The 55465-nt window shown below is 60.3% G+C and carries 58 protein-coding genes and 2 pseudogenes (2 of these 60 cut by a window edge); 34 read left to right on the top strand and 26 right to left on the bottom strand.

What is annotated here, in order from left to right; all coding sequences use genetic code 11:
• Positions 1–152, top strand: partial view of an HAD-IB family hydrolase gene (locus G7025_RS16235; RefSeq protein ID WP_181080164.1) — the 3' end only. The gene continues 496 nt to the left of window position 1, outside the view; the window shows 152 of its 648 coding nt (coding positions 497–648); its start codon lies beyond the left edge, outside the window; its stop codon occupies positions 150–152.
• A 27-nt stretch (positions 153–179) separates the two neighbouring features.
• Here the strand turns inward: G7025_RS16235 and vapC are convergent, their stop codons facing one another.
• The 3 genes from vapC to G7025_RS16220 form a co-directional block, all read right to left on the bottom strand.
• A complete protein-coding gene (vapC, locus tag G7025_RS16230) occupies positions 180–584 on the bottom strand; it encodes a type II toxin-antitoxin system tRNA(fMet)-specific endonuclease VapC (RefSeq protein ID WP_181080163.1) in 405 nt (134 codons plus the stop codon).
• Positions 577–816, bottom strand: coding sequence for a type II toxin-antitoxin system VapB family antitoxin (vapB, locus tag G7025_RS16225; protein ID WP_115487096.1), 240 nt, complete (start codon positions 814–816; stop codon positions 577–579). Before vapB ends, vapC begins: the two co-directional genes overlap by 8 nt.
• Before the next feature lie 375 nt (positions 817–1191).
• On the bottom strand, positions 1192–2151 hold the full coding sequence (locus G7025_RS16220) for a LysR family transcriptional regulator (RefSeq protein WP_181080162.1): 960 nt from the start codon (positions 2149–2151) through the stop codon (positions 1192–1194).
• Positions 2152–2344: 193 nt separating this feature from the next.
• Here G7025_RS16220 and argH point away from each other — a divergent pair, with 193 nt between their 5' ends.
• The 7 genes from argH to G7025_RS16185 all read left to right on the top strand — a co-directional run bounded on the left by argH (position 2345) and on the right by G7025_RS16185 (position 9220).
• On the top strand, positions 2345–3772 hold the full coding sequence (argH, locus tag G7025_RS16215; RefSeq protein WP_181080161.1) for an argininosuccinate lyase: 1428 nt from the start codon (positions 2345–2347) through the stop codon (positions 3770–3772).
• Positions 3773–3910: 138 nt separating this feature from the next.
• Positions 3911–4789, top strand: coding sequence for an amino acid ABC transporter permease (locus G7025_RS16210; protein ID WP_181080160.1), 879 nt, complete (start codon positions 3911–3913; stop codon positions 4787–4789).
• A 24-nt stretch (positions 4790–4813) separates the two neighbouring features.
• On the top strand, positions 4814–5578 hold the full coding sequence (locus G7025_RS16205; protein ID WP_181080159.1) for an amino acid ABC transporter ATP-binding protein: 765 nt from the start codon (positions 4814–4816) through the stop codon (positions 5576–5578).
• A gap of 25 nt (positions 5579–5603) precedes the next feature.
• Entirely contained in the window at positions 5604–6425 is an 822-nt protein-coding gene (locus G7025_RS16200) for an ABC transporter substrate-binding protein (RefSeq protein ID WP_181080158.1), read from the top strand.
• Positions 6426–6514: 89 nt separating this feature from the next.
• Positions 6515–7684 carry an MFS transporter gene (locus G7025_RS16195; RefSeq protein ID WP_181080157.1) on the top strand — a complete coding sequence of 390 codons (1170 nt, stop codon included), beginning with the start codon at positions 6515–6517 and terminating at the stop codon, positions 7682–7684.
• Positions 7685–7738: 54 nt separating this feature from the next.
• Positions 7739–8692, top strand: coding sequence for a hypothetical protein (locus G7025_RS16190; protein ID WP_181080156.1), 954 nt, complete (start codon positions 7739–7741; stop codon positions 8690–8692).
• Positions 8693–8839: 147 nt separating this feature from the next.
• Positions 8840–9220, top strand: coding sequence for a helix-turn-helix domain-containing protein (locus G7025_RS16185; protein ID WP_181080155.1), 381 nt, complete (start codon positions 8840–8842; stop codon positions 9218–9220).
• 30 nt (positions 9221–9250) lie between these two features.
• Here the strand turns inward: G7025_RS16185 and G7025_RS16180 are convergent, their stop codons facing one another.
• The 3 genes from G7025_RS16180 to G7025_RS16170 all read right to left on the bottom strand — a co-directional run bounded on the left by G7025_RS16180 (position 9251) and on the right by G7025_RS16170 (position 12772).
• Positions 9251–10756: an amidase family protein gene (locus G7025_RS16180; protein ID WP_181080154.1), complete on the bottom strand. Its 1506-nt coding sequence runs from the start codon at positions 10754–10756 to the stop codon at positions 9251–9253.
• 118 nt (positions 10757–10874) lie between these two features.
• The gene (locus tag G7025_RS16175; protein ID WP_258197697.1) at positions 10875–11591 is read right to left on the bottom strand and encodes an amidase; all 717 of its coding nucleotides are present in this window, start codon (positions 11589–11591) and stop codon (positions 10875–10877) included.
• 131 nt (positions 11592–11722) lie between these two features.
• Complete coding sequence (locus G7025_RS16170; protein WP_181080152.1) at positions 11723–12772, bottom strand: MBL fold metallo-hydrolase; 1050 nt, start codon at positions 12770–12772, stop codon at positions 11723–11725.
• Between the two features lie 124 nt (positions 12773–12896).
• Between G7025_RS16170 and G7025_RS16165 the strand changes: the two genes are divergently transcribed.
• The 4 genes from G7025_RS16165 (at position 12897) to G7025_RS16150 (ending at position 16958) form a co-directional block, all read left to right on the top strand.
• On the top strand, positions 12897–13523 hold the full coding sequence (locus G7025_RS16165; RefSeq protein ID WP_181080151.1) for a TetR/AcrR family transcriptional regulator: 627 nt from the start codon (positions 12897–12899) through the stop codon (positions 13521–13523).
• Positions 13524–13712: 189 nt separating this feature from the next.
• Positions 13713–14771, top strand: a complete 1059-nt coding sequence (locus G7025_RS16160) for a diguanylate cyclase (RefSeq protein WP_181080150.1) — start codon at positions 13713–13715, stop codon at positions 14769–14771.
• Positions 14772–15034: 263 nt separating this feature from the next.
• Positions 15035–16354, top strand: coding sequence for a methyl-accepting chemotaxis protein (locus tag G7025_RS16155; protein WP_181080149.1), 1320 nt, complete (start codon positions 15035–15037; stop codon positions 16352–16354).
• Between the two features lie 85 nt (positions 16355–16439).
• Positions 16440–16958 (top strand): DUF1003 domain-containing protein, encoded by a 519-nt coding sequence (locus G7025_RS16150; RefSeq protein WP_181080148.1) that lies wholly within the window; start codon positions 16440–16442, stop codon positions 16956–16958.
• Here the strand turns inward: G7025_RS16150 and G7025_RS16145 are convergent.
• Complete coding sequence (locus G7025_RS16145) at positions 16955–17839, bottom strand: LysR family transcriptional regulator (protein WP_181080147.1); 885 nt, start codon at positions 17837–17839, stop codon at positions 16955–16957. The two genes, G7025_RS16150 and G7025_RS16145, sit on opposite strands and share 4 nt — an antisense overlap.
• An 80-nt stretch (positions 17840–17919) precedes the next feature.
• Here G7025_RS16145 and G7025_RS16140 point away from each other — a divergent pair.
• Together G7025_RS16140 and G7025_RS16135 are read left to right on the top strand one after the other, a co-directional pair.
• A pseudogene (locus tag G7025_RS16140) lies at positions 17920–18626 on the top strand (CTP synthase C-terminal region-related (seleno)protein).
• Positions 18623–18937, top strand: coding sequence for an antibiotic biosynthesis monooxygenase family protein (locus G7025_RS16135; RefSeq protein ID WP_181080146.1), 315 nt, complete (start codon positions 18623–18625; stop codon positions 18935–18937). Before G7025_RS16140 ends, G7025_RS16135 begins: the two are co-directional and overlap by 4 nt.
• Here the strand turns inward: G7025_RS16135 and G7025_RS16130 are convergent.
• The gene (locus G7025_RS16130; protein WP_181080145.1) at positions 18934–19272 is read right to left on the bottom strand and encodes a DUF2025 family protein; all 339 of its coding nucleotides are present in this window, start codon (positions 19270–19272) and stop codon (positions 18934–18936) included. The genes G7025_RS16135 and G7025_RS16130 overlap by 4 nt on opposite strands.
• Before the next feature lie 231 nt (positions 19273–19503).
• On the opposite strand from G7025_RS16130, the gene G7025_RS16125 reads away from it, so the two are divergent.
• Both G7025_RS16125 and G7025_RS16120 read left to right on the top strand, forming a co-directional pair.
• Entirely contained in the window at positions 19504–20631 is a 1128-nt protein-coding gene (locus tag G7025_RS16125; RefSeq protein ID WP_181080144.1) for a glycerophosphodiester phosphodiesterase, read from the top strand.
• 79 nt (positions 20632–20710) lie between these two features.
• A complete protein-coding gene (locus G7025_RS16120; RefSeq protein ID WP_181080143.1) occupies positions 20711–21016 on the top strand; it encodes a PepSY domain-containing protein in 306 nt (101 codons plus the stop codon).
• Positions 21017–21061: 45 nt separating this feature from the next.
• On the opposite strand, the gene G7025_RS27125 is transcribed toward G7025_RS16120, so the two are convergent.
• The gene (locus G7025_RS27125) at positions 21062–21766 is read right to left on the bottom strand and encodes a methyl-accepting chemotaxis protein (RefSeq protein ID WP_375139337.1); all 705 of its coding nucleotides are present in this window, start codon (positions 21764–21766) and stop codon (positions 21062–21064) included.
• 228 nt (positions 21767–21994) lie between these two features.
• Positions 21995–22105, bottom strand: a pseudogene (locus G7025_RS27120) (hypothetical protein); the annotation flags it as partial.
• Positions 22106–22948: 843 nt separating this feature from the next.
• On the opposite strand from G7025_RS27120, the gene G7025_RS16110 reads away from it, so the two are divergent.
• Positions 22949–23971: a transporter gene (locus G7025_RS16110; protein WP_181080141.1), complete on the top strand. Its 1023-nt coding sequence runs from the start codon at positions 22949–22951 to the stop codon at positions 23969–23971.
• 131 nt (positions 23972–24102) lie between these two features.
• Positions 24103–25719, top strand: a complete 1617-nt coding sequence (locus tag G7025_RS16105; protein ID WP_181080140.1) for an inorganic phosphate transporter — start codon at positions 24103–24105, stop codon at positions 25717–25719.
• 10 nt (positions 25720–25729) lie between these two features.
• On the opposite strand, the gene G7025_RS16100 is transcribed toward G7025_RS16105, so the two are convergent.
• The gene (locus G7025_RS16100) at positions 25730–26632 is read right to left on the bottom strand and encodes a LysR family transcriptional regulator (protein ID WP_181080139.1); all 903 of its coding nucleotides are present in this window, start codon (positions 26630–26632) and stop codon (positions 25730–25732) included.
• A 108-nt stretch (positions 26633–26740) separates the two neighbouring features.
• On the opposite strand from G7025_RS16100, the gene G7025_RS16095 reads away from it, so the two are divergent.
• On the top strand, positions 26741–27499 hold the full coding sequence (locus tag G7025_RS16095; protein WP_181080138.1) for an SDR family NAD(P)-dependent oxidoreductase: 759 nt from the start codon (positions 26741–26743) through the stop codon (positions 27497–27499).
• Here the strand turns inward: G7025_RS16095 and G7025_RS16090 are convergent.
• Entirely contained in the window at positions 27398–27910 is a 513-nt protein-coding gene (locus G7025_RS16090) for a multidrug/biocide efflux PACE transporter (protein ID WP_181080137.1), read from the bottom strand. The genes G7025_RS16095 and G7025_RS16090 overlap by 102 nt on opposite strands.
• Positions 27911–27997: 87 nt before the next feature.
• Between G7025_RS16090 and G7025_RS16085 the strand changes: the two genes are divergently transcribed.
• A complete protein-coding gene (locus G7025_RS16085; RefSeq protein ID WP_181080136.1) occupies positions 27998–28852 on the top strand; it encodes a LysR family transcriptional regulator in 855 nt (284 codons plus the stop codon).
• A gap of 98 nt (positions 28853–28950) precedes the next feature.
• On the top strand, positions 28951–29445 hold the full coding sequence (locus tag G7025_RS16080; protein WP_181080135.1) for a GNAT family N-acetyltransferase: 495 nt from the start codon (positions 28951–28953) through the stop codon (positions 29443–29445).
• A gap of 64 nt (positions 29446–29509) precedes the next feature.
• Here the strand turns inward: G7025_RS16080 and G7025_RS16075 are convergent, their stop codons facing one another.
• The gene (locus G7025_RS16075) at positions 29510–29992 is read right to left on the bottom strand and encodes a GyrI-like domain-containing protein (RefSeq protein ID WP_181080134.1); all 483 of its coding nucleotides are present in this window, start codon (positions 29990–29992) and stop codon (positions 29510–29512) included.
• Between the two features lie 196 nt (positions 29993–30188).
• Between G7025_RS16075 and alaC the strand changes: the two genes are divergently transcribed.
• Positions 30189–31400, top strand: a complete 1212-nt coding sequence (gene alaC / locus G7025_RS16070; RefSeq protein WP_181080133.1) for an alanine transaminase — start codon at positions 30189–30191, stop codon at positions 31398–31400.
• A 96-nt stretch (positions 31401–31496) separates the two neighbouring features.
• Here alaC and G7025_RS16065 read toward each other — a convergent pair whose 3' ends face one another.
• Both G7025_RS16065 and G7025_RS16060 read right to left on the bottom strand, forming a co-directional pair.
• Positions 31497–32849, bottom strand: a complete 1353-nt coding sequence (locus tag G7025_RS16065; RefSeq protein ID WP_181080132.1) for a GntP family permease — start codon at positions 32847–32849, stop codon at positions 31497–31499.
• Positions 32850–32932: 83 nt separating this feature from the next.
• Positions 32933–33466: a gluconokinase gene (locus G7025_RS16060; protein WP_181080131.1), complete on the bottom strand. Its 534-nt coding sequence runs from the start codon at positions 33464–33466 to the stop codon at positions 32933–32935.
• A 213-nt stretch (positions 33467–33679) separates the two neighbouring features.
• Between G7025_RS16060 and G7025_RS16055 the strand changes: the two genes are divergently transcribed.
• The 6 genes from G7025_RS16055 to G7025_RS16030 all read left to right on the top strand — a co-directional run bounded on the left by G7025_RS16055 (position 33680) and on the right by G7025_RS16030 (position 38951).
• Positions 33680–34711, top strand: a complete 1032-nt coding sequence (locus G7025_RS16055; protein WP_181080171.1) for a LacI family DNA-binding transcriptional regulator — start codon at positions 33680–33682, stop codon at positions 34709–34711.
• Between the two features lie 314 nt (positions 34712–35025).
• A complete protein-coding gene (locus G7025_RS16050) occupies positions 35026–35259 on the top strand; it encodes a DUF6124 family protein (protein WP_181080130.1) in 234 nt (77 codons plus the stop codon).
• A 103-nt stretch (positions 35260–35362) separates the two neighbouring features.
• On the top strand, positions 35363–35995 hold the full coding sequence (locus G7025_RS16045; RefSeq protein WP_181080129.1) for a glutathione S-transferase family protein: 633 nt from the start codon (positions 35363–35365) through the stop codon (positions 35993–35995).
• Between the two features lie 140 nt (positions 35996–36135).
• The gene (locus G7025_RS16040; protein WP_181080128.1) at positions 36136–37551 is read left to right on the top strand and encodes an MFS transporter; all 1416 of its coding nucleotides are present in this window, start codon (positions 36136–36138) and stop codon (positions 37549–37551) included.
• Between the two features lie 130 nt (positions 37552–37681).
• Complete coding sequence (locus G7025_RS16035) at positions 37682–38176, top strand: hypothetical protein (protein ID WP_181080127.1); 495 nt, start codon at positions 37682–37684, stop codon at positions 38174–38176.
• Between the two features lie 337 nt (positions 38177–38513).
• A complete protein-coding gene (locus tag G7025_RS16030) occupies positions 38514–38951 on the top strand; it encodes a GNAT family N-acetyltransferase (RefSeq protein ID WP_181080170.1) in 438 nt (145 codons plus the stop codon).
• Positions 38952–39154: 203 nt separating this feature from the next.
• Here G7025_RS16030 and def read toward each other — a convergent pair whose 3' ends face one another.
• The 3 genes from def to G7025_RS16015 form a co-directional block, all read right to left on the bottom strand.
• A complete protein-coding gene (def, locus tag G7025_RS16025) occupies positions 39155–39694 on the bottom strand; it encodes a peptide deformylase (RefSeq protein ID WP_181080126.1) in 540 nt (179 codons plus the stop codon).
• A gap of 3 nt (positions 39695–39697) precedes the next feature.
• On the bottom strand, positions 39698–40648 hold the full coding sequence (locus tag G7025_RS16020; RefSeq protein ID WP_181080125.1) for a YihY/virulence factor BrkB family protein: 951 nt from the start codon (positions 40646–40648) through the stop codon (positions 39698–39700).
• 182 nt (positions 40649–40830) lie between these two features.
• Positions 40831–41016 (bottom strand): CsbD family protein, encoded by a 186-nt coding sequence (locus G7025_RS16015; RefSeq protein ID WP_181080124.1) that lies wholly within the window; start codon positions 41014–41016, stop codon positions 40831–40833.
• A gap of 199 nt (positions 41017–41215) precedes the next feature.
• Here G7025_RS16015 and G7025_RS16010 point away from each other — a divergent pair, with 199 nt between their 5' ends.
• On the top strand, positions 41216–41593 hold the full coding sequence (locus G7025_RS16010; protein ID WP_181080123.1) for a hypothetical protein: 378 nt from the start codon (positions 41216–41218) through the stop codon (positions 41591–41593).
• Positions 41594–41651: 58 nt separating this feature from the next.
• Here G7025_RS16010 and fadD1 read toward each other — a convergent pair whose 3' ends face one another.
• Positions 41652–43343, bottom strand: a complete 1692-nt coding sequence (gene fadD1, locus G7025_RS16005) for a long-chain-fatty-acid--CoA ligase FadD1 (protein ID WP_181080122.1) — start codon at positions 43341–43343, stop codon at positions 41652–41654.
• A 390-nt stretch (positions 43344–43733) separates the two neighbouring features.
• Complete coding sequence (fadD2, locus tag G7025_RS16000; protein ID WP_181080121.1) at positions 43734–45422, bottom strand: long-chain-fatty-acid--CoA ligase FadD2; 1689 nt, start codon at positions 45420–45422, stop codon at positions 43734–43736.
• Between the two features lie 203 nt (positions 45423–45625).
• Here fadD2 and G7025_RS15995 point away from each other — a divergent pair, with 203 nt between their 5' ends.
• Both G7025_RS15995 and G7025_RS15990 read left to right on the top strand, forming a co-directional pair.
• Positions 45626–46570 carry an alpha/beta hydrolase gene (locus G7025_RS15995; protein ID WP_181080120.1) on the top strand — a complete coding sequence of 315 codons (945 nt, stop codon included), beginning with the start codon at positions 45626–45628 and terminating at the stop codon, positions 46568–46570.
• A gap of 52 nt (positions 46571–46622) precedes the next feature.
• Positions 46623–47093 (top strand): MaoC family dehydratase, encoded by a 471-nt coding sequence (locus G7025_RS15990; RefSeq protein WP_003175719.1) that lies wholly within the window; start codon positions 46623–46625, stop codon positions 47091–47093.
• A 111-nt stretch (positions 47094–47204) separates the two neighbouring features.
• Here the strand turns inward: G7025_RS15990 and G7025_RS15985 are convergent, their stop codons facing one another.
• The gene (locus G7025_RS15985; RefSeq protein WP_003175720.1) at positions 47205–47672 is read right to left on the bottom strand and encodes a ferritin-like domain-containing protein; all 468 of its coding nucleotides are present in this window, start codon (positions 47670–47672) and stop codon (positions 47205–47207) included.
• 207 nt (positions 47673–47879) lie between these two features.
• On the opposite strand from G7025_RS15985, the gene G7025_RS15980 reads away from it, so the two are divergent.
• Positions 47880–48116: a DUF3820 family protein gene (locus G7025_RS15980; RefSeq protein ID WP_181080169.1), complete on the top strand. Its 237-nt coding sequence runs from the start codon at positions 47880–47882 to the stop codon at positions 48114–48116.
• Positions 48117–48128: 12 nt separating this feature from the next.
• Entirely contained in the window at positions 48129–49310 is a 1182-nt protein-coding gene (locus tag G7025_RS15975) for an aminotransferase class V-fold PLP-dependent enzyme (protein WP_181080119.1), read from the top strand.
• A 101-nt stretch (positions 49311–49411) separates the two neighbouring features.
• On the opposite strand, the gene G7025_RS15970 is transcribed toward G7025_RS15975, so the two are convergent.
• From G7025_RS15970 to zwf, 3 genes are read right to left on the bottom strand one after another with little or no spacing between them, the layout of a single operon-like run.
• Positions 49412–50077: a bifunctional 4-hydroxy-2-oxoglutarate aldolase/2-dehydro-3-deoxy-phosphogluconate aldolase gene (locus tag G7025_RS15970; RefSeq protein WP_026067364.1), complete on the bottom strand. Its 666-nt coding sequence runs from the start codon at positions 50075–50077 to the stop codon at positions 49412–49414.
• A gap of 17 nt (positions 50078–50094) precedes the next feature.
• The gene (gene pgl / locus G7025_RS15965; protein ID WP_181080118.1) at positions 50095–50808 is read right to left on the bottom strand and encodes a 6-phosphogluconolactonase; all 714 of its coding nucleotides are present in this window, start codon (positions 50806–50808) and stop codon (positions 50095–50097) included.
• Positions 50795–52261 (bottom strand): glucose-6-phosphate dehydrogenase, encoded by a 1467-nt coding sequence (gene zwf, locus G7025_RS15960; protein ID WP_181080117.1) that lies wholly within the window; start codon positions 52259–52261, stop codon positions 50795–50797. The genes pgl and zwf overlap by 14 nt, the downstream gene beginning before the upstream one ends.
• Positions 52262–52480: 219 nt before the next feature.
• Here zwf and G7025_RS15955 point away from each other — a divergent pair, with 219 nt between their 5' ends.
• On the top strand, positions 52481–53341 hold the full coding sequence (locus tag G7025_RS15955; protein WP_181080168.1) for a MurR/RpiR family transcriptional regulator: 861 nt from the start codon (positions 52481–52483) through the stop codon (positions 53339–53341).
• 117 nt (positions 53342–53458) lie between these two features.
• On the opposite strand, the gene G7025_RS15950 is transcribed toward G7025_RS15955, so the two are convergent.
• Both G7025_RS15950 and G7025_RS15945 read right to left on the bottom strand, forming a co-directional pair.
• Complete coding sequence (locus tag G7025_RS15950; RefSeq protein ID WP_181080116.1) at positions 53459–54304, bottom strand: D-hexose-6-phosphate mutarotase; 846 nt, start codon at positions 54302–54304, stop codon at positions 53459–53461.
• 98 nt (positions 54305–54402) lie between these two features.
• On the bottom strand, positions 54403–55465 hold the 3' portion of the coding sequence (locus tag G7025_RS15945; RefSeq protein WP_181080115.1) for a carbohydrate porin. It continues 284 nt past the right edge of the window; only the last 1063 of its 1347 coding nucleotides appear in the window; its start codon lies beyond the right edge, outside the window — the gene reads right to left on this strand; its stop codon occupies positions 54403–54405.

Genomic DNA, 55465 nt, shown 5'->3' with positions numbered 1-55465 from the left:
GGCTCGAAGCGGTGTATGGCGATTTGGGTGAGTATCGGCTGCGGGCCTGGGGCGATACACGTGGGGATCGGGAGTTGCTGGCGGCGGCGCAGGATGCGCATTTTCGGCATTTTCATGCGAAGAAGAAAAAGCGGGCTCGGTTGCAGCGGTGATTCGGGTGGTGGTTTTCAGGGAACGCTTTAAGCCGCTACCCAGTTCTCCACAATCAAGCCATTTACGCGCTTGAACTCACATTCATTGTTAGTCACCAACACCAAGCCTGCGCTTCTAGCGTGCCCGGCGATATGGAGATCATTTACACCGATAGGCGTGCGCTTTTTCTCCAGATCCGAACGAATCGAGCCGTAGTGAAAGGCGGCCTTGTCATCGTAGTTAAGGACGTCGAGCCGGGAAGAAAAGTCTTCCACGGCTCGCGTATTTTTCTCAACGAGCTGACTCTTTTCTGCTCCATGCATCAGCTCTGCGAGGGTAATTGAAGAAATCACCATACGCCCTACGTTCGCGTTGAATTTTTCCAGTATTTCGATGGGCCGACGCTTGATGATGTAGATCACGATGTTGGTGTCAAGCATGTACTTAATCATCAAAAGACTCTCGCTCTTGCTGGGTTTGATCGGCGCGCTCTTCCATAAAATCATCAGATACCGATTCGCCTGCAAGGAAAAAGCTGTCCCAAGTGTTTTCAACCGGCGAAATGATCAGCTCGCGTCCCACAGCGCGGACCTCGACAGTTTTCACCCCCGCAGGAAAGCGCATGTCAGCAGGGATACGAATATTTTGCGTTCGATTGTTAGTGAAGATCGTTCCAGAAGACATAGAGAACACCTCTCTGGGTAGGGAAAGACTGGGAAGAATGATAGTTCGTGGATGCTCTATTGCAAAGCTCTATAGCAGTCATCCGACGGACGCCCATCCTTAGCCCACAGGCATGGGGAGCTAGGATCAAGCGTTCGAACCGCTCTTGCTCATAGCCGCCAGCTACTTCCTGCAGCCATAAAACGCCAACGCGCCCCTGAACTTGATAACAAATCCACCGTTCGCGTCGAAAACGATAACGGCCTGCAGGAAAAGGCGATGCGGGTGGAGAAGTTCGACAGGGAAACCGAATCGATCCCATCGCAGCCTCGCCAAAGCTCGACACCTCCCACATTTAACCTTTTTCAGCCCGTTGATCTGTGTTCGGCGAGTGGTTTATGTGGTGGCTTTGAGGTTTACGCCCAGGGCGGTGGCAAAAGCTTTTACCAGCGGGCTTCTCGGCGCGTTGTGGCGCAGGATCAGGTTGAAGGCGGTGCTCAGGTGAACGTGCTCCGGGCACAGTGCGCGCAGGCGTCCTTCCCTTACCAGCGGTGCGGCGTAGTGTTCGGGCAGGAAACCGATGAAGCGGCCGGTCAGGATGAGGATGGCGACGGCTTCAACCTGAGAGGCTGAGGCGGATTGGCTGTCGTAGTTGACGAAATTAGTCTTGTCGCGATGGATGGCATACCGATGGTTGACCACTTCATATTGGCGGAGCACCTCGGGCGTTATGTCGTTCGCGGTGAAGAGCGGGTGTCCTACGGCGCAGTAGGCGTGGGCCTTTTCTTCGTAGAGCGGGAAGTAGTCAAATTCTTCGCGGCGCTGGTAGACGGGGACGATGCCGACAATCAAGCGCCCTTCCACCACGCCGCGTTCAACTTCATCCAGTTGCGAGGCGTGCAGGCGTAATCTAACTTTTGGCGATTGGCTATGTAAGTTGCCCAGCGCGGTAATCAACGGGGAATTAACGTCGGACACAGTGTTATCAATAACGCCCACACTAAGGTCACCAATAAGCTCGTTTTGTGCCGAACTAAGCTTATCTCTGAAACTGTCCACCGAGGTAAATAACTCGATGGACGCTTGATACACCAACTTGCCTTCTTCGGTCAGCCCGAAGCCTTCCCGGCCGCGCGTACACAGGCGCATGCCGATACGAATTTCCAGATCGGAGATCTGTTTGCTGATGGCCGCCAGGCCCACATTCAGCTCGTTTTGCGCAGCACTGAAGCCGCCGGCTTCGACCACGGCCATAAATACTCGCAGCAGTTTGAAGTCCAAACCACTGAGTTGCAGGGGCGGTCGTGCGCCGGGTTTGGGCGGCAGGTTTCCAGAAGTGGAAAGTGGAGTTTCCATAATACGCGTTGACCTCTAGTGCCATATTCAACAGGCTTCAACCCAATCCTTGAACATAGCCAGGCGGCGATAATGAACATAAACATCCGGCCTTGGCAACCTTGAATACGGCGCGTCAGACGTCGATTCAACCCGATGGAAATTTGATTGTTACTGCCTCCGACTCTTCTAAAAACAAGCGTGAGGAACACCTATGTCTCAGCCCACCGATCGTCTTTGGGGCGCGCGTTTCAAGACCGGCCCGTCTGCTGCGTTGGCTGCGTTGTCGCGCTGCCCTGAGCGCTATTTCCGCCTGACGCCCTACGACCTGGCCGGCTCCCGTGCCCATGCCCGTGAGTTGCAGCGCGCCGGTTTACTGGACGAGTCGGAGACCTTGCGTACCCTCGAGGCCCTGGACCGTATCGGCGATGACTTCGCCGCCGGCCGCCTGCATCCGACCCAGGATGACGAGGACGTGCACACCTTTATCGAACGCGTATTGACCGAACGCCTGGGCGCACTGGGCGGCAAGTTGCGCGCCGGGCGTTCGCGCAATGACCAGACCGCCAACGATTTGCGCCTGTTCCTGCGCGACCATGCGCGCACCATCACCACCGAGGTGCTGGGTTTGCAGCAGGCGTTGGTGGCGCAGGCCGAGCAACATGTCGAGAGCATCTGCCCCGGTTTTACCCATTTGCAGCAGGCGCAACCCATCGTATTCGCCCATCACTTGCTGGCTCATGCGCAGTCGATGTTGCGCGATGTACAGCGCCTGGTGGATTGGGATGCGCGTACGGCGTTGTCGCCATTGGGCGCCGCCGCGATGGCGGGCTCGGCGATTGCGCGGCAGCCGGAGCATTCGGCTAAGGAAATGGGCTACACCGGGCCGTGCGAAAACTCCATCGACGCTGTCGCCAGCCGTGACCATGTGGCGGAGTTCCTGTTTGTGGCAGGCATGCTCGGGGTGAATATTTCGCGGCTGTCGGAGGAGTTTTGCCTGTGGTCGTCGCGCCAGTTTCGTTGGGTCGTGTTGGACGATGCCTACGCCACCGGCAGCTCGATCATGCCGCAGAAAAAGAACCCGGACATTGCCGAATTGGCACGGGGCAAGGCCGGACGTTTGATCGGCAACCTGACCGGGTTGATGTCGACGCTCAAGTCGTTGCCACTCTCCTACAACCGCGATTTGAGTGAAGACAAGCACAGCGTATTGGACAGCGTGGACACCTTGCTGCTGGTGCTGCCGGCCATGGCCGGGATGGTCGCGACCATGAAGGTGCAGGTAGAGGAGCTGCGGCGCCAGGCACCGATGGGCTTTACCTTGGCGACTGAGGTGGCGGATTGGCTGGCCACCCGTGGCGTGCCGTTCAAGGAGGCCCATGAGATTACCGGCGCTTTGGTGCAGGCCTGTGAGAAGCATGAGATCGAGTTGTGGGAAGCCTCGCCGGCGATGTTGGCGGAGGTGGATGCAAGGTTGACGCCCGAGGTGCGGGACTGCCTGACATTGGAAGCGGCGATCGCGGCGCGCAGTGGCTGGGGTGGGACCGCGCCGGAGCGGGTTAGGGAGCAGATTGGGCGGTTGAAGATTGCACTGGCGGCTCAGCAGCAATGGGCCGAGACCTATACCGGTTTCAGAATTTGAAGATCGTTCCTGCGCTCCGCGTGGAAATGCTCCGCGTCCCTCCGAGCCGTGCGCAAGAGTGACGCAGAGCGTCACGGGATGCATTCCCACGCAGAGCGTGGGAACGATCAGGCAACACGTATTTTTTGGAGAATCACCATGAACCAAACCCCGGCCGAGCGCTTGGAAATAGAGCGCAAGCTGTCCGAAAACCAGTTCGATATCACGCAGTACGAGCACGTGCCGCGGCGTTATTACGGGCGCATGTTTTTTGCCACGTTGATCGTGATCGTAATGGCCGCGTTGTTGCGCGCGTTCGCCAACGGCCAGATCGAATGGTCCTACATCGGCCAGTTTCTGACGTCTGAAGCGATCCTGTGGGGCTTGGCCAATACCATCATCATGTCGATCCTGGCGATGGCGCTGGGCGTGGTGATCGGGGTGATCACGGCGATCATGCGCATGTCGGCCAACCCGATCCTGCGTTACGTGGCCATCACCTACACCTGGCTGTTTCGCGGCACGCCGCTGATTCTGCAGTTGCTGCTGTGGTTCAACCTGGCGTTGATCTTCCCGGTGATCGCGATTCCCGGCCTGTTCAGCATCGACACCGTCGACCTGATGACACCCTTCGTGGCCGCCCTGCTCGGCCTGAGCATCAACCAGGGCGCCTACACCGCCGAGGTGGTGCGCGCCGGCTTGCTGTCGGTGGACACCGGCCAGTACGAAGCCGCCAAGTCCATCGGCATGCCGAGCCTGCAGGCGCTGCGTAGGATCATTCTGCCGCAGGCCATGCGCGTGATCATTCCGCCAGTAGGCAACGAGTTCATCAGCATGGTGAAAATGACCAGCTTGGCCAGCGTGATTCAGTACTCGGAGCTGCTGCACAACGCGCAGAACATCTACTACGCCAACGCCCGGGTGATGGAGCTGCTGATGGTGGCCGGTATCTGGTACCTGGCGGTGGTGACCGTTCTTTCATTTGGCCAAAGCCGCCTGGAGCGTCGTTTTGCCCGCGGCGCCGGCAAGCGCTCGTAAGCCTGGGTTGAGGAGATTTGCCCCATGAGAAGCATCGTCAAGGCCGTCAACCTGAACAAGTACTACGACCAATTTCACGCGCTGCGCGACATCAATATCGAGGTCGAGCAAGGCGAAGTCATGTGCATCATCGGCCCGTCCGGCTCGGGTAAAAGCACGCTGCTGCGCTGCGTCAACCAGCTGGAAAAAATCGACAAGGGCGGCCTGTGGGTCGACGGCGAACTGGTGGGTTATCGGGTCGTCGGCAACAAGCTGCATGAGATGAACGAAGTGCAGATCGCCCGCCAGCGCCTGGCCACTGGCATGGTGTTCCAGCGCTTCAACCTGTTCCCGCACATGACGGTGTTGCAGAACATCATCGAAGGCCCGTGCCAGGTGCTCAAGCGCTCGCCCAAGGAAGCCACCGAGGATGCCTTGGAATTGCTGGCCCGCGTCGGCCTGGCGGACAAGCGCAATGCCTATCCGGTGGAATTGTCCGGCGGCCAGCAACAGCGTGTGGCGATTGCCCGCGCGTTGGCAATGCGCCCCAAGCTGATGCTGTTTGACGAACCTACGTCAGCCCTCGACCCGGAGCTGGTCGGCGAAGTGCTGTCGGTGATGCGCGATTTGGCCACCACCGGCATGACCATGATCGTGGTCACCCATGAGTTGGGCTTTGCCCGTGAAGTGTCCAACCGCATGGTGTTTATGGACGCCGGCCAGATTGTGGAAGCCGGCAGCCCCGAAGACATTCTAATAAGCCCACAAAACCCGCGTACCCAAAGCTTTATTTCTGCCGTTCGCACTTAACTAAAAAACTAACGAGAACGCCCCCATGAAAAACATGTTCCTCCCCACCCTGCTCGCCGGCCTGATGGCCTCCTCCGCAGTGTTCGCGGCGTTGCCGGCGGCCATCAAGGATAAAGGCGAAATCAGCGCGGCCATCGTGCCGAACTACCCGCCGATGGACTTCAAGGACCCGGCCACCAACCAGCTCACCGGTTTTGACTTCGACCTGGGCAACGCCCTGGCCGAGCGCCTGGGCGTGAAGATCAAGTGGCAGGAAACCGGCTTCGAGCAAATGCTCAGCGGCCTGACCACCAAACGCGTGGATATCGTGCTGTCGGGTATGAGCGACACCGCCGAGCGTCAGAAATCGGTGACGTTCATCGATTACTTCACCAGCGGCCCACAGCTGTACACCCTGGCCAAGCGTGAAGAGATCAAGGAATTGACTGACCTGTGCGGTAAAAAGGTCGGCACCAGCCGCCGTACCACCTGGCCGTCGGAAATTACCGCGTGGAGCAAGGAACACTGCGAAGCGGCGGGTAAGCCGGCCATTGTGGTGATCGGCACCGAAGGCTCGGCGGACGCGCGGGCGCAGTTGCAGCAGAACCGCCTGGATGCGGCGATGCAGGGCAGCGAGACCCTTCCTTATCTGATGTCGTTGGACAAGGGTAAGTACAAGCCGGTGGGTCAGGCGATTTCCAAGCAGTTCACCGGGCTGGGCATCGAGAAGAGCAACACTGAGCTGGTGACGGCGATCAGTGAGACGTTGCAGGGCATGATCGATGATGGCACCTACGGCAAGATCCTGAAAAAGTGGGACCTGGAGCAAGGGGCGGTCGAGAAGATCACCATTAATGCCGGCCAATAACTCGGTCTAAAAAATGTAGGAGGGGCTTGCCTCCTCCTACATTTGCCCTGTGTTGTCATCAAGTACTCACTAGGACGCTCGCCCCCACCGTGGCCACCTACTCCCTGGTAATCCGCCGCCTGATGATCTGCTCGGTGACCATTGTGGTCAGCCGCGCCATGACCAGCCCGTTGCTGGCGCTGCTGTTGAGCACGCGCCTGGGCTTGAATCAGCAGGACATCGGCCTGCTGATGGGGGTTGCGGTGTTTATCGCCACCCTGCTGGGCCTCTACGGCGGCTACATCATCGACCGTCTGGAAAAGCGCAAGCTGTTGATCCTGGCGATGCTCTCCAGCTCCATCGGGTTTCTATTGCTGACCTTTGCCAGCAACCTCTACCTCACCACCTTGACCCTGGTGATCACCGAAGCTGCGTCGGCGCTGTTTTTGATCGGTTCCAAGGCGATCATCAGCGAGAACCTGCCGGTGGGCGAGCGCGCCAAGGTGTTTTCCCTGCGCTACACCCTGACCAACGTCGGCTACGCCACCGGCCCGATGGTGGGCGTGGTGATTGCCGGGCATATGCAACTGGCGCCGTTCCTGATTGCCAGTGCAATTGCTTTGGGCAGTGTGTTCCTGATGATCGGCATTGCACCCACCCAGCGCGACGACAGCGTCAGGCCGCTGAGTTTTTTCAGCACCCTGCGTACCTTGCGCAATGACCGCACGCTGATCCTGTTCACCAGCGGCAGCCTGTTGAGCACCATTGTCCACGGGCGCTACACGCTTTATCTGTCGCAGTTTCTGCTGGTGGCCTACAAGCCCGAGCAGGCGCTGAAGATTCTGTCCGCCGTGCTGGCGTGCAACGCCATCACGGTAATCCTGATGCAGTACCAGATCGGCCGCTTTCTCAAGCGCGAACAATTGCGTTACTGGATCATGCTGGGCACCGCGCTGTTCATCGCCGGGCTGATCGGCTTCAGCCTGGCCGACGGCCTGCTGGGCTGGTGCGTGGCGATGTTCGTGTTCACCCTGGGCGAGATGATCATCTACCCGTCCGAGTTCCTGTTTATCGACACCATCGCCCCCGACGCCTTGCGCGGCAGTTACTACGGAGCGCAGAACCTGGCGGCCTTCGGCGGAGCGATGAGCCCGGTGATCTGTGGCTATCTGTTGATCAATGCGGCACCGACCAGCATGTTCTATGCGCTGGGTGCGCTGACCGCACTGGGGGGTACCTTGTGCTTCCTGAGTGGGCGGCGCGTTGCAGGTTCTTGCTGATATTTACTCGGGATCCGGCTATTAATAGCGAACTTTCTCACGGACCCGAGCCCCATGAAATTCGACACGGCCTACTGCCTGAGTCTCGACGAGAAGCTGTCGATCTATGATGTACGAGAGCTGAATTTCGACGAAACCGCCGATTTCGACTCCGACACCGACAGCTTCCTCTGCCCCAACGACGCGTGCCGTGCCGCCTTCAAGGCGAGCAACACACTGAGCACCTTCAATGCGAAAAACGTCAACTACCAGCGCACGCCGCATTTCAAGAACAAGACCGGCACCCAGCACATCGACGGCTGCCGCTACGCGAGTACGCACAAAGGTACGGACGGCGAAAACGAGGACGACCGCGAGGATAATTTCCCATCGGAATTCGTACTGACGCGGCGCACTTACCCGCGTAAAGCCTCGACCGTGAATACTCAGGGACAGCCCCCACAAGATCCGACGAAAACACCCCCGACACGCATCGGTACGTCCGTCAGCGGCAGCGACGCTACGCCGGATAAAACCAGCGTATTCGCCCACCCGGTGGAGTGCTACGTGTCGAATATCGACGACAAGGACAAGCTGAAGAGCATGCCGTTGAAGATCGGCGAGCACACCGCGACCTACTGGACCTTTTTCAAAAAGATCGAATACCTGCAGGACAACAAGGGCCTGATCTACTGGGGCAAAATCAAAGAGATCAAGGACTACACCAACAGCTTTCGCATCGATTTCGAAAAGAAGGTGTGGCTCGACAAGAAGCCCTATTCGGTGAATGTCTACCTGAGCAAAAAGCTCATCGACAACTACCGCAAGCGCAAGGCATTTCTGGAGCAGATCAAGGCGGCGGTCGCCAGCGAGCGGGCGTTGTATTGTTTTTTCTATGGAGTGACGCCGGAACTCAAGCAGGTGCCCAGCAAGAAAAACCCCGAACAGACGTTCGGGGTGTTCAGCGCGAATATCGAGAACCTGGACCACTTGATCGTTCGCGAGGTGCCGGGGGCCGAAGAGCTGTAAACCACTGCTGGCGAGCGATCTGTGTCGTGCACCCGGTTATCGGCATCGACGCGGCACGGGGAAAACTTCGAGGGGATGAGCGGTCAAAACAACTGTACAAAAACACAGTATAGTAACCCCTCACTCGTCGAACCCTGGAGAAATCCCATGTCCTCTCTGGCAATGAGCTCTTCTGTAGACCAGCAGATCGTGCTTCACCAATTCACCGCTAAACACAGCGTGCAGGCGCGCGCCATGCTCGGCTGGAGCCGCGAAGAGCTGGCCCGCCAGGCCGGGGTGCCGGTGAGTGCGCTTCAACAATTCGAAAGCCTGGGAGAGGTGGACGATGACACCCGCCTGGCCCTGGCGTTTCGGCTGGAGGCTGAAGGGCTGGTGTTTTTTCCGGGGTTTGCGCCGGGGTGGGGAATGCGTACGCGCCGGTTTGGCACCTCACCCACCGAGCCCGCGGCGCAAAGCGTCATTTCGCGCCTGATGGGCTCGACAACGGCGGCCCTCGACGGGTCGGCGCCGCAACCCAATGGGGCCTGACAGCAGGCCAGGGGTTGGAACAGTGCGTAGTCACAACCCAGGCCTGGCAGGCACTTTTGCCGCCTGCTCATACCCATGCGCCACGGCCAGCAGCGTCGGCTCCGACCAGCGTGCACCGAAGAAGTAGGCACTGGTGGGTGCACCATTTGCATCCTTGCCCGACGGTACGCTGATGCCAGGGTAGCCGGACGCGGCGACTGCGAAGTAACTGTTGGTTTCGAAATCCGAGACCAGGGCGTCCAGGGATTGCTGATCGATCAGCTCGTCCACCGTATCGCGAAAGGCCTGGATGAGCGCATCCCATAACGGCGCGCGTTCTTCGGCGCTCAGGGTGGAGGCTTCGATGTCCTTGAGTACTGGCTGGTGGTCCGTGTCGGTGCCGTCGCGCTGCTCGTTGAAACGGATCAACTCAGACACAGACTTCACCGGCAACCCGTCGCGCTTGGCCAGATAGCCATTGAGTTCGTCCTTTACATCGGCAAGCAGTAACTCGTCATAACGCGAGGCATCCGCCAGGCGAATGTTAACCGGCACAAGCTGTGCCCCCTGGGTGCGGAGCACTTCAAGCGTTTGCGCAAACTGCGGGCTGTTGTCCACCGGCAGGCTTTCGCCGTCGGCGGAAAACGTTGCGGGATACCCGATACGTTTACCCTGCAACGCGCCGGGCGTGAGCAATGCGGTGTAGTCGATCCCTGTGGGTGCCTGAGTAGTCGCTGCGTCGTGGGGGTCACTGCCCGACAAGGCGTTGAGCAATAGTGCGCTGTCAAATACCGTGCGGGCCATGGGCCCTGGCGTGTCCTGTCGGAGGCTGGCCGGGATGATGCCGCTGCGGCTCAATACGCCCACGCTGGGCTTGAGCCCCACCACACCGTTGAACGCGGCCGGTACGACGATCGAACCATTGGTTTCGGTGCCGACCGCCAATGGTGCCAGGCCGGCCGCGACCGCCACCGCCGAGCCTGAACTCGAGCCGCCTACGGGCGCGTCGGCATCGTGAGGGTTGCGCGTTTGGCCGCCCCGGCGGCTCATGCCGTCGGGGCCACCGCGAAAGCCTGCCAGCTCAGTCAGGTTGGTTTTCCCCAGGATCACCGCGCCCTGCTGGCGCAGGCGTTCGACGATAAATGCATCTTGGGCGGCCGGGGCGCCCACCAGGGCAAAGGCGCCGGCGCTGGTTTGCTGGGTGTCCGCGGTCTCGATGTTGTCTTTGAGCAACACGGGGATGCCATGCAGTGGCCCGCGCACTCTGCCGTTGGCGCGCTCGCAATCAAGCTCGCGGGCGATGTCCAATGCTTGCGGGTTGAGTTCGATGACGGCGCTCAAGGCGGGGTCGAGTGTTCGAATTCGCTGCTGCAGGTAACTGACCAGCTCGACCGACGTCAGCCCGCCCGGCCGGGCCATCTGCTCTCCAAGTTCACGAACACTCGCGTATTCGGTTCCCGGCGGAACGGGCCTTGATACCGGCGCAGGCGCGTTCAATCCCATCAGTTGCACAGCGTGTTTAACCACCGCACTCACACCGTAACCCATGCCAAACATAAACCACCTCCCAGGAAGGGTAAGAAACGACGAAGGATCACCGTTGATCCGTGCGCCAGTCTAAAAACTCCCCTCTTCCCAGGCTGCGTGATGCGAGCACTTCACTGCGTGCGATTGTTCAACGCGGCGAGTAGGCGTGCGGCTGGCCCTGACCAGCACTGCGATAAGCCTGTACCAGCGCGGGCAGCGAATCCCTGGACCACCGCGCCACGTAGAACCACAGCGTCGCGCCATCCTCAAGCGGCTCGCCCAGCCTGGCGTAACCGCCCCAGCACGCGTCATGGAACGCACTGCCGCGGCTGTCCGACACCAGGGCATCGAGTCGGTATTCACTCACCAACGCATCGATTTCATTGTGGGTATGCAGATCGAATCGCAGACTGGCATCGGCCTGCCGGGCAGGCACAGGCACAAGTTGCGCACCGGCGCGGCTCAGCCTGTCCAGCGCATGGGTGAACGTCGCTCGATGTTCGATCGGTTCGTGCGCATCGCCATGGGTATAGCGGTCGGCAACGCCTATGCGCCTGCGCGCCAATGCCTGGCAGGGTGCAAACGTACTGTCGTTTTGCACCAGCGGTACTTCCACCATCACCGGCCCCGAAGGCTCGATGCCACTCAACGCAATAAGCGATAACGCCGGGTCTCGCACGGTCTTCATCATCGGTCCCGGCACATCTTGCCTGGGGGCAGGAATGCCTGGCTGGGGCGCGGTCGCGAAGGCGATGCTGCCTTGAGTGGCCTGCTGCTCAGGGCGATTGCCCACGGGCGCCGACGACAGGCTGGCCGGGCAGGCCGTCGGGTAAGGTTCCAGGGCGCCAGGCGCGCAAGGTCGCAAAATTTTCCTACAATCTTCTTCCATCAAAACCTGCCCCGGACTGTGAATTTGCCGGGATCATCGCACCTCTCACGCTTACGTGTCGCAGGGGTGAAACACTTTGAAAACTCCTTTTCCAGGCACCTGGCGCATCAGCTCACCAGCCGTTCCTCAAGGCCCTGGGGCTCCACGTCCAGCCACCATGCATGCCCGCGTTCCGGCTGGTTCAAGCTGAACGCCCGGCCCATTGGCGGCGTGGTAATCGCCACGTTGCGTTCCCACGCCAGCGCCATGATGCGGTCAAACGGTTCGTGCCAGGCATGAAACGCCAGGTCGAAAGTACCGTTGTGGATCGGCAACAGCCAACGCCCTTTGAGATCGATATGCGCCTGCAGGGTCTGCTCCGGCTGCATGTGCACATGCGGCCAGTCAACGTTGTAGGCGCCGGTTTCCATGAGGGTCAGGTCAAACGGACCGTAGTGATCGCCAATGCGTTTGAAGCCGTCGAAGTACCCGGTATCGCCGCTGAAAAAAATCCGTCGCGCGCCGTCGATCATCACCCAGGAACACCACAGCGTCTGGTTGGCGTCGAACAGGCCTCGCCCGGAAAAATGCTGGGCGGGCGTCGCGACAAAACGAATGCCGCCCACCTCGGTCCCCTCCCACCACTCCAATTGACGCACCTTGTCGGCATCCACGCCCCATTTGATCAGCAGGTCGCCCACGCCCAGCGGCGCCAGAAAACAGCGGGTCTTGGCGGCCAACCGGACCACCGCATTGCGGTCCAGGTGGTCGTAGTGGTTGTGGGAAAGAATCACCGCCTCCAGGTCGGGCAGGTCTTCAAGGCTGATCGGCGGCTGGTGGAAACGCTTGGGACCGGCCCAACCGAATGGCGAGGCGCGCTCTGCGAAGACCGGGTCGGTCACCCAGAACTTGCCTCGCAGCTTGAGCAGGACGGTGGAATGGCCGAGGCGAAACACACTGTGGTCGGGTGCGTCCAGTAACTGCTGGCGCGTTAAAGGCTCGACCGGAATGGCTCCTACGGGGCGCGTGGTGCGGGGTTTGTTGAACAGCATGTTCCAGAAAATGCGCAACGTTTTGCCAAACCCGGCGTGCTGCACCGGCGCCTCATTATTGAAATGTCGTTTGCCCTGCTTGGCGCGCGGGGTGGAAGGGTCGACACGGGATGAAATCGTGGGCATGACAGAGTGACTCCTGCGGTCCGCTCATAAATTACACTGCACAGTGTAGTTTCAAGATTGCAACAAAAGCGAGAACAAGTAAACTACCGAGTGTAATTTCCCCTCGAAGAGCCGAACGTTATCCATGACTGCCCCTAAACGCCTTACCGACCGCAAACGCGAAGCCATCGTGAGCGCGGCCATCAGCGAATTTCGGGCTAACGGCTTCGAAGTTACCAGCATGGATAAGATCGCCGCCACGGCCGGGGTGTCCAAACGCACGGTGTACAACCACTTTCCCAGCAAGGAAGAGTTGTTCGCCGAGATACTCCATCAACTCTGGGCCAGCACCGTGGCGCAGCTCGACGTGGTCTACGCCAGCGACCGCCCGCTGCGCGAACAACTGCGCGGTTTGCTGGAAGCCAAGATGAAGATGATGTCGGACGCCAACTTCCTCGACCTGGCCCGCGTCGCCATCGCCGCCACCATTCATTCACCGGAACGGGCTCAAGATATGGTCACGCGCCTGAGCCAACGCGAAGAAGGCTTCACGCAATGGGTGCGCGCGGCGCAGCAGGACGGGCGTCTGTCCTGCACCGACCCGGCTTTCGCGGCCCACCAGATCCAGAGCCTGCTCAAGGCGTTTGCGTTCTGGCCGCAGATTACGCTGGGCCAACCCACCCTCGACACGGCCACCCAGGCCAGCGTTATCGAGTCGGCCATTGACCTGTTCCTCGCCGGCTATGAAATCAACCCGCCCCGCCTGCAGTAATGCCTGTTGCCGGAGCGACATTCCTGGTCGCTTTTGACGCATTCGCCGTCTTTTTTGCGCAAATGGCCTGGAAGGACACTGATTATTCCTACGGGAATCCCTGACAATATTCACAGGGTTTCCCCGATCAACGGTCATGCCCGATCAAGTGCCGTCACCTCCGCAAAAAAAGAACTCACCCAGGTATTTATGGAAAACCGACAAGGCAAAGGGCTGTCATTTGCCAGGCGTCTCTACAAGCCAAGGATCATCGGCGCGGCCATGTGCTGCATCAGCGTGACCGCCGCGCTCTACCCGCTGGGCATGCCCGGATGGGTGTGGGCGCTATTGCTGGCCAGTGGATTTGCCTGGCCACATTTAGCGTTTCAACTGGCGACCCGCGCCAAATTCCCCTACAACGCCGAACGACGCAACCTGATGTACGACGCGGTGCTGGGCGGGTTCTGGGCCACGACGCTACAGTTCACGCCGTTGATCAGCGTAACGTTGCTATCGATGATCGCCATGAACAGCGTGGCCGCAGGTGGCACGCACTTGCTGCTGCGCGGGTTGCTTGCCCAACTGCTCGGTGCAGGGGTGGCCGGATTGATTTTCGGGCTGCGGTTTAACCCCGATGTCAGGCTGGTGGAGGTCTACGCCAGCCTGCCGATGTTGACGCTCTACCCCATGGCCATCGGCATGGTCTGCTATCAACTGGCGATCAAACTCTCGGAACACAAGCGTACCCTCAGTGCGCTGAGCCGTATCGACAGCCTCACCGGGCTGCTCAACCACGGTTCGTGGAAAGACCTGCTGAACCTCAAGTTCCATAAATGCCAGCAGCAGCAAAGCCACGCCACCATCGCGCTGATCGATATCGATCATTTCAAACAGATCAATGACACCCATGGCCACATCGTGGGCGACGCTGTGCTGCGTCAACTGAGCCTGGAACTGCGGCGCAACCTGCGCGACAACGACCTGGCCGGCCGTTACGGCGGCGATGAGTTTTGTGTGATTTTACCGCAGATGTCGCTGAATAAAGCCGTGCACCTGATGGAACACTTGCGCGAAACGTTCAGCGATTATCGTAACGCGCATATTCCCGAGCTACGGGTGAGCCTGAGCATCGGCGTGGCGGACTTCCAGCCCGAGTTCGCCGATGCGGCTGCCTGGCTGAATGCGGCGGACCGCGCGTTGTACGCCGCCAAACACACCGGGCGCAACCGGGTCGGCGTCAGTGACCACCGGCTCGCGTGTACCGCCTGAAAGTGGCGCAATGACATCTCGTCTGAAATCTCCGTGCACCGCCCCGTCGATAGCATAATGCCTCTACTGGTCGTCAACCCAAAAATGGTCCCGCCCACGGGCGAACTTCCGGGCAGGCTGATCACTCTGAACCCTTTGTTACACCCACCCTGCCAGCACACGGAGGCTGGCAATGAGCACGTCAACCGTACGGCACAGGCCCTACGGCGGCAGGCGCATATCCATGGAACCCCCCAGACGCTTGCTTGCCTGAGCACACGACCATGCTATTCAACGCCCATAAGAAAACCATCGACGCCCTGCAGCACACCCTTGCCCAGCAAACCCACCTGCTGAACGCCATCGAGCGTTCGATGGCAGTGATTGAGTTCGACCCCCAAGGTCAGGTGCTGCGGGCCAATGACAACTTTCTCAAGACATTGCGCTACCGCGCCGACCAAGTGATCGGCCAGTCCCACCGGATGTTTTGCACGCCCGCGTTCGCGCGCAGCGCCGATTACGCGCAGTTCTGGACGGACCTGCGCAGCGGACGCTTCCAGTCGGGCACGTTCGAACGGGTGGCCGGCGACGGCCATTCGGTGTGGCTGCAAGCCAGTTACAACCCGATATGCGATGACAGCGGGCGTGTAATCAAAGTGGTGAAGTACGCCATGGATGTCACCGCGCGCCTGCAAAGCGAAAGCGAAACCCACGGCAAACTGGAAGCCATCGGCCGGGCCATGGCGGTGATCGAGTTCAACCTGGACGGCACCGTGATCACCGCCAACGCCAACTTCCTGCAACGCATGGGTTACAGCCTGGCGCAGGTCCAGGGCCAGCATCACCGCCTGTTCTGCACCCCAGCCACGGCCGGCAGCCAGGCCTACAGCGAGTTCTGGAAACGCCTTAACCAAGGCGAATTGTTCAACGGTCAATTTGAACGGGTGGACAAACACGGCAACCCGGTGTGGCTGGAAGCCAGCTACAACCCGGTGTACGACGCCGGCGGGCGCCTGTGCAAAATCGTCAAGTTCGCCTCCGACGTGACCGCCAGGGTACAGCAGCACGCGGCCGACGCCGCCAGCGCCGCGCAGGCCTATCACATCTCCATGACCACCCGGGACATCGCCGAGAAAGGCGCCGAGGTGATTCAGCAAAGTGCCAGCGGCATGCGCGACATTGCCGCCGACATCGACAGTTCATCGCACTTGATTGCCAAACTGGGCGAGCGTTCGGAGCAGATCACCACCATCGTCAACACCATCCGCGCGATCGCCGATCAGACCAACCTGCTGGCGCTTAACGCTGCCATCGAGGCCGCGCGCGCCGGTGAGCAAGGACGCGGATTCGCCGTGGTGGCCGATGAAGTTCGGCAATTGGCCGCGCGCACCAGCGGCTCGACGTCGGAAATTTCCAGCATGATCGCACTCATCCAGGCCGAAACTCGCCAGGCCATCACCAGCATGGACGGCACGCGCGACCGCGCCGCCCTGGGCGTGGAACTGGCCAACCGCGCCGGCGCGGTGATTGTGCAGATCCGCGAAGGCACCGGCGAGGCGGTGCAGGCGGTGAGCGCGTTCGCCAACGAGCGGGGCGCACGCTGAGCGCAGGCTCGGGTTATTCATGCATCAGACAGCCGGCCAGGCCTATAGTGAGTCACTGTCTTAACGTTGATGACCCGAGCCCGCCATGACCCCAGACAAACCCGAAACCGCCGCCGTCGACCACCTGCGTTTCCACCGGCGCCATGCCCACCTGGCCCCCACCTTCGGTAACGACACGTTTGCGCTGAAGGCCGAAGCGTTCGCGCGCTTCTTCGGCACGCCCGCCTTTCTTGGCGCGCAAACCCTGATCGTGATCCTCTGGGTGGCGCTCAACGTCAGCGGTGTCACGCATTTCGACGTGTACCCTTTCATCCTGCTCAACCTGGCTTTCAGCCTGCAATCAGCCTATGCCGCTCCACTGATATTGCTGGCCCAGACCCGTCAGGCTGCGCGCGACAAAGCGCAGTCCGACGCCGATGCCCAACACCGCGAAGCCTTGGCCGTCGCCAACAGCGAGCGCCAGGCCCAAGCCGCGCAGACCAACAGGCAGTTGCTGGAATTGTTGGAACAGAACACCCGGCTGACGGAAATCACCAAGCAGCTGTCGGAGCACATCGACAGCCTGACGTGCGAAATGCATCAACACTTTGTGCGCAAGACTTAACCCTGCGGCAAGCGCACATGTCGACCCAGTTCATCGAACAGCGTCACCACCGAGCGCAAGGCCCTGCAATCGGGGCGCGTGAGCAACCATAGTGCCGTGTCATGCGCCGCCAGTGGCGGGCCCAGGGCTTGCAGGGTGTGATCGAGCAGAAAACTCGGCAGCGCCGCGACGCCCAGCCCCGCCCGCACCAGTTCGGTGACCGACAGCATGCTGTTGCAGCGATAACCGGGACGCACACCCGGCAAGTGCTCGCGACGCCAGACGACGGTGGGGTGATCGGGCAGAAAATCATCCGGCGCGATCCAGGCCAGTTCCGCCAACGCTCGTCCTGCGTGACGGGAGGCATAATCGCTACTGGCGCAGACTTGATACGACACGCTGCCCAGGCAACGTCCGACGAGATGCTCCGGCGGCGTGCGCGTTAACCGCAGGGCAACATCGGCATCGCGTCGACTGAGGTTGGCGAAGTCATTGGAAGTGCTCAGTTCCAGGGCCAGCGCCGGATAGTCCGGCATGAACTGCGCCAGCGCCGGCAGCAGCAGGCCCTGTAATACCAAGTCGGTACACGTCAGGCGCACCGTGCCGCTGATCACTTCGCCACCTTGCTCCACGCCAATCCGCGCCGCTTCCAGCGCCTGCTCCGCGCGTTCGGCCTGTTGCGCCAGGGTAGCGGCCAGGCCGCTGGGCAGGTAGCCGGCGCGGCTCTTTTCAAACAGGGTCTGGCCCAATGCCGCCTCCAGCCGACGCACCGCGCGAAATACCGTGGAAACATCCACCCGCAGCAATGCCGCCGCCCGCGCCAGGGTGCCGCCGCGCACCAAGGCGAGGATCAGAGAGAGGTCGGCATAGTCGAGCTGATAGTGCGTGGCTGCATTGAGCATATGCGTAAACGCCAATATTGATTGCGTGAGCGCCAATCTATAGTGCACGCCAGGACACCACAAGCCATGGGATGCACCCAATGAAACCCCCTCACCTGCACCTTGCCCTGATCGGCGACTACAACCCCGATGTGCTTGCGCACCAGGCGATTCCCATCGCGTTGCAACAGGCCGCGGACACCCTTGGCGTGCAGGTTCACGCGCAATGGCTGGCCACCGACACCGTGACGCCCGCCACCGAACTGCACGGCCTCGATGGTTTCTGGTGCGTGCCCGCCAGCCCCTACCGCGACACCGCAGGCGCGTTGTGCGCCATTCGGTTTGCCCGCGAACAACGGCGCCCTTTCCTCGGCACCTGCGGCGGTTTTCAACATGCGGTGCTTGAGTATGCCCGCAACGTGCTGGGCTGGGCCGATGCCGAGCACGGCGAGCTGGCGCCCAATGCCGCCCGCGCAGTGATCGCGCCGTTAACGTGCTCGCTGGTGGAAGCCACCGATACCGTGGGTTTAGCGCCCTACACGCGGATCGCCGAAGCCTACGGCCAGTTGCAGATCGAAGAAGGCTATCGCTGCCGCTACGGGGTAAACCCGACCTTCGCCGATGCATTGCTCGCAGGGGCACTGATCGCCTCCGGGCATGATTCGACCGGGATCTGCGCGCGGTGGAGTTGCTCGACCACCCGTTCTTCGTCGCCACCCTTTTCCAACCGGAACGCGCCGCGCTCAAAGGCACCCCCGCGCCGTTGGTACTGGCGCTGCTCAAGGCCTGCCAGGCGGTGTCGGCATGATCGCCAGCACCCCGGCGACGCCTTACTACGCGGTGATTTTCACCTCGCTGCGCACCGCAGACGATCAAGGCTACGGCCGGGCCGCCGCGCGCATGCTCGAACTGGCGCGCGAACAACCGGGGTTTCTCGGGGTAGAGTCGGCGCGGGAGCACGGCCTGGGGATCACCGTATCGTATTGGGCCAGCGAAGCGGCGATCCTGGCCTGGAAACACCACGCCGAACACCGGGAGGTGCGTGAGCGAGGGCGCTCCACCTGGTATTCGGCGTTTCACACACGAGTGTGCAAGGTGGAGCGCGACTATGCCTTTTAGGCGCGAGCGTGTGCCTGCACCAGACTGCGCAAGGCACTGATCTGCGGGATTTCCACCCGGCGCATGTACACCCGCAGCGGTTCGGTGATGTGGATGCGATCGTCGATATTCTGATCAAGCAGCAACTGGATGCGCTCGCGGGACAGGGTCATAGTTTGCCCCGGGGCCGGCAGCCAGACAAATTCGGCGCAGGGAATGATGCCGTCATCGGCCACGTCCATGCCGAACGAGTCTTCGCTGAAACGCACGATGTATTGACCGGTCTTGCGGTTGAGGCCGACGAAACCGTTGAGTTGGTCGGCGGCCTGGCAGATAAGCTCGGAAGTGATGCGCATGCTAAACCTCACTGAAAAGTCCCACAGGGACTGGAAAGATGGTTTACACGCGTGGCAGAAATTGCTGTCCTCTGACGGGGCAGCTGCGGGCAAGAGTACTGCAATGCCTGCTGAAAAAGGCAGAAAATCGATGGGTGCACACGTTAATGTCGGTTTGGTGATAGCGCCTTTCGCAATCAATTGTTAAAAAGGAGCCCTTCTCAAAGCTACCTCCAAGAAAGGACTTCGCCTATGCCTGCCACGTTCACTAAGAGCGCCTTGCTGCTCGCCCTGATGCTCGGCCTGGGCCATGCACAGGCCGCCGAACCGATCAGCCCGGCTGAATTGGCAACCAACGAAGGCATTCCCTACCCCGCTGTGATCGCTCACCGTGGCGCCTCCTACGATGCCCCCGAGTCCACCGCCGCCGCTTACAAGGTTGCGCGTGACCTGGGCGCCGACTACTTGGAACTGGACCTGCAGCGCAGCAAGGACGGCGTGCTGTTCGCCCTGCACGACAACAATCTGCAACGCACCACCGATGTGGCCACCAAGTTTCCCGAGCGCAAGGACGCGCCGGCCAACGAATTCACTTGGAAGGAACTGCAAACCCTCGACGCCGGCAGCTGGTTCAACGCCGCCTACCCGGACCGCGCGCGCCCCGGTTTCGTCGGCCTGAAAATCCTCAGCCTGGACGACATCATCAAGATTGCCGAAGGCAACCCGCAGCACAAACCCGGCCTGTACATCGAAACCAAAGAACCCAAGCAATTCCCCGGCATCGAAGCCGACCTGAAAAACAAACTGCTGGATAAAGGCTGGTTGAGTTCCGCCGGCTCCAAGCTGGGCAAGAGCAACACCGGGGTTGGCCAGGGCAAGGGCCGCGTGGTGCTGCAAACCTTCGAAACCGCGAGCCTCAAAGAGCTGCAGAAGGAAATGCCGAACACGCCGAAGATTCTGCTGCTGTGGGTGGGCGAAGGCAGCATCGAGCCTAAATCCAAGCAGACCTTCGCCGAATCCGGCGAGCCGACCAAGGCCGCGTACTACGCCAAGCAAGAACCCAAGGACGCCGCCGAATTCGAAAAGTGGGTGGACGAGGCCAAGCGCCTTGGCGCCATCGGCACCGGCCCGTCGGCCCAGTTGACCAACCTCGGCGACCAGAGCTATTCGGACCTGGTGAAACCTGAGATGAACAAGCTGACCCACGACAAGGGCCTGCTGGTGCACGTGTACACCGTGGATGAGCCGGTGGACTTCGAGAAAGTGATGAAGGCCGGCGTCGACGGCATCTTCACCAACCGCGCCGCCGAACTGCTGAAGTTCTACAAACGCTGGCCGTCGTCGAGTGTGCAGGACTTGCTCAGGGACAATAAGTTCTGAGCCCGCCTTTAAGGGTGAGTTAAGTTGCGCCGGTTAATCTGGCGCCACTTAAACAGCTCAACCGAGAAGGACACACCCCATGAAAACTTTGACTGCCCTGTTCGCCGCCACCGCTCTGACCCTGACTGCCGGCCTGGCCCAGGCGGATGTTCGCCCGGACCACATTGAAGGCCTGCTCAAGTCCGGCGCGGTAATGCCATTCGAAAAACTCAACGCCGCCGCCGTGGCCAAGCATGCCGGCGCCAGCATCACCGACACCGAGCTGGACCACAAAAACGGCGTACTGGCCTACGAGGTCGAAATGACCGACACCGCCGGCAAAAAATGGGATGTGGCCCTCGACGCCAAGACCGGCGCCGTACTCGAAGACAAGCAGGACTCCTGATCAACGATTGCGCCACCCGCGAGGGTGGCGCTTTTTTATGCGCGATCAACCGCCCAGTCGCGCCGTCACTTCATTGAGCTCCCCGGACAGCCCTCGCAGGTTCTGGCTCGCGGCTTCGGTGCGTCGCACGTTGTCCAGGTTGGCGGTAGCGACCGTTGTGATCTGCGTGATATTGCGCGAGATGTCCTCGGCCACCGAGGTCTGCTCTTCGGCTGCGGTGGCGATCTGACGGTTCATGTCACGAATCGCCTCCACCGCCCGCGTGATGTGCGCGAGCATGGCACCGGCCTGAGTGACTTTTTCCACACTGTCGTCGCTGCATGACTGCCCGCTCACAATCGCCTCGGCCGCATCCACCGCGCCGGTTTGTACCGCCTGGATGATCCCGTTGATCTCGATGATCGACGCCGCGGTGCGTTGCGCCAGGCTGCGTACTTCGTCGGCGACCACCGCAAAACCGCGGCCCGCCTCCCCTGCACGTGCCGCCTCGATGGCGGCGTTGAGCGCCAGCAGGTTGGTCTGCTCGGCAATCCCACGAATCACTTCCAGTACTTTGCCGATGCGCACGCTGTCGTTTTCCAAGCGACGAATGATGGTGCCGGTGTTGAGGATTTCAGTGCGCATCTGGCCGATCGTGGCAATGGTGACTTGCATCACGTCGCCGCCTTCACGCGCAGAGCGGTCGGCCTCATCGGCGGCGCGGGATGCGTCGGCGGCGTGACGTGCAACTTCCTGGGCGGTGGCCGACATTTCAGTCATGGCCGTGGCCACCTGATCGGTGCGGGTAAATTGATCGTGGGTGCCCGAGGCCATCTGACCGGCAATCGAATTCAGCTCGCCACTGGCATTGACCAAGTCGGTGGCACTGCGTTGCAAGCGGCTGAACGTCTCAGCCAGGAAGTCGCGCAACGTATTGGCGGCGGCGGCCAGATGACCCAGTTCATCCTGGCGCCGGCTGGCGACTCGCTCGGCAAAACGCCCACGGCTCAATTGCGTCACGTAGTCGATCAGGCCACGTATCGGCTGGATCAGGTTACGGTTGATCAACCACAAACTGAACAAACCGATCAGCACACCGGACAGCAGCATGATGCCCAGGCCCACCACTACGGTGCGCTCGGCATAGGCACTGATGGCCAGGGATTTCTGGTTGCCTTGCTCTCGCAGGTCGTTGACCAAGGCGCTCATCTGCTCACTGGCGGCGCGGTCCACGCCTTTGACAGCCGTGTCGCCGGCCACCGGGTCGCCACCGGAAGCCACGTAGGCGTCGCGGCCTTTCTGGTAGGCCACGCCGAGTTGCTGATGTTCCTGGCGCAGGGTTTCAATGCGTCGGCTCAACGCCGGATCGCTGTCGGTCTGGGTGACCAGCCGCGCCAGAATGCCTTGCACGTCGTGTTGTCGCGCCTCGAACTGGCCCCAGTATTTTTCCAGGTCCTGAGGCTGTTTGCCGCGCAGCAGAACGTTTTTCCATTCCTGCACCTGCACTTTGAATTGCAGGTTGGCTTCATCGATCAGTTGGGAGGTGTGCAACGGGCCATCGATCAAGCTGCGATAGCTCTGCACACCATTGGACAAGAAGTTGAAACAAGCCAGGGCGATCAACAGCATCGCCAACAGACTACCGCCGAGCAGCGACAGAATCTGCGCTCTCAGTGAAGCTCGTAAAACGTTCATCGGGGAAAGCCTCGATACAGGAAGAAAGGCGCACGCACAGCCACATCCCTGTCATCCCGCCAACCCTTTCGACAGTGGTGCTTACACGTTGGATCGACCGTTCCAGACGCTTCTTGAGCGTAGCTGACCGGTGGTAAAAAAAGTGTCGACGCCGTATCGAGCCCTTCCGGGCCGTCACAAAACTGTCAAATCTCCCTGCAATGATTCGCCCACGCGAACCTGTGAAAAGTCCTACAGGCGCTTTCTCTGCGAGCCTCCATGAACCACAGCATCGACCACAGCCACCAGGACTCTGACCTGTTTGGCTTGCTCTACGGTTTTCGTTTTCGCCCAGGTGAAAAAGGCGAGCAGATCGACTCAGCCACGGCCTTGCAAGCACTGCAGCAACCGGCCGACTCGGAAGAATTCCTATGGCTGCACCTGAACCTGGCCCACGCGGCCTGCGAGCGTTGGATGAAGGCTCACCTGCAGTTGCCCGAAGAGTTCTTCGAAGCGCTGCATGAAGGCTCGCGCTCCACGCGCATCGAACACGTCGACGCGGCCTTGCTGGCGGTGGTCAACGATGTGGTATTCAACTTCAGCAGCATGGTCTCCTCGGATATTTCCACGCTGTGGGTGTGTGCGCGTAGCCGGCTGTTGATCAGTGCGCGCCTGCAACCGCTGCACTCGGTGGATAAATTGCGTTCGTCGGTCAAAGGCGGTGAGCGCTTTCGTTCGCCGCTGGAATTGCTCGTGCATTTGCTGCGCGATCAGGGCGAGGTGCTGACGCAGATCGTGCGCAAGACCAGCATCAGCGTGGACCATATCGAAGACCAGTTGCTTTCCTCGCGCGTGTCCACCAACCGCGCCGAACTGGGCGCCATGCGCCGGGTGCTGGTGCGCCTGCAACGCTTGCTGGCGCTGGAACCGGGCTCGCTGCTGCGGCTGCTCAACCGTCCGCCGCAGTGGTTGCAGAAGGAAGACGTCAAAGAGCTGCGCAAGTCCACCGAGGAATTCGCGCTGATCATCAACGACCTGACGGCCCTGGGCGAACGCATCAAGCTGTTGCAGGAAGAGATCGCCGCCAACCTCAACGAGCAGAGCAACCGCACGTTGTTCACCCTCACCGTAGTGACGGTGCTGGCGCTGCCGATCAACATCATCGCCGGTTTCTTCGGCATGAACGTCGGCGGCGTGCCGCTTTCCCAGGATCCGGAGGGGTTCTGGATTCTGGTGGCGCTGGTGGCGACGTTTACCTTGATTGCCGGACGCTGGGCATTCCGCAAGCGCAAGGACTACTGATTGCGCCCTGCCCTGGCTGCACGAGCGGACCGACGGCGCCTTCAATCACCTAAACACTGACGTGCCGCAGCATCTCTGTAACATTCTGCAATGATCATGGGCGACATCCTCCTCACTCTGGATGCTCCGGCATGGCCACCCCTTCCCTGACTGCTTCCACGTCCGCCCCCCTGGCAGGCCCCAAACCCCGGCTCGACAAGAAACCCGGCCTGGTCACGGTGATCATTTTCTTCGCCGTGCTTGCCATGGGCCTGTTATTCACCGCCTACAGCCTGATGCACGACATGCACGAGATGGGCGCACAGGTCACCACCTGGACGCCATTCCTGTTGCTGGGTGTGGCACTGTTGATCGCCCTGGGCTTCGAGTTCGTCAACGGGTTCCATGACACCGCCAACGCTGTGGCCACGGTGATTTACACCAATTCGCTGCCGCCGCACTTCGCGGTGGTATGGTCGGGCTTTTTCAATTTTCTCGGCGTGCTGCTTTCCAGCGGCGCGGTGGCGTTCGGCATCATCGCCCTGTTGCCGGTGGAGTTGATTCTGCAGGTCGGCTCCAAGGCCGGCTTTGCCATGATTTTCGCGCTGCTGATCGCCGCGATTCTGTGGAACCTCGGCACCTGGTGGCTGGGGTTGCCTGCGTCGTCATCCCACACCCTGATCGGTTCGATTATCGGCGTGGGCGTGGCGAACGCCTTGATGCATGGGCGCGACGGCACCAGCGGGGTGGATTGGAGCCAGGCGACCAAGATCGGTTATACGTTGCTGTTGTCGCCCCTGATCGGCTTTGTGTTTGCCGCTTTGCTGTTGCTGGCCCTGCGCGCCTTCGTGAAAAACCGCGCGCTGTATAAAGCCCCCAAGGGCGACACCCCGCCGCCGTGGTGGATTCGCGGCATGCTGATCGCTACCTGCACCGGCGTGTCGTTCGCCCACGGCTCCAACGACGGCCAGAAAGGCATGGGCCTGATCATGCTGATTCTGGTCGGCACCCTGCCGATGGCTTATGCCCTGAACCGCACCATGCCCGCCGAACAATCGTTGCAATTTGCGGCGGTGGCCGAAGTGACCCAGGCCGCGCTGGTCAAAAGCGCGCCGCAGGCCGCGCCAGGCGACCCGCGCGCGATTCTGTCGGTGTATGTGCGCACCAAGGAAGCCACTCCGGAACTGGTGCCGGCCCTTGCCGCCCTCGCCGGCCACATTGGCGATGAAGTCAAAGGCTACGGCTCCCTGGCCAGGGTTCCCGCCGAAGCGGTCGGCAACGTGCGCAATGATATGTACCTGACCAGCGAAACCATTCGCCTGATGGACAAGGGCAAGGTCGGCAACTTCGACGCCGACACCCAAGGCAAACTGCAACTGTTCAAACAGCAGATCGACGATGCCACGCGCTTTATCCCGCTGTGGGTGAAAATCGCCGTGGCCATTGCCCTGGGCCTCGGCACCATGGTCGGCTGGAAGCGCATTGTGGTGACGGTAGGCGAGAAAATCGGCAAGACCCACATGACCTACGCCCAGGGCGCCGCGGCGGAAACCGTGGCGATGCTGACCATCGGCGCGGCGGATATGTATGGGTTGCCGGTCTCGACTACCCATGTGTTGTCATCCGGCGTGGCGGGCACCATGGTGGCCAACGGCGGTGGCTTGCAGATGAAGACCATCCGCAATTTGCTGATGGCCTGGGTGCTGACATTGCCGGCGGCGATTCTTCTGTCGGGCAGCCTGTACTGGCTGTTCAGCAATCTGTTCTGACGCACCTTGATCAAACATGCGGGTGGGGTTGCACCATGGCGGCCAACCAGTCCATGAACACCCGCACCCGCATGGGTAAATGCCGTTGCCCGGCGTACAGCAGGGCCACATCCAACGGCGGTGGCGGGTAGTCCGGCAGGATCGCCACCAGTTCACCGCGAGCCAATTCGTCGGCCATGCCCAGGGTCGGCACCTGGATAATCCCGAAGCCGCCCAGGCAAGCCGATTTGTACGCATCGGTGCTGTTGACCGTCACCCGCCCCTTCATGGGAAGCCGTTGCACCTTATTGCCCTGCAGATACTCGAACCCCGCCGAACGTGATCCCAGCGGGCGTACGTAATGCACCAAGTGATGGTCGGCGAGGTCGGCCAAGGTGTGTGGCACGCCAAAACGCTGCAGGTAGCTGGCGCTGACACAATTGATCATCGGCAGGCTGCACAGCGAGCGGGCTACCACCGTCTGATCCGGCTGCGCGCCGATGCGCAACACGCAGTCGAACCCTTCGGCGAGCAGGTCGACCTGGCGGTCGGTGGCGCTGATCTCCAGCTCGATCAGCGGGTGTGCGTCCATGAACGATGGCAGGCGCGGCAGAATCAACTCCCGCGCCAGGGCGTTGGGCATGTCCACGCGTATCCGCCCGGCCAACTGAGCTTCGTCCTGGCGAAACAGCCCCTCAAGTTCCTCCATATGGGCCAGCAAATCCTTGCTGCGCTCGTACAACACGCGACCGTCCTGGGTGGCTTGCACCTTGCGCGTAGTGCGTTGCAGCAAGCGTGCGCCGAGCAGTTCCTCCAGCGCCTGCACATGCTCGGACACGGTAGAGCGCGGCAGGCCCAGGCTCTCGCCGGCCTGGGTAAAACTCGACAGCTCGGTGACGCGTACGAAGGTGCGCAGCAACTCAAGTTTGTTCATGGGATTGTTCGCCTTATCCGGCCAGTGATTCCGGTTTCGTTCTGTTTATCACGTTACAGGCGGACAAATACACTCAGTCCCACATTCACATCCGAAGAGGACTGCACCATGACCCGTAAAATCGCACTTATCACCGGTGCCAGCCGTGGCCTGGGCAAGAACGCCGCGCTGCACCTTGCCGCACAGGGCGTCGATATCATCGGCACTTACCACAGCAAGGCCGACGAAGCCCAGGCACTGATAACGCAGATCGAACAACTGGGCGGCCGTGCCGCAATGCTGAAGCTGGATGTGAGCCAGAGCGCGACGTTCGGTGATTTCGTCGGCGATGTGGCTGGCGTGCTCAAGGATGTTTTCGCACAGGATCGCTTCGACTTTCTGATCAACAATGCCGGTATCGGCATTCACGCCAGCTTCGCCGAGACCACCGAAGCGCAGTTCGACCAACTGCTGGCGATCCAATTCAAGGGCCCTTTTTTCCTGACCCAGAAACTGCTGCCGGTGATCCGCGACGGTGGTCGCATCCTCAACGTCTCCAGCGGCCTGGCGCGCTTCAGCTTGCCAGGCTACGCAGCCTACGCGGCGATGAAAGGCGCGATGGAAGTGCTGACCCGCTACCAGGCCAAGGAACTGGGCGGGCGTGGCATCAGCGTCAACATCCTCGCCCCCGGTGCGATTGAGACCGACTTCGGTGGCGGCGCCGTGCGCGACAACGCCGACCTCAACGCGATGGTCGCCAGCAATACCGCCCTGGGCCGCGCCGGTTTACCGGACGATATCGGTGGCGCGATCGCCAGCCTGCTCGCCGACGGCAGCCACTGGATCACCGGGCAGCGTATCGAGACGTCGGGCGGTATGTTTTTGTAGGAGTTTTTCGCGCAGCACGTCATAACCCCAGTGATACACGTAGGTGTACGGCAGAAAAAACAGCAGTACACCGATGTCGAGGATGAACGCCTGCAACAGGCTGATCTTGAGCCACGCCGCGATCAACGGCACGCATACCAGGATCAGCCCGCCTTCGAACAGCAACGCATGGAGCACGCGGGTCCATGGGTTGTTGGCCAACTGCAGGCGCACTTTGAGGCGGTCGAACAGGCCGTTGAAGATCACGTTCCATGTCAGCGCCATCACGCTGATCGCCAGGGTGACCATGCCCATTTCCAGGGCGGGCTTGTCCATGATCCAGGCCAGCAACGGCGTACAGATCAACAACGCCAGGGCTTCGAAACCGATGGCCTGGCACACGCGTTCGGTAAGGGATTTGCTAGGGCTCATGACCCGGCTCCACAGTGAGGAAGGTTGCCATCATTACCCTTTGAATCGATACTTCATAACCAATAACCATCGATCAAGGCGATAGTCATGGCCTCACATGAAGTGCTGCAGGCGTTTGTGCAGGCGGCTACCCAAGGCTCGTTTTCAGCGGCGGCGCGCAAGCTCGGCAAGAGCCAATCCACCGTCAGCGCGGCGGTGGCGAGCCTGGAGATCGACCTGGATGTGGTGCTGTTTGACCGCAGCAGTCGCAAGCCGACGCTCACTCCCGCCGGCCATGTACTGCTGCAACGCGCCGAGCAGGTGCTGGAGGCCAGCAGCCGGCTTGAGTTGGCGGCGAGCCAGCTGGCCCAGGGGCTGGAGCCTAAGCTGAGCATCGCGATGTCGGACACCTACCAGTCCGACCGTTTCGAGGTCGCCCTCAGTGCATTCGAACAACGCTACCCGGACCTTGAGCTGGAATGCCTGATCGCCGAGTGCGAGGACCTGATCGCGCTGGTGCAAAGTGGTCGCGCGCAGATCGCGTTTATTGAACAGCAGGACGTGTACCCACCGGACCTGACGCGCGCGCCCGTGGAAGAACGCACGGAAATTGCCCTGTTCGTGTCCCCCAAACATCCCCTGGCGCGCCTCGGCACTCTCACCGCGCACGCCCTGCAACAGCATCGCGAACTGCGTCTGGCCAGCATCATCAACCCGAATGAAACCCGCGCCATCGGCCGCGTCTGGTCGGCCCCCAGTTACCTGATGCTGCTGGAGATGGCCCAATTGGGTTTCGGCTGGGCGCCAATTCCGCGCTGGCTGGTGGAACGGTTTGGCGGCGGCCAATTGGTGGAGCTGAAGGCACGCGGCTGGCCGCGCTCGGTGGCGGTGGATGCGTTGTGGTCGCGGCATCATCCACCGGGGCCGGCGGGGAGCTGGTTGTTGGGCAAAATGCTGGAATGATCGGGACGACTAAAGTGGGACGGCGCGGTTGAAAAATAATGTCGCTGCACCAAACCCGATAGACTGCGCCCCTACTTGCAGCCGTTCGGACACCCTCGATGCACACCCGCCTCGTCGACTACGCGGCGCTGACTGCCATGCAACAACAGCACGTCAGCGCCATCGAAGTTCACCCTGAGCAGTTGCCGTTTTGCGGCGATATGTATTGCGCGCTCAATAGCCTGCTGGCTAAACCCAGCCCCGGTATCAAAGGCTTTGCGCTGCTGGCCGACGACTTGCCGGTGGCCTTCCTGCTGCTTAAACGTCCACCTTGCCTGCCCCACTGGGCCGATGAACACAGCGCTACGCTGCATGCCTTGCAGGTGGACCGGCGGCAACAGGGTCGTGGGTTCGGCAAGGCGTGTCTGCAGGCATTGCCGGCAGTGGCGCTTGAGACATGGCCGCAGATCAAGGGCTTGGAGTTGTCGGTGGACACGGACAATGTGGCGGCGATGGGCTTGTATCTGGGGCTGGGCTGGGTGGACAGCGGGGAGGCGTACAAGGGGCGGGTTGGCTACGAGCGCAGGTTGCGTCGGGCTCTTTATCCGCCGTGATAGATGTCACGTAAACATGACGTTCAGAGGGTCCTATCATGTTTACGCGACCTGCGTTATCGACTCAGCCCCGCTCTCCGACCGGTAGCCAGATTTCCACGGTTCCTGTGCCTTTGCGCGCATCAAAATCGGCGCTATAGCGCTCGAAATCAGCCCCCATCACCTTGTAGCCGGAGTGCGGCAACCATTCGAACATGATGCGTTCATAGGTCTGTTCCAACGCCTGAACCGGGCCGTGATGTGGGAACACGGCATAGTTGAGCGGTGGAATTTCGATCACGTCAAAGTTGCGTGGCACCTCGCTTTTGGTCGGGACTTCCACGCCGGCCATGTAATCGAATTCGCCGTCGTGGGGGTTATGGCACACCCCGTAGGTGAACCCGCCGACACGTTTTTTGATGTCCTTGATGCAACTGTCGAACAACTCCCACAGCCGCGGGATATCGCCGACGGTGGCCTTCGAATAACGCCCTTTTACACCGGCGATCACCAAGGCCTTGCCTGCTTCCATGCGCGGCGCCAATGGTTGTTTTCCGTGCTGATCCATACGAACAGTCTCCTTCTTATGAGGGAACAAACCCGCATCGAGTATAGGGGCATATCCATGCGTTGCTCCAAGCAGAAAATTTTCCCACGCATATGGACAACTGGCCATCACCGACCGTATTGTCTGCCCCGCAGGCCACCGCAGTGGCCGACGTCGCTCGGACGGTTCCGGGCGCTTACGTACTCTCGAGGCAACAATGGCCGAACAAGGTTCGCCGCGCCGCTTTGCGCGCATCGATCGACTCCCCCCTTACGTGTTCAATATCACTGCCGAGCTGAAGATGGCTGCGCGTCGGCGCGGCGAAGATATCATCGACTTGAGCATGGGCAACCCCGACGGCGCCACGCCGCCGCACATCGTCGAAAAACTTGTGCAAGTGGCCCAGCGTGAAGACACCCACGGTTACTCCACTTCCAAAGGCATACCGCGCCTGCGCCGGGCGATCTCGCGCTGGTACAAGGACCGTTATGCAGTGGACATCGACCCCGAGACCGAAGCCATCGTGACCATCGGTTCCAAGGAAGGCCTGGCGCACTTGATGCTGGCCACCCTGGACCAGGGCGACACCGTGCTGGTGCCCAACCCCAGCTACCCGATTCACATCTACGGTGCCGTGATTGCCGGCGCCCAGGTGCGCTCGGTGCCGCTGGTGCCTGGCGTGGATTTCTTCGCCGAGCTGGAACGGGCGATCCGCGGTTCGATCCCCAAGCCGAAAATGATGATCCTCGGTTTCCCGTCCAACCCCACCGCGCAGTGCGTGGAGCTGGATTTCTTCGAACGTGTGATTGCGCTGGCCAAACAATATGACGTGCTGGTGATCCACGACCTCGCCTACGCCGATATCGTCTACGACGGCTGGAAAGCCCCGTCGATCATGCAGGTGCCCGGCGCCAAGGACATTGCGGTGGAGTTTTTCACCCTGTCCAAGAGCTACAACATGGCCGGCTGGCGTATCGGCTTTATGGTGGGCAACCCGGAACTGGTCAACGCCCTGGCACGGATCAAGAGCTACCACGACTACGGCACGTTCACACCGTTGCAGGTGGCGGCGATTGCAGCATTGGAGGGCGACCAGCAATGCGTGAAAGACATCGCCGAGCAATACCGCCAACGCCGCAATGTGCTGGTCAAGGGCCTGCATGAGTTGGGTTGGATGGTCGAGAATCCGAAAGCGTCGATGTACGTCTGGGCGAAGATCCCGCAGGCGTATGCCGCCATGGGTTCGCTGGAATTTGCCAAGAAGCTGCTGCTGGAAGCCAAGGTGTGCGTGTCACCGGGAATCGGCTTTGGCGAGTATGGGGATGATCATGTGCGCTTTGCGCTGATCGAGAACCAGGACCGCATTCGCCAGGCGGTGCGTGGGATTCGCGGGATGTTCCGCGCGGATGGGCTGGTCCAGAAAGCCTAGCCATTTGTGTTGCAGAAATGCAGTTAAAAATGTGGAAGGGGGCTTGCCCCCTCCCACATTTGATTGGGTTTTCACCCTTGCCTTGTGGTGTGCCTGTTAGACCACCAACGACAGCAACATGATGAAGATCAACGCCACCACGGACAGGATGGTTTCCATCGCCGTCCAGGTCTTGAAGGTCTCGGCCACGGTCATGTTGAAGTACTGCTTGACCAGCCAGAACCCGGCATCGTTGACGTGAGACAGGATCAACGAGCCCGCCCCCGTCGCCAGCACCAGCAGCTCGCGGTTCACCCCCGGAATCATGCCCACCACCGGCACCACGATGCCCGCGCCGGTAATGGTCGCCACAGTGGCCGAACCGGTGGCCACGCGAATCACCGCCGCCACCAGCCACGCCAGCAGAATCGGGTTGATCTGCGCGGTCACGGCCATATGGCCGATCACGTCACCTACACCGCTGGTGACCAGCATCTGCTTGAAGCCACCACCGGCACCGATGATCAGGATGATCGCGGCGGTCGGCGCAAGGCTGGCGTCGAGCAGTTTGAGGATCTGCTTGGAGTGAATGCCCTGGCGGCTGCCAAAGGTGTACAACGACAGCAGCAACGCCAGCAGCAGGGCGGAGATCGGATGACCGATCATATCCATCCAGTTGCGCACGATGTGGCCGTCCGGCAGGCCGATGTCAGCGAAGGTTTTGAGCAGCATCAGGAACACCGGCAACAGCACGGTGATCAGGGTAATGCTGAAGCTCGGCAGGTCTTTGCTTTCCGGCTCGCGGGCCAGTTGATCCACCAGTTCCTGGGACGGGTTGCCCGGGATGTACTTGGCGATGAACGTACCGAAGATAGGGCCGGCGATGATGGCGGTCGGCAGTGCGACGATCAGGCCGTACAGGATGGTCTTGCCGATGTCCGCGCCAAACACGCCGATAGCCAGCAGCGGACCCGGGTGCGGCGGCACCAGGCCGTGCACCGCCGACAGGCCGGCGAGCAACGGAATGCCGATTTTGATCAGCGACACACCGGTGCGGCGCGCGACGATAAACACCAGCGGGATCAGCAGCACAAAGCCGATTTCGAAGAACAGTGGGATACCCACCAGAAACGCGGCGAACATCATGGCCCACTGGACCTTTTCCTTGCCGAAGGCGCGGATCAGGGTCTGCGCGATCTGATCGGCGCCGCCGGATTCGGCCATCATCTTGCCGAGCATCGTGCCCAGGGCGAGGATGATGCCGACAAAGCCGAGCACGCCGCCGAAACCGTCCTGGAACGCCTTGATGATCTTGTCCACGGGCATGCCCGAGGTCAGGCCGAGAAAGCCTGCCGCAATGATCAACGCGATAAACGGGTGAACCTTGAAACGGGTGATCAAGACGATCAGCCCGATAATAGTGACCACTGCATCAAGCAGCAGATACGACTCGTGGGACATGCCAAACATGGGGGTCTCTCCTGTTTGTTGTTGTTATTAAAGCGGGTATTGAATGAGTTGCCGGGGATAGCGCTATCTTGTCCGGCAAACAATTATTTGGATGGTTCAAAACCGTGTTCCAGCCACCAGGCGTTGGTCTGCTCGGCGAGTTGCTCGACGTTGTCGCGGCTGGCGTTGAGGGCCAGGGTCAGCGGCTCGCCTTTGGGCGATTCGAGGGTGGCGAACTGGCTGTCGATGAGGCTGGCCGGCATAAAGTGCCCAGGGCGGTGGGACACGCGGTCGGCGGCCACTTCACGGGTCAGTTCCAGAAACACGAAACCCAGGCCCGGCGCGGCTTCGCGCAGGTGGTCGCGGTATTTTTTCTTGAGGGCCGAGCAGGTGAGCACCGGGTGTTGGCCGGCCTTGAGCGAGCGGCGCAGCTCATCGCAGAGGATGTCGAGCCAGCCGGCGCGGTCGTCGTCGTTGAGGGGGTGGCCTGCGCTCATCTTTTCGATGTTGGCGGCGGGGTGAAAGCTGTCGCCTTCAATGGCGGTGGCGCCGTTAAGGCGGCACAGGGCCTCGCTGACACTGGTCTTGCCGCAGCCGGCAACACCCATGATGACCAAGGCGGTAACAGGTTGACTCATGAAACACCTCAGGACGCAGATAGCGCTACCCTTGCACGCTGTAAGGCTAGTGCAAAAACAGGCTTTTCCCGCGCCGTCTTGTCTTTTTTTATGGAGTGACGCGTGCATCCGCTCCAATGGTTTGAACAGGATCAGGCAACCCAACGTTCAAGTATTTGCAGCCTTTTGGAGACAGCGCTACCTTAGTGCCTCGATTTTTGTTTGGCAAGCCGCCTGATGACCTCCAAGAACGATAAAAATACCCGCACGACGGGACGCCCCACCCTGAACGAAGTCGCCCGCCTGGCCGGCGTCAGCCCTATCACCGCCTCACGCGCCCTGCGCGGCATCAGCACCGTGGCCACGGAGTTGGCGGAAAAAGTCCGGCACGCCGCCGCCGAACTCAATTACGTGGTCAACCCTGCCGCCCGCGCATTGGCCTCGGCCCAGAGCCATTCGGTGGTGGTGCTGGTGCCTTCGCTGTCCAACCTGCTGTTCATCGAAACCCTCGAAGCCATTCATCAGGTACTGCGGCCCAAGGGCTTCGAAGTGTTGATCGGCAACTCCCACTACTCGCGCGATGAAGAAGAAAACCTGCTGCGCAATTACATGGCCTACCAGCCGCGAGGCCTGCTGCTGACCGGCTTCGACCGCACCGAAAGCGCCCGACGGATGGTCGAGACCAGCAACGTACCCTGCGTCTACATGATGGACCTGGACCCCAACGCCGGCGTGAACTGCGTGGGTTTCTCGCAACTGGTCGCCGGTGAAACGGCGGCGGCGCACTTGATCGCCCGTGGGCGCAAGCGCCTGGCGTACATCGGTGCGCAACTGGACCAACGCACCCTGCTGCGCGGCGAAGGCTTTCGCCGGGCGCTGCAACAGGCCGGCCTCTACGACCCCGCCTTGGAACTGCTGACGCCGCGCCCCTCTTCCGTGGGCCTGGGCGGCGAGTTGTTTCTGCAGTTGCTGGCCAGCCATCCGGATGTGGATGCGATTTTCTTCGGCAATGACGACTTGGCCCAGGGCGCATTGCTGGAAGCGCTGCGCCATAACATCAAGGTGCCCGAACAAGTGGCGGTGCTGGGTTTCAACGACTTGCCGTCCTCCTCCTTCATGGTGCCGCGCCTGAGCAGCATCAGCACTCCGCGCGAAGCGATTGGCCGGCGTGCGGCGGAGCATTTGTTGACGATCATGGCGGGTAACAAGATCGCCAAGCCGGTGGTGGATATGGGGTTTGAGTTGCGGGTGCGGGAGAGCACGTAGGACCGGTGTAGGAAGCGGCTGACATTACGGTAAGCGCCTTGCCCGCTTGCCTACGCTTACGTCAGAATCCGCCGGCTTGTGTGCCTGGGAGGCGATCTTTAAGGTTTGCCGGTCGCTGAATTCTCGGTGATCGGGTTTAGTAGCCCGAGCCTCCCAACACAAGATGCATGAGCCTATCGATGCTTGATGGTGGCTGTGCGCAGGGCGCCTTCGGGTGCGCCGGGTTTGTGTGGGATACCGGTCTACTAACCTGCGTACAGCTGCCACCCTCGTTTAGTAGCGATGAGGTATCAGCCCAAATCAGGTACTTAAACATGCAAAGCCCACATCCCACGCATACGCTTTTCACCGTCATCCCCGATGTCTCCATCGAAAGCCTGTTGATCAACAGTTACGAAACCGTCTGTTCCGTCAGCACCTTGCTGCTTGATTTGTCCAATGACCTATCCGGTAAACACCGTGATGTCGCCTTGGCCATTCATCAATTAAGTGAGCTGAGCGTACTGCTGGTCGGCAAGGCCGCGGACCTGCACGCCCCACGCTGTTGAGCCCCTCCCCTTCGCACATTTTTTTCCGTGCACACTTAGAGATATCGCCGTCGCTTGTCGCCCCTGCTAGATTGTCCCCTCTCTCCATCGTCAGGGAAGCACCATGGGACATTCACTGAAAATCTTGGGCCGCGCGTCATCCATCAACGTGCGCAAAGTGCTCTGGACCTGCCAGGAACTGGGCATCGACTACGTGCGTGAAGATTGGGGCATCGGCTACACACCCACTCAATCCGCCGAGTTCCTGGCCCTGAACCCCAACGCCCAGGTGCCGGTGCTGATCGATGACCACGGCGTGCTGTGGGAATCCAATACCATTTGCCGCTATCTGGTCGGCCTATACCAACGGCATGACCTGCTGCCCGCCGAGCCCGCGCCAAGGGCTCGGGTGGAGCAGTGGATGGATTGGCAGGCTACCGAGCTGAATCCGTCCTGGGGCTACGCGTTCCATGCCTTGGTGCGCAAAAACCCGGACTATCAGGACCCGCAACGCATCCAGGCCGGTGTGCAAGGCTGGAACGACAAGATGGCCATCCTCGAACAACAGTTGACCAAGACGCAGGCCTACGTCGCCGGTGATGAATTTACCCTGGCCGACATCCTTATCGGCCTGTCGGTGCACCGCTGGCGCATGACGCCGATGGAGCATCCGCCCTTTCCCGCGGTGACGGCCTATTACGACAGGCTCAGCCAGCATGCGGGCTTCAAGGCATTCGCCCTTGATGGTCATAATTGATCGTCACGCCATAAAACCTTAAGCCATGCGCCTTATGCGCAATTAATCGCCAAATGTGCTCGGCGCCACCTGCAACTTAACAAGCAGCAGTTTCCGTTAGCCGGCTAAGATTCCAGGTCACTGCCCCTGGAATCTCAGCCATGTCGACCCTCACCGCCTCAGCCACCGACGGCATCGACCCGTTGCGCGCTGCCCACATCAGCGCACGCATCGACCGCCTGCCCGCCGTCGCCACCGTCTGGCGCCTGGTGGCGCTGCTGTCGATCGGTGGTTTTTTTGAGTTGTATGACCTGTTCCAGACTGCCTACATCAGCCCAGGCCTGATCAGCGACGGAATTTTCCACACCGGCAGCGAGGGTGTGTTCGGTTTCTCCGACCAGGCCGCGTTCGCCTCCGCGACCTTTCTGGGCCTGTTCCTCGGCGCCAGCCTGCTCAGTCCGATTGCCGACCGCTTCGGGCGCCGGGCGATCTTCACCTTTGCGCTGATCTGGTACACGGTGGCCACCGTGTTGATGGGCATCCAGACATCCGCCCTGGGCATTATCGGCATGCGTTTTCTGGTGGGCATCGGCCTGGGCATCGAGCTGGTGACGATCGACGCCTACCTCTCGGAACTGGTGCCCAAGCGCATGCGCAGCTCAGCGTTTGCCTTCGCGTTTTTTATCCAGTTTCTGTCGGTGCCCGCCGTGGCGCTGATGTCGTGGTGGCTGGTGCCCCAGGCGCCATTCGGGATCGCCGGTTGGCGTTGGGTGGTGCTGAGCAGTGCGGTGTTTGCACTGTTTATCTGGCAACTGCGCAAGCGTTTGCCGGAATCACCGCGTTGGCTCGCGCAACAAGGCCGCTTCGACGAGGCCGGGCAGATCATGGACAACCTGGAGGCGCACTGCCGCCAGGATCACGGCAAACCGCTGGACGAGCCCGAGCCAGAGGCCGTCAGCGTGCAGGGCAGCGGGCGTTTTGCCGATATCTGGCAGCCGCCGTACCGACGCCGGGCGTTGATGCTGATCGTGTTCCATGTGTTCCAGGCCATCGGTTTTTTCGGCTTTGGCAATTGGTTGCCGGCGTTGCTGTCGGGCCAGGGCGTGAGTGTGACCCACAGTTTGCTGTACGCGTTTATCATCACCCTCGCCTATCCGCTGGGGCCGTTGCTGTTCGTGAAGGTGGCCAACCGCTTTGAGAACAAGTGGCAGATCGTCGGCTCGGCCATGGGCGCGGTAATCTTCGGCAGCCTGTTCGCGCTACAGACCACGGCGGTGGGGCTGGTGTTCTGCGGGGTGATGATCACGTTCTGCAATGCCTGGCTGAGCTTCAGTTATCACTCGTACCAGAGCGAACTGTTCCCAACCAATATTCGCGCGCGGGCGGTGGGGTTCTGTTATTCGTTCAGCCGCTTGTCGACGGTGTTCAGCAGTCTGTTGATCGGGTTCATTCTCGAGCACTTGGGCACGCCCGGTGTACTGGCGTTTATCGCCAGCAGCATGTTGATCGTGATGATCACCATCAGCTGGTTCGGGCCACGCACGCGCAACCTGGCCCTGGAACATATCGCCCATTGACGGCAACGGTTGGCCGTCGGTGGGATAAGTTTTGCCGCCGACGGCGCGCCGCCCCAACAAAACCGGGGTGCCGGCACTCGGCATGCTATTTGCTCCAGCTGTGGCAACGAACATTTCACAGGTGACGATCATGCTGGTAAACAACAACACCCAAGCCGTGTCGACCGTTCAACAGATCAAGCGCCCCGACATGGACCCCGCCAACGCCGCCGCCAGCGCACTGTACAGCGGCGCTTTGCAAGCGGCGCAACAAGCCGTGACCGTACCGGCCGCGCAAAAGGAACTGGACAAGGCCACCGATCGTATCGATGAAGCCTTCGCCAAAACCCGTGTGCAATTGCAGACCAGTACCACCAGCGATGTGCCGGCCACCAACGCTACGTCCGGCGCACGCGCGGAGTTCACTGAGTACATGAGCAAATCTCCGGCCGAACGTATCCGTGAGCAATTGCTCAAGGAACAGGGGCTGACCGAGGCGGATGTGCAGAACATGTCGCAGGAAAAGCAGGACGCGATTTCCAAACAGGTGGCTGAACGCTTGAAGCAGCAGCAGGAACAGCAAGTAGCGGCGAAGACGGCTGCGCCTCAGGCGCAAGCGCTGAAAGAGACCTTGGCGGCCATCTGACGTCACTGGCCGCGAGGTTTTTAAGCACTCACGAACGCTGCGGCCATTCCCGGATGATCGTGTCATCGAACGATTTCGCAAGCCTGCTCGCCCTTGAGCGAACAGGCGTTTGCGGATCAGTGCCCGAACAGACCTGTTTCGGATTTCTTGGCTTTCTTGTCTGCGCGTTTTTCATCGGCGGTCTTTGCCGGTTTTTTCTTCGCGGCTTTCTTTGAATCCATACCTTTGGCCATGTTGCGTACTCCGCTGTGAAGGGATGCAGCATTGGGTATACCACCTATTGCCCGGCAGAAGGCGCTTATAATCCTGGGCCCATCACGACGCCTGCTTGAATACCATGCCCGAGTTGCCCATTGAGCCACTGTCAGCGCCCCTGTGGCCGCTGCTGAACAAATTTTACCGCCGCCACGACTCATCGATGAAGGCGCTCAAGGGCGGGCGTTTATGGGTGGCGCGCGATGGCGACATTGTCGCCGGGTTGTGCCTGACCCCCGTAGTGGGCGGGCAGTGGCTGACGGGCGTATTTGTGGCGCCGGATTATCGCGGCCAGGGTTTGGCGGCGCGGTTGATCCGTGAGGCAGTCGCGTCAGCCGAGGGCACGGTATGGTTGTTGTGCCATCCTGACTTGGAGCGGTTGTATCAGCGGATGGGCTTTACACAGGACACGCGATTGCCGCAGTCCCTCAGCGAGCGGCTGGTGCGTTACAAGCGCAACAAACCGATGATCGCGATGGGCTTGGAATCGGGAGTGAGGTCGCCCTCGGATAGCCGGTGACCGGCAGGGAATGGCCCATGTTTTTTGTCTGGCACACCGCTGTGTCTGGAGAGAGGGCCGCTTCGCGGCCCGGCGCGGGGCAAGCCCGCTCACCACAACCACTTTGTGCGCCGATCCCCTGTGGTGAGCAGGCTTGGATTATGTGCAGCTAACTAAGGCTACTGGGCAAGCCCCTTCCCACATTCTGATCGGCATTTCTTTGTTTAATCGGCCGTAGTGGGATCCAGCTCCGGGAACATCACGTCGATGAAACCGAACTTGCTGAAGTCGGTGATGCGCGACGGGTATAAGCGGCCGATCAGATGGTCGCATTCGTGTTGCACCACCCGCGCATGGAAACCATCGGCAAAGCGCACGATAGGCTCGCCCTTGGGGTCGAAACCTTCATAGCGGATCTGCTGGTAGCGGTTCACCGCGCCACGCAGGCCAGGCACCGACAGGCAGCCTTCAAACCCCTCTTCGAGCACCGGGCTGAGCGGCGTGATCAACGGGTTGATCAGGATGGTCTGGGGCACGGGTGGCGCGTCCGGGTAGCGTTCGCTGCTCTCGAAGCCAAAGATCACCAGTTGCAGGTCGACGCCGATCTGCGGGGCGGCCAGGCCCACACCTCCTACGTGTTCCATGGTCTGGAACATGTCATCGATCAATTGCCACAGCTCGGGGCTGTCGAACATTTCCGGCGGAACCGGAGGGGCGATGCGCAGCAGGCGTTCGTCGCCCATTTTCAGGATTTCACGGATCATCGATCAGACTTCGTCAGTAGTGGGCTTGATGGAGTGGTCACGGCCAAGGCCGGACACGTGCTGTTTTTCCAAGGCCGGCGGCTCGTCGAAATCCTTCGCCCCGGGTTCCTTGCCTTCGGCTGACATGTGTTCGATCACGGCGTTCATCTCCGCGCCCAGCAGCAGCACCGCGGCGGAAATATAAAAGTACAGCAGCAACACAATGATCGCACCGATGCTGCCATACATGGCGTTGTAGTCGGCGAAGGTCTTGACGTAATAGCCAAAGCCCAGGGAGGCGACGATCCACACCACCACCGCCAGCACCGAGCCCGGCGTGATAAAGCGAAACTTCTGCTCGACATCGGGCATCACGTAGTACATCAACGCCACGGCAAACATCAGCAGGACCACGATCAGCGGCCAGCGCAGGATGGTCCACAGGGTCACCACAAACTCCTGCATACCGATCTGCCCCGCCAGCCACTCCATCACTTGGGGGCCGAGCACCATCAGCGCGGCGGCGGCCAGCAGCATGCCGGCGATACCGATGGTATAGAAAATCGACAGCGGAAAACGCTTCCAGATCGGCCGACCTTCGACCACGTCGTAGGCCGCGTTCATCGCGCTCATCATCAGGCGAACACCGGCCGAGGCCGTCCACAGTGCAATCACGATACCTACCGAGAGCAGGCCACCTTTGGATTGCTGCAGCTGGTCGATCACCGGGTTGACCTGCTCCAGCGCCTGGGGCGGCAGCACCAGTTCCGATTGCAGGCGCAGCCAGCTGAAGAAGTCCGGCAGGTGCAGGAAACCGATCAGGGCGATCAAAAACAGCAGGAATGGAAACAGCGAGAACAGCATCTGGTAAGCCAGCGCCGACGCGTAGGTGGGCATTTCGTCATCGACGAATTCCTTGATGGTGCGAAACAGCACGGTGTGCAGCTTGAGGCCATCAAGTACGGGAAAAATCATAGCGTCTCCTTTCGCCGCAAAGAGGAAAAGATCGTGGGCGACTCAAGAGCCGTTTTCTACCTCAAAGTAGCCCATCTGGCGACTTTGAAACAATTTCCAAAGTTTAGTTGCAGCGCAGGACATAAAAACGGCCATCCGTGGATGGCCGCAGGACGACGGGTTTGCACCCGCCCTAGCCAGCATTACTTAGTGGCTTTTTTGACGGCATCCTTGGTCTTGCCGACAGCCTGCTGTGCTTCGCCTTTCTTCTCTTGAACCACACCTTCAGCACGCAGTTTGTCGTTATCGGTCGCTTTGCCGACACCTTGCTTGACGTTACCAACCGCTTCGTTGGCCAAACCTTTTGCCTTATCCGCTGTGCTGCCCATGGTATTTCTCCGAAAGAACAATCAAGGGTTTTTGGTCATTACCTAAAGATTGACCGGGGGCCGTTCGGCAGAGTTTCAATTATTTCAACGTGCAATTGATCGTCGCGCACAGGTTGGGCTTTATGTTTTGCGGCCAACCCACGAGAATGCGCGGCACATTCAGGCTATTACGCTGAATAACAGATCCCGTAGGAAGGTTATGAAACTCAATAAAGCACAGGCCATTGCCCGCAGAAACCAGGAATTGGGCGGTGCCGTACTCGGCGTCAACAATTGCCATTTCACCGACCTGGACCGTAAACGCAATATCTGGTGGTTCGATCTGCCGGTGGCGCGGATTGCGGTGGGTCAGTACGAGTGGATTCACTTGTTGATGCATAACGCCGAATCCGACCAGTTGCTGCACCTGAAGGTGCCGACGGCGTTTCTGCGTGAAAAACTCGAAGGGTTGGTGGTGCGTAATGCGGGCAAGCGCAAGCCGGAGATCACCTTGGAGCTGAGCGCGGACAAGGACTCGTTCTTGAAGGACGTGCGTCCGGCGGGTGCAGGTGTGAGCTTCGCGCAGTTCGCTCTGTAAGAGCCGCAGTCAAAAAAATGTGGGAGGTGGCTTGGCCCCCTCCCACATTTGAATTGCATTACTTTTTAAGCCCGAGCTTCTTCAGCTCTTCGTCGCGCAACTCGCGACGCAGGATCTTGCCTACGTTGGTAGTCGGCAAGGCATCGCGGAATTCCACGGCCTTGGGCACCTTATAGCCGGTAACGTTAGCGCGCATGTGCTCCATGACCTGCTCTTTGGTCAGGGTCGCGCCCGGCTTGACCACGATAAACAGCTTGATGTGCTCACCGGATTTCTCGTCCGGCACACCGATGGCCGCGCATTGCAACACGCCCGGCAGGCCGGCCAGCACGTCTTCCAGCTCGTTGGGGTACACATTGAAGCCGGAGACCAGGATCATGTCCTTCTTGCGGTCGACAATGCGCATATAGCCATCGGGCTGGATGATCGCGATGTCGCCGGTCTTGAGCCAGCCTTCGCTGTCGAGCATCTCGTCGGTGGCGTCCTGGCGCTGCCAGTAGCCCTTCATCACTTGCGGGCCCTTGACGCACAATTCGCCGGTTTCGCCCAGCGCCAGCTCGGTGCCGTCGTCGGCAATGACCTTGCACACCGTCGAGGGCACCGGAATGCCGATGGTGCCGATCTGGATATGCTGGATCGGGTTGACCGTGGCCACCGGGCTGGTCTCGGTCATGCCGTAACCTTCGCAGATGCCGCAACCGGTCACGGCTTTCCAGCGCTCGGCCGCCGCCAATTGCAGGGCCATACCGCCCGACAGGGTGACTTTCAGTGCGGAGAAGTCCAGCTTGCGGAAAGCCTCGTTGTTGCACAGCGCCACGAACAACGTGTTCAGGCCGACAAAGCCACTGAACTTCCACTTCGACAGTTCCTTGACCATCGCCGGCAGGTCGCGCGGGTTGCTGATCAGGATGTTGTGGTTGCCGATCAGCATCATCGCCATGCAGTGAAAGGTGAACGCGTAGATGTGGTACAGCGGCAGCGGCGTGATCAGGATCTCGCAACCTTCATTGAGGTTTGAGCCCATCAGCGCCTTGCACTGCAGCATGTTGGCCACCAGGTTGCGGTGGGTCAGCATCGCGCCCTTGGCCACGCCGGTGGTGCCGCCGGTGTATTGCAGCACCGCCACATCGCTGCTGAGCGGACTGGCGTCGCTGACCGGTTGGCCACGGCCCTTGGCGAGCACGTCGTTGAACTTGACGGCCTGGGGCAAGTGATACGCCGGGACCATCTTTTTCACGTACTTGATGACGCTGTTGATCAGCAGGCGCTTGAGCGGCGGCAGCAGGTCGGCGACTTCGGTGACGATCACATGCTTGACGGCGGTCTTGGGCACGACCTTTTCCGCCAGGTGAGCCATGTTGGCCAGGCACACCAGCGCTTTGGCGCCGGAATCGTTGAACTGGTGTTCCATTTCCCGCGCGGTGTACAGCGGGTTGGTGTTGACCACGATCAGGCCGGCGCGGATGGCACCGAACACAGCGACCGGGTATTGCAGGACGTTGGGCAGTTGCACGGCGATTCGATCGCCTGGCTTCAAGTCGGTATGCTGTTGCAGGTAAGCGGCAAAGGCGCCGGACAGTTCGTACAATTCACCGTAGGTGATTGTCTTGCCCAGGTTGCTGAAAGCCGGTTTGTTGGCGAAGCGCTGGCAGGACTGTTTCAGTACCGCCTGAATATTTGGATACTCGTCTGGATTGATGTCTGCAGCAATCCCGGCGGGGTACTTATCCTTCCAAAAGTCTTCGTTCATGGAAGCCCACTCCTCAGCGACGCGAATTCATCATCGCATTTGATGCGATTATTATTGGTGTATGTTTTTTTAGGTGAGTCCGGCGCGTTCAAGCAGGCCGAGAGGTCACAAAGCGCGCCGAGAGTAGCAGCTTTGCCGAGGGCCGACTAGAGCCAAAAGAGGCCCCTACAGTCATAAACATGACTCAAGAATATCCAATAGTCATTTTTAGAGCAAAAATTCTATACCGCCTGAAAAGGCTCTAGAACAGGGCTTAACAGGTTAAACACAGACGAATGTGAGAGGGGGCCTGCTCCCGATGGCAGTGGATCAGTCGATACAAATGCTGACTGTTCCACCGCCATCGGGGGCAAGCCCCCTTGCACATTTTGATTGCATTTCACTTCGGGGTCAGGCGATCTCGCGCAGCTCCCTGCGCAGGATCTTGCCAACCGGCGTCATTGGCAACGACTCACGCAAGACGATGTGCTTGGGCACTTTGTAGCCGGTGAAGTTGGCCTTGCAGTAGGCCTTCAGTTCTTCAAGGCTAACGCCCTGAGAACGCGCTACCACGAACAGTTTTACCGCTTCCCCGGTGCGCTCGTCCGGCACGCCGATCACCGCACAACTGGCCACCGCCGGGTGGGCCATTACCACGTCTTCGATTTCGTTGGGGTATACGTTGAAACCGGACACGATGATCAGGTCTTTCTTGCGGTCGACGATGCTCACAAAACCGTCACTGTCGATCACCGCGATATCCCCGGTTTTCAGCCAGCCCTCGGCATCCAGGGTTTCGGCGGTTGCCGCCGGCTGTTGCCAGTAGCCTTTCATCACCTGAGGGCCCTTGATGCACAATTCGCCGCGCTCCCCCAGGGGCAATTCGTGGCCTTCGTCATCGATCACTTTCATCGCCGTACCCGGCACCGGCATGCCCACGGTGCCCAGCCGCGACTGGCTGCCGTAAGGATTGGTGCTGGCCACCGGCGAGGTTTCGGTCAGGCCGTAGCCTTCGCCGATGGTGCAGCCGGTCAGGGCCTTCCAGCGTTCGGCGGTGGCCTTGACCAGGGCAGTACCGCCGGAATTGGTGATCTTGAGGTGGGAGAAATCCAGGGTCTTGAAGTCCGGGTGGTCCATCAGCGCCACAAACAGCGTGTTCAACCCCAGCAGGCAGGAGAACCGCCATTTTTTCAGCTCCTTGATAAACCCACCGATGTCGCGCGGGTTGGTGATCAGCACGTTGTGGTTGCCGGTCACCATCATGCACATGCAGTTCGCGGTGAAGGCATAGATGTGGTACAGCGGCAGCGGCGCAATCATCACCTCCTGCCCTTCGCGCACCAGCGGCTGACCGTTGTCGCTGACCTGGGACATGCACGCCCGCGCCTGCTGCATATTGGCGACCAGATTGCCGTGGGTCAGCATCGCGCCCTTGGCCAGGCCGGTGGTGCCGCCTGTGTATTGCAACACGGCGATGTCATCCAGGGTCACCGGGTGGCGGGTCACGCCCAGGCCCGCCCCCATGCGCAGCGCGCGCTTGAAAGACACGGCGCGCGGCAGGTGGTAGGCCGGGACCATCTTCTTGACCTTGTCGACGACGGTGTTGACCAGCCAGCCTTTGACCGCGGGCAGGAAGTCGCCCATTTTCGCTTCGATCAGGTAGTCGATCTCGGTGTCCGCGCACACCTCCTGCACCCGTGAACCGAACAGGTTGAGGTAGACCAGCGCGCGCACGCCGGCATCCTTGAACTGGTGGCGCATTTCGCGCGGGGTGTACAGCGGGTTGGTGTTGACCACGATCAGCCCGGCGCGCAGCGCGCCGAACACGGCAATCGGGTAATGCAGCACGTTGGGCATCTGCACCGCGATGCGCTCGCCGGGCTTGAGGTCGGTGTGATGCTGCAGGTAGCCGGCAAACGCCGCGCTCTGGCGTTCAAGCTCGGCGTACGTGAGGGTGATGCCCATGTTGCTGAATGCCGGACGGTCGGCGAACGCCTTGCAGGACCGCTCGAACACTTCGATCACCGACTTGTAGGTAGTGAGGTCGATGTCATTGGGAACGCCCGCCGCACGTTTGTCATTCCAGAAATCAGGTTGCATTATTCTTATTCCCCTTGCCCGCATGTGTCCGGCCGCCTTTATAGAAAGCGGAGCTTTGGGGACGTTAGCAGCTATGGCCAAACAGGCAAATACACTGAACTGTGTCATTGATTGTATGAATCTTGCCGCTGATGCGCAGGCAGATACCCCGCCCCTCACCCGATCAGCGATACACTGCAACGACCCGGAGCAAAGGAATCGCCATGAACCCGTCCACCTTCTGGCTGACCGCCAACGATCACACTCGTCTCTACGTGAATCAATGGATGCCGCAGGCTCCGATCAAGGCCGTGGTAATGGTGTCCCATGGCATGGCTGAGCACAGCGGGCGCTATGCGCGGCTGGCCCAGGCGCTGTGCGACGCGGGCTACGGCGTGTACGCGCCGGACCAGCGCGGTCATGGCCGGACCGCCGATGAAGGTACTCTGGGGTTGTTCGCCGAGCGCGACGGTTGGAGCAAAGTGGTGGGCGATCTGGCCAGCCTCAACCAGCACATCGGCCAACAGCATCCGGGGCTGCCGATCGTGCTGCTGGGGCATAGCATGGGCAGCTACATCGCCCAGGCGTACCTGCTGCACCACAGCGCCAGCCTGCATGGGGCGATTCTCAGCGGGTCGAATTTCCAGCCGGTGGCGCTGTACCGCGCCGCGCGCCTGATCGCTCGCGCCGAACGCCTGCGCCAAGGCGTGCGCGGTCGCAGCGCGCTGATTGACTTTCTGTCGTTCGGCTCATTCAACAAAGCATTCAAACCCAATCGCACAGCTTTCGACTGGCTCAGCCGCGACCCGGACGAGGTGGATAAGTACATCAACGATCCACTCTGTGGCTTTCGCTGCACCAACCAATTGTGGGTGGACCTGCTCGGCGGCTTGCAGCAGATCAGCAAAGCGTCCAACCTGCGGCAGATCGATCCGGGCCTGCCGATTCTGGTAATGGGCGGCGAATGTGATCCGGTCAGTGAGGGCAAGCGTCTCACCCACCTGGCCCAGGCCCTGCAAGCGGCCGGCTGCCAGCACCTGCAGCTGACTATTTACCCGCAGGCGCGTCATGAAGTGTTCAACGAAACCAATCGTTCGCAAGTCACGGCGGATGTACTGACATGGCTGGACCACGCCCTGAGCTTGCATCGACCGCCCCGCTGCGAATAACTTTTCCTTTGAAATCAAAAAATTACCGATTATCCACAGGATGCACCTTGAGATGACCCAGGTTACCAATACCCCGTACGAAGCCCTTGAAGTCGGCCAGACCGCCAGCTACAGCAAAACCGTTGAAGAGCGCGATATCCAGCTGTTCGCCGCCATGTCCGGTGACCACAACCCGGTGCATTTGGATGCGGAATACGCAAAGGCGACCATGTTCAAGGAGCGTATCGCCCACGGCATGTTCAGCGGCGCACTGATCAGCGCAGCGGTCGCCTGTGAGTTGCCTGGGCCGGGTACCATTTACATCGGCCAGCAGATGAGTTTCCAGAAGCCGGTGAAGATTGGCGATACCTTGACCGTGCGCCTGGAAATCCTGGAAAAACTGCCCAAGTTCCGCGTGCGCATTGCCACCCGTGTGTTCAACCAGCGCGATGAGCTGGTGGTGGATGGCGAGGCGGAGATCCTCGCACCGCGTAAACAGCAGGTGGTGACCCTGACCGAACTGCCGCCGATCAGCATCGGCTGATACAAATGTGAGAGGGGGCTTGCACCCGATTGCGGTAAGTCAGTCATTAAACATCGACTGATTCACTGCTATCGGGAGCAAGCCCCCTCCCCCATTTACTACGCGGTAAGCTTACGACTGAGCGCGAGCCTGGTTACGCAGGGCTTTCACTTGGTCGTGATTGCGTTGTACGCCATGGTACTGACGCTCAACCAGGTCACGAATGCCCAGCAGGTTGTGCTTGTTGATCTTCTCGATCGCTTCACGGTAAGCCTTGAGTGCGTGGTCTTCACCGCGCTCGGCTTCGTTCAGCACAGCCTCTTCATCTTTACCGGTCACCATCGACTTAACGTCGACCCAACCACGGTGCAGTGCGCCGGCAACGCTGCCGGAATCTTCCGGATCACCACCCAGGGCACGCACGGCGGTTTTCAGCTCGGCGGCAGCGGTGGCGCAATCAGCAGAACGCTTGGCAAACAGCGCCTTGAGTTCTGGGTGCTTGATGTCTTCAGCGCACTCTTTGAAACCTTTTTGACCGTCGATGCTGGTTTCGATCAGGTCGTTCAGTACAGAGATCGATTCTTTGTTGATGTCAGTCATTTTTCAATTCCTTATGTGGGTTGAGAAAGGTTGTCTTAATGATTGCAGCGCTCGTGCCAGGTTTTGAAAAATAACTTTATTGTTTAAATTCAAATAGTTACGAAATATTGAACCATCTGTATCTACGTTATTTGCATGATCTGTCATTTGGCCTTCATGCAGAATGCCTGTATTTTCCAAGACCAACCTCGTAACTGCCTGACGCCCATGAACCCGGAAAAGCTGGAACTGCTGGTCACCCGCGAAATGCCCTTCGGCAAATACAAGGGCCGGATCATCGCCGACCTGCCCGGCCCTTACCTCAATTGGTTCGCCCGTGAAGGTTTCCCCCACGGCGAACTGGGCGGTCTGCTGGCACTGATGCAGGAAATCGACCACAACGGCCTGTCAGAACTGCTCGACCCACTGCGCGCCAAGCACGGCAAACCCGCCCCACGCCATTAAGAGCCCACGCCCATGCCCTGCAATGCCGATAACGAAGCGCACTGGCAAGCCATCGCCCAGCGCTATGACTGTGAGCCAGGCCCGATCAATCTGGAAAATGGCTACTTTGGTCGCATGAGCCGTGCGGTCCAGGCGCACTACCTGGAGCATGTAGCGTTTATCAACCGCAGCAATGCGGTGTATGTGCGCCAGCGCTTTGAACAAGGCGAGAGCGTCGAGATCCGGGGCCTGCTCGCCGCCTTGATCGAAGTGGACCCCGAGTCGGTGGCGTTCACCCGCAACGCCACCGAAGCCTTGCAGTCGCTGATCCGCAATTACAACCGCCTGCAGCCGGGCGACCAGGTGCTGATCAGCGACCTGGAGTACGACACGGTCAAGGGCGCCATGCGCTGGCTGGCGGCGCATCGCGGTGTGGAGGTTGTCGAACTGTCCCACACCCACCCGGCCAGTTTCGACAGCCTGCTACAGACCTATCGCGATGCCTTCGCCCAACACCCGCGCCTCAGGCTGATGGCTCTGACCCACGTCACCCATCGCACCGGGCTGGTGATGCCGGTGGCCAACATTGCTCAGGCTGCGCGGGCCCACGGCGTAGACGTGATCCTCGACGGTGCCCACGCCCTGGGCCAGATCGATTTCAACCTCGCCGAACTGGGCATCCAATTCGCCGGGTTCAACCTGCACAAGTGGATCGGCGCGCCGTTGACCCTGGGCTTTTTATACATCGCGCCCGAGCGCCTGGCCGATATCGACACGGACATGGGCGAATTCCACTACCCGACCACCGATGTACGCGCGCGTACCTCCTACAGTACGCCGAACTTTCCGGCGCTGATGACCCTGCCGCGGGTACTGGACGAGCATCGGGCGCTGGGCGGCGCGGCAGCCAAGGGCGCGCGGGTCAATTACCTGCGCAATGTGTGGGTGAGCCAGGTGCGGGCATTGCCGGGGATCGAGGTGCTGACGCCGGACGATCCAAGGTTGTATTGCGGGATTACCGCTTTCAAGTTCAGCGGTCGTGACCAGCAGGCGATGGCGGAGCGTTTGCTCAAGGACTACAACCTCTTCACCACGACGCGCGTCGGGGCATCGTTCGGGACGTGCATTCGGGTCACACCGGGGTTGGTCACCTCGGTGGCCGACATCCATCATCTGGTCCATGCCATCACCGAACTGCACCACCGCGCTCATTAGAAGCGAGCTTGACGTTATTGCAGGCAAAAAAAAGCGGTACACCGACCAAGTGCACCGCAAAAATGCCGTTAAGCACAGCAACAACGATTCGGTAAATCAGATCAATCCAGCAGCGCCAGCGCCTGAGCGGTGACTTCCTGAATACGTGCCCAGTCGCCGTTCTTGACCCACTCTGGGTCGAGCATCCAGCTGCCGCCCACGCACATCACGTTTTTCAACGCCATGTAGCTTTTGATATTGGCCGGGCCGACGCCGCCGGTGGGGCAGAACTTCACTTCGCCGAACGGGCCACCCAACGCCTTGATCGCCGCTACGCCACCGCTGACTTCAGCGGGGAACAGCTTGAAACGACGGTAGCCCAGGCCATAGCCTTCCATGATGCCGGACGCATTGCTGATGCCCGGCAGCAGCGGGATCGGGCTGTGTACCGAGGCTTCCAGCAGGTCGCGGGTGATCCCGGGGGTAACGATGAACTGCGAGCCGGCCACTTCCGCCGCCTCCAGCATGTGACGATCAAGCACAGTACCGGCACCGGTGCACAGCTCAGGACGCTGCTCGCGCAGGACCTGGATGGCCTTGAGTCCGAACTCCGAACGCAGGGTCACCTCCAACGCGGTCAAACCGCCAGCCGCGAGGGCATCGGCCAGCGGCAGAATGTCCTGTTCGCGGGCGATGGTGATCACCGGCAGGATCCGCGCCTTGGCGCAGAGGCTGTCGATCAAGGCAACTTTATCCGCCATGGACACGGTCGGTTGTGGGCTTTTCATAGCGGCTGATCCTTGGCTCATGGGCACCAGTAAATCTCTAAAGTAGGTTGCAAAAACGCGCGAATCGGCATGGCGGCGACATCGTCTCCGGCCAGCGCGGCGCTCAAGGTGGTCAATTTCGAACTGCCGGAGATCGACAGTACGGTGTAGTGGGCCGTGGCCAGCAACGCGCGACTCATGGTCAGGCGCTGGTGCGGCACGGTCGGCGCCAGCATTGGCCAGCAACGGCGGGTACCGTCGGGCTGCAGGGCTTCGTTCAGGTTCGGGCTGTTGGGAAACAGCGAGGCGGTGTGGCCGTCATCGCCCATGCCCAGCACCAGCACATCGATGGCCGGCAGTTCGGCCAGCAGGCGGTCGGCCTGCTCGGCAGCTTCTTCAAGGTTCACGGCAGCGCTGTACAGGCTTAGGAACCGCGCCTTGGCGGCCGGGCCCTGCAACAGGTACTTCTTCAACAGGCCGGCGTTACTGTCGGCGTGTTCCACCGGTACCCAGCGCTCGTCGGCCAGCGTGATGGTGACCTTCGACCAGTCCAGGCCCTGCTTGGCCAGGTTCTGGAAAAACGCCACCGGGCTGCGCCCACCGGATACGACCAGGGTCGCGACGCCGCGGGCACTGATGGCCGTGCGCAGTTGCTCGGCCACATCGTTGGCCAGGCCGTCCGCCAGCAACGCAGGCGTACGGTACTCATGAGCGTTGACGCCTTGCGGCAGTTTCAATTCAGATATCGCCATACCACGACCTCCCATCCCGCGTGATCAGTGCAATGGAGCTCATCGGCCCCCAGGAGCCCGCTGCATACGGCTTGGGCGCATCACCGGATTTCTTCCACCCGGCGATCAACTGGTCACACCACTTCCACGCGGCTTCGATTTCATCTTTGCGAACAAACAGGTTCTGATTGCCGCGCATCACTTCCAGCAGCAGACGCTCGTAGGCATCGGGGATGCGCGCGCTGCGATAGGTATCGGAAAAATTCAGTTGCAGCGGGCCGCTGCGCAGTTGCATGCCCTTGTCCAGCCCCTGTTCCTTGGTCATTACACGCAAGGAAATCCCTTCGTCCGGCTGCAGGCGGATGATCAACTTGTTGCTGATCTGCAGGCGCTGCTCGGGAGCGAAGATATAGTGGGACGGTTCCTTGAAATGGATAACGATCTGCGACAGTTTTTGCGGCATGCGCTTGCCGGTACGCAGGTAGAACGGCACTCCGGCCCAACGCCAGTTACGGATATCGGCCCGCAGGGCGACGAAGGTTTCGGTGTCGCTCTGAGTGTTGGAGTTCTCTTCTTCCAGGTATCCGGGCACCGGCTTGCCGGCGCTGTAGCCGGCGATGTATTGGCCACGCACCACTTGGGTGGTCAGACCGTCCGGGCTGATCGGCGCCAGGGCCTTGAGCACCTTGACCTTCTCGTCGCGGATACTGTCGGCGGACAGGTCGGCCGGTGGGTCCATGGCGATCAGGCAAAGCAGCTGCAACAGGTGGTTCTGGATCATGTCACGCAGCTGGCCGGCTTTGTCGAAGTAACCCCAGCGGCCTTCGATGCCGACCTGCTCGGCCACGGTGATTTCCACGTGGGAAATGTAGTGCTGGTTCCACTGGGTTTCGAACAGGCTGTTGGCGAAACGCAGCGCGATCAGGTTCTGGACGGTCTCTTTGCCCAGGTAATGGTCGATGCGGTAGGTGCGGTTTTCCGGGAAAAACTGCGCCACGGCGTCGTTGACCTTGCGCGAGGACTCCAGGTCCGAACCGATCGGCTTTTCCAATACCACACGGGTGTTGTCCGCCAGGCCGACCTTGGACAGGTTCTCGCAGATCGCGCCATACACCGCCGCCGGGGTGGCGAAGTAAGCGATCAAGCGTTGTTCGGTGCCGGCCTTTTCGGCCAGGGCCACATAGTCGTCGGCTTTCAAGAAATCGACGTGAACATAGGTCAGGCGCGCCAGAAAGCGCTGGGCGATGCTCTCGTCCAGTTCCTTGCCGACGTACTTGCGCAGTTCTTTTTCGATATGGGCCAGGTGCTGCTGCTCGGAACCGGCTTCACGGGCCAGGGCCAGGATGCGTGTGTCATCGTGCAGGAGCCCGGCACCATCAAGCTGATACAGGGCAGGAAACAACTTGCGCAGCGCCAGATCACCCAAGGCGCCAAACAGGGCAAAGGTGCAGGGTTCTACGGTTATCGAAGGCATGATGTTTGTTCTTTTATCAAGTTAAGCTACAAATACCTTTTTTCAAGGTATCACTCAAGGAAAAATGTAGTAATAACCACAACATTTTCCCGAAATACGCATTGCGTGTGGTGGTGTTCAGCTACCCTCAGTAGGATAGGCCACCGCAACAGGCCGCTCGTCGATTGCTTGCCGGCCTTAATTTGCATCGTCGCCCGAAGGAAAGACTGAATGGACCGCGTGCGAAATCTTCTGGAGCAGATCCAGAACCGCCTCGAAGACTTGAACAAGGCAGAGCGCAAAGTCGCTGAAGTCATCCTGCTCAACCCGCAGCAGGCCACACGCTTCTCGATCGCCGCCCTCGCCCAGGCCGCCTCGGTCAGTGAACCGACGGTCAACCGTTTCTGCCGCTCATTTGGCGTCAGCGGTTACCCTGAACTCAAATTGCAGCTGGCGCAAAGCCTGGCCAGTGGCGCGGCGTACGTCAGCCGCGCCGTGGAAGCCGATGATAACCCCGAAGCCTACACCCAGAAGATCTTTGGAAGCGCCATCGCCTCCCTGGACAGCGCCTGCCAGGCCCTGGACCCTAACCTGATCAGCAAGGCCGTGGATTTGCTGATTCAGGCCCGGCAGATCCACTTCTTCGGCCTCGGTGCTTCGGCCCCGGTGGCGATGGATGCCTTGCACAAGTTCTTTCGTTTCAACCTGGCGGTCACCGCCCATGCCGATGTGCTGATGCAGCGCATGATCGCCTCGGTGGCGCATACCGGTGAGTTGTTCGTGATCATTTCCTACACCGGGCGTACCCGCGAGTTGGTGGAAGTGGCGCGCATCGCGCGGGAAAACGGTGCATCGGTACTGGGTGTAACCGCCGAGAACTCGCCACTGGCCAAGGCCAGTACCGTGAGCCTGAATATTCCATTGCCGGAAGACACCGACATCTATATGCCGATGACGTCGCGGATCATTCAGCTGACGGTGTTGGACGTGCTGGCCACCGGCATGACGTTACGCCGCGGCGTGGATTTCCAGCCGCATTTGCGCAAGATCAAAGAGAGCTTGAATGACAGCCGGTATCCGGTGGGGGATGAGTTTAACTAAGCTCCAATCGCTACCAGCAATACCGCCGCCATCGCGGGCAAGCCAGCTGCTCCCACAGGGGAATGCGTTCCAAATGTGGGAGCGGGCTTGCCCGCGATAAGGCCATAAGCAACAACGCTAAACTCCAGCCCGAGCCTGCAAACTCAGGTGCGCCCTCTCCCCCGGCGCCAGGCTCGCCCCGGCCATCGCCGACTCCACGCACACAAACCCTGACGCCTCGTTAAAGCTCACGCCCAACAATGGTCGACTGCCCGGATGCCACACCACGGTGTCGGCACTCTCGCCAGTATCGATGCACAGTTCGCGCTGCCAGGCGTGATCCTTGAGGTGCAGTTCGCCCTCGTGTTGAAACACCCGTTGACATCCGCCCTCCACGCGCAACTCGCCCTCCTGCTGACACACCTGGCGATTGAGCTGATCGTAACCTTGCGCACCGTCGAGCCCAGACAGCGCTATCTCGTCGACGTGACCAATACGCCAGTAAGCGTGCAATGCATGGCTCAACTGGCATGGCAGTTCGTCCTGATGCTCGGTGCTCAGGCGCAATTCCAGGGTATCGCCAAGGTGCGCGTGCAGGTCCACCTGCCAGTCACACAGTTGCAACTGCCAGTGCAGGCGCACGCCTTCGTCGTCGTTGCTGCTGTCGAGCAGCTTCCAGTCGATCAGCCGGGCCCAGCCATGGGACGGCCAGGCGTTTTCGCTGGGGTGGCGGCCATACCAGGGCCAGCACACCGGCACGCCGCCACGAATGGCGCCGACCTGCGGCCACTTGGCCGCGCACCATAGCCAGGGTTTCTGGCCACGGGGCTGAAAATGCAGCAGTTGCGCGCCCTGGCGACTGAACACCGCCTGACACAGCGGATGGTCGATCACCAATACATCGCGCATCTGAAAGCGCTCCCAGGCAAACACGGGGCGCGGGCGCAGGGATTTGAAAAAGCGTTGCAGCGGATGCTCAGGCATGTGCCACGGTCCTGTATCACAGTGCTGCGCAAAAAAAAGCGGATAGCCATGGCTATCCGCAAAATGCGCACAGAGAGAAGGAGCTTATCGCACCAGCGTTAGAACTGAGACTGAATTTTCAGGCCAGCCACCAGCGCGTTGTCGACTTTGTCCACGCCGCCAGGTTGCACGACGTATTGCAGGTTGGGGCGTACGGTCAGCCAGTTGGTGACGTGGAAGCCGTAGTTGAGTTCGAAGTTGTATTCGGTTTCGCGGATCGGCGTGTACAACGGGTTGTCGTAATCGCTGACACCGTTCGCGGCGTTGAGCAGCTCAGAGTTACGCTTCACGTCGTTGTTGACATGTAGACGCGCGGCACCAATGCCGACGTCGTCTTTTGGACGCGCATCGAATGGGCCTTTGTACACCAGCATGAGCGACTGATAGTTGTCGACCAGGTTGGTTTCCTTGTCGTGGAAGGTGGCGTTGGCTGCGATGTTCAGGCCGCGCGACGCGTCACCGTTATGGGTGGTGAGTTGCTGCTGCGCAACGAACCAGTAGCCTTTCTTGCTGCTGCGGGTACGGAAGTCAGCGCCACTGAGGACCGCATCGCCACCGTTGACGTCCTTACGCACGTCCGGAGCATCGGCTGCGCTCTTGTAGTAACCCACACGGTATTCGCCCGGCAGGTTATTCACCTTCGGCGACCAGACCAATTCAACCGGGATCACAGTACCCTTGGTGCCGCTGCCGCTGAGCTTGAAGCCATTGCCATGCTCCAGCTGCGATGGGTTCTGGTTGTAGGCGCCGATCTGGGCGTACAGCTCAGGCGTAATGTTGTACTTCACGCGGATAGCCGCCTGGCTGACTGGCCAGTTGTACCAGGTGTTGACGTAGTTACCGACCTGGGAGCCGCAGAACGACAGGTTCTGGAAGTCGCACGGGAAGGTGTTGAAGTCTTCGCCTTCACCGAAGTAGCCCAGTTTTACGTCCAACTTGTTGTCGAACATCTGGTGCTGGATCCAGAACTGGGTCAAACGCACCATGTGGCCACGGCCGTACACTTCCTGCGACGAGCTCAAGGTGCCGGCACGTGGGTCGCCGATACGGTCGTTGGAAATGTTCTGGCCATTACGATTGGTCAGCTGGATCTTGGCCTGGGTGTTATCCCAGCCCCACAGT

This window comes from Pseudomonas lurida, assembly GCF_013522705.1.
GTDB lineage: Bacteria > Pseudomonadota > Gammaproteobacteria > Pseudomonadales > Pseudomonadaceae > Aquipseudomonas > Aquipseudomonas quebecensis.
This window is presented reverse-complemented; position numbering and strand designations above follow the sequence as displayed.

Excerpts from the sequence above, each read along its gene's own strand:
- vapC (WP_181080163.1), bottom strand. The coding sequence starts at position 584 with ATGATTAAGTACATGCTTGACACCAACATCGTGATCTACATCATCAAG.
- vapB (WP_115487096.1), bottom strand. The coding sequence starts at position 816 with ATGTCTTCTGGAACGATCTTCACTAACAATCGAACGCAAAATATTCGT.
- G7025_RS16220 (WP_181080162.1), bottom strand. The coding sequence starts at position 2,151 with ATGGAAACTCCACTTTCCACTTCTGGAAACCTGCCGCCCAAACCCGGC.
- argH (WP_181080161.1), top strand. The coding sequence starts at position 2,345 with ATGTCTCAGCCCACCGATCGTCTTTGGGGCGCGCGTTTCAAGACCGGC.
- G7025_RS16210 (WP_181080160.1), top strand. The coding sequence starts at position 3,911 with ATGAACCAAACCCCGGCCGAGCGCTTGGAAATAGAGCGCAAGCTGTCC.
- G7025_RS16205 (WP_181080159.1), top strand. The coding sequence starts at position 4,814 with ATGAGAAGCATCGTCAAGGCCGTCAACCTGAACAAGTACTACGACCAA.
- G7025_RS16200 (WP_181080158.1), top strand. The coding sequence starts at position 5,604 with ATGAAAAACATGTTCCTCCCCACCCTGCTCGCCGGCCTGATGGCCTCC.
- G7025_RS16190 (WP_181080156.1), top strand. The coding sequence starts at position 7,739 with ATGAAATTCGACACGGCCTACTGCCTGAGTCTCGACGAGAAGCTGTCG.
- G7025_RS16185 (WP_181080155.1), top strand. The coding sequence starts at position 8,840 with ATGTCCTCTCTGGCAATGAGCTCTTCTGTAGACCAGCAGATCGTGCTT.
- G7025_RS16180 (WP_181080154.1), bottom strand. The coding sequence starts at position 10,756 with ATGTTTGGCATGGGTTACGGTGTGAGTGCGGTGGTTAAACACGCTGTG.
- G7025_RS16170 (WP_181080152.1), bottom strand. The coding sequence starts at position 12,772 with ATGCCCACGATTTCATCCCGTGTCGACCCTTCCACCCCGCGCGCCAAG.
- G7025_RS16165 (WP_181080151.1), top strand. The coding sequence starts at position 12,897 with ATGACTGCCCCTAAACGCCTTACCGACCGCAAACGCGAAGCCATCGTG.
- G7025_RS16160 (WP_181080150.1), top strand. The coding sequence starts at position 13,713 with ATGGAAAACCGACAAGGCAAAGGGCTGTCATTTGCCAGGCGTCTCTAC.
- G7025_RS16155 (WP_181080149.1), top strand. The coding sequence starts at position 15,035 with ATGCTATTCAACGCCCATAAGAAAACCATCGACGCCCTGCAGCACACC.
- G7025_RS16150 (WP_181080148.1), top strand. The coding sequence starts at position 16,440 with ATGACCCCAGACAAACCCGAAACCGCCGCCGTCGACCACCTGCGTTTC.
- G7025_RS16145 (WP_181080147.1), bottom strand. The coding sequence starts at position 17,839 with ATGCTCAATGCAGCCACGCACTATCAGCTCGACTATGCCGACCTCTCT.
- G7025_RS16135 (WP_181080146.1), top strand. The coding sequence starts at position 18,623 with ATGATCGCCAGCACCCCGGCGACGCCTTACTACGCGGTGATTTTCACC.
- G7025_RS16130 (WP_181080145.1), bottom strand. The coding sequence starts at position 19,272 with ATGCGCATCACTTCCGAGCTTATCTGCCAGGCCGCCGACCAACTCAAC.
- G7025_RS16125 (WP_181080144.1), top strand. The coding sequence starts at position 19,504 with ATGCCTGCCACGTTCACTAAGAGCGCCTTGCTGCTCGCCCTGATGCTC.
- G7025_RS16120 (WP_181080143.1), top strand. The coding sequence starts at position 20,711 with ATGAAAACTTTGACTGCCCTGTTCGCCGCCACCGCTCTGACCCTGACT.
- G7025_RS27125 (WP_375139337.1), bottom strand. The coding sequence starts at position 21,766 with ATGTCGGCCACCGCCCAGGAAGTTGCACGTCACGCCGCCGACGCATCC.
- G7025_RS16110 (WP_181080141.1), top strand. The coding sequence starts at position 22,949 with ATGAACCACAGCATCGACCACAGCCACCAGGACTCTGACCTGTTTGGC.
- G7025_RS16105 (WP_181080140.1), top strand. The coding sequence starts at position 24,103 with ATGGCCACCCCTTCCCTGACTGCTTCCACGTCCGCCCCCCTGGCAGGC.
- G7025_RS16100 (WP_181080139.1), bottom strand. The coding sequence starts at position 26,632 with ATGAACAAACTTGAGTTGCTGCGCACCTTCGTACGCGTCACCGAGCTG.
- G7025_RS16095 (WP_181080138.1), top strand. The coding sequence starts at position 26,741 with ATGACCCGTAAAATCGCACTTATCACCGGTGCCAGCCGTGGCCTGGGC.
- G7025_RS16090 (WP_181080137.1), bottom strand. The coding sequence starts at position 27,910 with ATGAGCCCTAGCAAATCCCTTACCGAACGCGTGTGCCAGGCCATCGGT.
- G7025_RS16085 (WP_181080136.1), top strand. The coding sequence starts at position 27,998 with ATGGCCTCACATGAAGTGCTGCAGGCGTTTGTGCAGGCGGCTACCCAA.
- G7025_RS16080 (WP_181080135.1), top strand. The coding sequence starts at position 28,951 with ATGCACACCCGCCTCGTCGACTACGCGGCGCTGACTGCCATGCAACAA.
- G7025_RS16075 (WP_181080134.1), bottom strand. The coding sequence starts at position 29,992 with ATGGATCAGCACGGAAAACAACCATTGGCGCCGCGCATGGAAGCAGGC.
- alaC (WP_181080133.1), top strand. The coding sequence starts at position 30,189 with ATGGCCGAACAAGGTTCGCCGCGCCGCTTTGCGCGCATCGATCGACTC.
- G7025_RS16065 (WP_181080132.1), bottom strand. The coding sequence starts at position 32,849 with ATGTTTGGCATGTCCCACGAGTCGTATCTGCTGCTTGATGCAGTGGTC.
- G7025_RS16060 (WP_181080131.1), bottom strand. The coding sequence starts at position 33,466 with ATGAGTCAACCTGTTACCGCCTTGGTCATCATGGGTGTTGCCGGCTGC.
- G7025_RS16050 (WP_181080130.1), top strand. The coding sequence starts at position 35,026 with ATGCAAAGCCCACATCCCACGCATACGCTTTTCACCGTCATCCCCGAT.
- G7025_RS16045 (WP_181080129.1), top strand. The coding sequence starts at position 35,363 with ATGGGACATTCACTGAAAATCTTGGGCCGCGCGTCATCCATCAACGTG.
- G7025_RS16040 (WP_181080128.1), top strand. The coding sequence starts at position 36,136 with ATGTCGACCCTCACCGCCTCAGCCACCGACGGCATCGACCCGTTGCGC.
- G7025_RS16035 (WP_181080127.1), top strand. The coding sequence starts at position 37,682 with ATGCTGGTAAACAACAACACCCAAGCCGTGTCGACCGTTCAACAGATC.
- G7025_RS16030 (WP_181080170.1), top strand. The coding sequence starts at position 38,514 with ATGCCCGAGTTGCCCATTGAGCCACTGTCAGCGCCCCTGTGGCCGCTG.
- def (WP_181080126.1), bottom strand. The coding sequence starts at position 39,694 with ATGATCCGTGAAATCCTGAAAATGGGCGACGAACGCCTGCTGCGCATC.
- G7025_RS16020 (WP_181080125.1), bottom strand. The coding sequence starts at position 40,648 with ATGATTTTTCCCGTACTTGATGGCCTCAAGCTGCACACCGTGCTGTTT.
- G7025_RS16015 (WP_181080124.1), bottom strand. The coding sequence starts at position 41,016 with ATGGGCAGCACAGCGGATAAGGCAAAAGGTTTGGCCAACGAAGCGGTT.
- G7025_RS16010 (WP_181080123.1), top strand. The coding sequence starts at position 41,216 with ATGAAACTCAATAAAGCACAGGCCATTGCCCGCAGAAACCAGGAATTG.
- fadD1 (WP_181080122.1), bottom strand. The coding sequence starts at position 43,343 with ATGAACGAAGACTTTTGGAAGGATAAGTACCCCGCCGGGATTGCTGCA.
- fadD2 (WP_181080121.1), bottom strand. The coding sequence starts at position 45,422 with ATGCAACCTGATTTCTGGAATGACAAACGTGCGGCGGGCGTTCCCAAT.
- G7025_RS15995 (WP_181080120.1), top strand. The coding sequence starts at position 45,626 with ATGAACCCGTCCACCTTCTGGCTGACCGCCAACGATCACACTCGTCTC.
- G7025_RS15990 (WP_003175719.1), top strand. The coding sequence starts at position 46,623 with ATGACCCAGGTTACCAATACCCCGTACGAAGCCCTTGAAGTCGGCCAG.
- G7025_RS15985 (WP_003175720.1), bottom strand. The coding sequence starts at position 47,672 with ATGACTGACATCAACAAAGAATCGATCTCTGTACTGAACGACCTGATC.
- G7025_RS15980 (WP_181080169.1), top strand. The coding sequence starts at position 47,880 with ATGAACCCGGAAAAGCTGGAACTGCTGGTCACCCGCGAAATGCCCTTC.
- G7025_RS15975 (WP_181080119.1), top strand. The coding sequence starts at position 48,129 with ATGCCCTGCAATGCCGATAACGAAGCGCACTGGCAAGCCATCGCCCAG.
- G7025_RS15970 (WP_026067364.1), bottom strand. The coding sequence starts at position 50,077 with ATGAAAAGCCCACAACCGACCGTGTCCATGGCGGATAAAGTTGCCTTG.
- pgl (WP_181080118.1), bottom strand. The coding sequence starts at position 50,808 with ATGGCGATATCTGAATTGAAACTGCCGCAAGGCGTCAACGCTCATGAG.
- zwf (WP_181080117.1), bottom strand. The coding sequence starts at position 52,261 with ATGCCTTCGATAACCGTAGAACCCTGCACCTTTGCCCTGTTTGGCGCC.
- G7025_RS15950 (WP_181080116.1), bottom strand. The coding sequence starts at position 54,304 with ATGCCTGAGCATCCGCTGCAACGCTTTTTCAAATCCCTGCGCCCGCGC.